Source organism: Spirillospora sp. NPDC029432 (assembly GCF_040703975.1).
In the GTDB taxonomy this organism is placed as follows: Bacteria; Actinomycetota; Actinomycetes; order Streptosporangiales; family Streptosporangiaceae; genus Spirillospora.
Window position 1 is genome coordinate 1 of sequence record NZ_JBEZWH010000056.1, and the last position, 52951, is coordinate 52951.

48 protein-coding genes and 2 tRNA genes are annotated in these 52951 nt (G+C 73.5%); 27 read left to right on the forward strand and 23 right to left on the reverse strand.

The window, feature by feature from the left end:
* Positions 1-116: 116 nt before the first annotated feature.
* Entirely contained in the window at positions 117-2996 is a 2880-nt protein-coding gene (locus AB0881_RS31605; RefSeq protein ID WP_366622811.1) for a UPF0182 family protein, read from the reverse strand.
* A gap of 196 nt (positions 2997-3192) precedes the next feature.
* On the opposite strand from AB0881_RS31605, the gene AB0881_RS31610 reads away from it, so the two are divergent.
* The 4 genes from AB0881_RS31610 to AB0881_RS31625 all read left to right on the forward strand — a co-directional run bounded on the left by AB0881_RS31610 (position 3193) and on the right by AB0881_RS31625 (position 5368).
* Positions 3193-3729: a PPA1309 family protein gene (locus AB0881_RS31610; protein WP_366622813.1), complete on the forward strand. Its 537-nt coding sequence runs from the start codon at positions 3193-3195 to the stop codon at positions 3727-3729.
* 10 nt (positions 3730-3739) lie between these two features.
* Positions 3740-4168 (forward strand): molybdenum cofactor biosynthesis protein MoaE, encoded by a 429-nt coding sequence (locus AB0881_RS31615; protein WP_366622815.1) that lies wholly within the window; start codon positions 3740-3742, stop codon positions 4166-4168.
* A 28-nt stretch (positions 4169-4196) separates the two neighbouring features.
* A complete protein-coding gene (locus AB0881_RS31620; protein ID WP_366622817.1) occupies positions 4197-5249 on the forward strand; it encodes a PDZ domain-containing protein in 1053 nt (350 codons plus the stop codon).
* Positions 5250-5294: 45 nt separating this feature from the next.
* Positions 5295-5368 (forward strand) — tRNA-Met (locus AB0881_RS31625).
* Between the two features lie 124 nt (positions 5369-5492).
* On the opposite strand, the gene AB0881_RS31630 is transcribed toward AB0881_RS31625, so the two are convergent.
* From AB0881_RS31630 to AB0881_RS31640, 3 genes are all read right to left on the reverse strand, one after another.
* Positions 5493-6248 (reverse strand): SDR family oxidoreductase, encoded by a 756-nt coding sequence (locus tag AB0881_RS31630; RefSeq protein WP_366622819.1) that lies wholly within the window; start codon positions 6246-6248, stop codon positions 5493-5495.
* A gap of 73 nt (positions 6249-6321) precedes the next feature.
* Positions 6322-6897: a TetR family transcriptional regulator gene (locus AB0881_RS31635; protein ID WP_366622821.1), complete on the reverse strand. Its 576-nt coding sequence runs from the start codon at positions 6895-6897 to the stop codon at positions 6322-6324.
* Positions 6898-6930: 33 nt separating this feature from the next.
* On the reverse strand, positions 6931-8001 hold the full coding sequence (locus AB0881_RS31640) for a helix-turn-helix domain-containing protein (RefSeq protein ID WP_366622823.1): 1071 nt from the start codon (positions 7999-8001) through the stop codon (positions 6931-6933).
* Between the two features lie 76 nt (positions 8002-8077).
* Between AB0881_RS31640 and AB0881_RS31645 the strand changes: the two genes are divergently transcribed.
* Both AB0881_RS31645 and pruA read left to right on the forward strand, forming a co-directional pair.
* The gene (locus tag AB0881_RS31645; RefSeq protein WP_366622825.1) at positions 8078-8989 is read left to right on the forward strand and encodes a proline dehydrogenase family protein; all 912 of its coding nucleotides are present in this window, start codon (positions 8078-8080) and stop codon (positions 8987-8989) included.
* Between the two features lie 13 nt (positions 8990-9002).
* Positions 9003-10631: an L-glutamate gamma-semialdehyde dehydrogenase gene (pruA, locus tag AB0881_RS31650; protein ID WP_366622827.1), complete on the forward strand. Its 1629-nt coding sequence runs from the start codon at positions 9003-9005 to the stop codon at positions 10629-10631.
* Here pruA and AB0881_RS31655 read toward each other — a convergent pair.
* Positions 10628-11815 carry a cytochrome P450 gene (locus AB0881_RS31655; RefSeq protein WP_366622829.1) on the reverse strand — a complete coding sequence of 396 codons (1188 nt, stop codon included), beginning with the start codon at positions 11813-11815 and terminating at the stop codon, positions 10628-10630. The genes pruA and AB0881_RS31655 overlap by 4 nt on opposite strands.
* A 44-nt stretch (positions 11816-11859) precedes the next feature.
* Here AB0881_RS31655 and AB0881_RS31660 point away from each other — a divergent pair, with 44 nt between their 5' ends.
* Together AB0881_RS31660 and AB0881_RS31665 are read left to right on the forward strand one after the other, a co-directional pair.
* Positions 11860-12525, forward strand: a complete 666-nt coding sequence (locus tag AB0881_RS31660; protein ID WP_366622831.1) for a TetR family transcriptional regulator — start codon at positions 11860-11862, stop codon at positions 12523-12525.
* Positions 12503-12576 (forward strand) — tRNA-Met (locus AB0881_RS31665). Before AB0881_RS31660 ends, AB0881_RS31665 begins: the two co-directional genes overlap by 23 nt.
* 252 nt (positions 12577-12828) lie before the next feature.
* On the opposite strand, the gene AB0881_RS31670 is transcribed toward AB0881_RS31665, so the two are convergent.
* Positions 12829-13203 carry a DUF3054 domain-containing protein gene (locus tag AB0881_RS31670; protein WP_366622833.1) on the reverse strand — a complete coding sequence of 125 codons (375 nt, stop codon included), beginning with the start codon at positions 13201-13203 and terminating at the stop codon, positions 12829-12831.
* Positions 13204-13308: 105 nt separating this feature from the next.
* Between AB0881_RS31670 and AB0881_RS31675 the strand changes: the two genes are divergently transcribed.
* The 6 genes from AB0881_RS31675 to AB0881_RS31700 all read left to right on the forward strand — a co-directional run bounded on the left by AB0881_RS31675 (position 13309) and on the right by AB0881_RS31700 (position 22146).
* Positions 13309-14952, forward strand: coding sequence for an AMP-binding protein (locus AB0881_RS31675; protein WP_366622835.1), 1644 nt, complete (start codon positions 13309-13311; stop codon positions 14950-14952).
* 23 nt (positions 14953-14975) lie between these two features.
* The gene (locus AB0881_RS31680) at positions 14976-17756 is read left to right on the forward strand and encodes an AMP-binding protein (RefSeq protein WP_366622836.1); all 2781 of its coding nucleotides are present in this window, start codon (positions 14976-14978) and stop codon (positions 17754-17756) included.
* Between the two features lie 96 nt (positions 17757-17852).
* A complete protein-coding gene (locus AB0881_RS31685) occupies positions 17853-19211 on the forward strand; it encodes a cytochrome P450 (protein ID WP_366622838.1) in 1359 nt (452 codons plus the stop codon).
* Entirely contained in the window at positions 19211-20002 is a 792-nt protein-coding gene (locus AB0881_RS31690; protein ID WP_366622839.1) for an SDR family oxidoreductase, read from the forward strand. Before AB0881_RS31685 ends, AB0881_RS31690 begins: the two co-directional genes overlap by 1 nt.
* Complete coding sequence (locus tag AB0881_RS31695) at positions 19999-20613, forward strand: helix-turn-helix domain-containing protein (RefSeq protein WP_366622841.1); 615 nt, start codon at positions 19999-20001, stop codon at positions 20611-20613. The genes AB0881_RS31690 and AB0881_RS31695 overlap by 4 nt, the downstream gene beginning before the upstream one ends.
* Before the next feature lie 72 nt (positions 20614-20685).
* Positions 20686-22146 (forward strand): carboxylesterase/lipase family protein, encoded by a 1461-nt coding sequence (locus AB0881_RS31700; protein ID WP_366622844.1) that lies wholly within the window; start codon positions 20686-20688, stop codon positions 22144-22146.
* Positions 22147-22173: 27 nt separating this feature from the next.
* On the opposite strand, the gene lhgO is transcribed toward AB0881_RS31700, so the two are convergent.
* From lhgO to hisN, 3 genes are all read right to left on the reverse strand, one after another.
* On the reverse strand, positions 22174-23358 hold the full coding sequence (gene lhgO, locus AB0881_RS31705) for an L-2-hydroxyglutarate oxidase (protein WP_366622894.1): 1185 nt from the start codon (positions 23356-23358) through the stop codon (positions 22174-22176).
* A gap of 185 nt (positions 23359-23543) precedes the next feature.
* Entirely contained in the window at positions 23544-23732 is a 189-nt protein-coding gene (locus tag AB0881_RS31710) for a hypothetical protein (protein WP_366622845.1), read from the reverse strand.
* A gap of 100 nt (positions 23733-23832) precedes the next feature.
* A complete protein-coding gene (gene hisN, locus AB0881_RS31715; RefSeq protein WP_366622847.1) occupies positions 23833-24636 on the reverse strand; it encodes a histidinol-phosphatase in 804 nt (267 codons plus the stop codon).
* A gap of 37 nt (positions 24637-24673) precedes the next feature.
* Here hisN and AB0881_RS31720 point away from each other — a divergent pair, with 37 nt between their 5' ends.
* Positions 24674-25507: a hypothetical protein gene (locus AB0881_RS31720; RefSeq protein WP_366622849.1), complete on the forward strand. Its 834-nt coding sequence runs from the start codon at positions 24674-24676 to the stop codon at positions 25505-25507.
* Here the strand turns inward: AB0881_RS31720 and AB0881_RS31725 are convergent.
* The 8 genes from AB0881_RS31725 to AB0881_RS31760 all read right to left on the reverse strand — a co-directional run bounded on the left by AB0881_RS31725 (position 25494) and on the right by AB0881_RS31760 (position 35114).
* Complete coding sequence (locus AB0881_RS31725; protein WP_366622851.1) at positions 25494-27002, reverse strand: FAD-binding oxidoreductase; 1509 nt, start codon at positions 27000-27002, stop codon at positions 25494-25496. The two genes, AB0881_RS31720 and AB0881_RS31725, sit on opposite strands and share 14 nt — an antisense overlap.
* 26 nt (positions 27003-27028) lie before the next feature.
* Entirely contained in the window at positions 27029-28549 is a 1521-nt protein-coding gene (locus tag AB0881_RS31730) for a serine/threonine-protein kinase (protein WP_366622853.1), read from the reverse strand.
* An 88-nt stretch (positions 28550-28637) separates the two neighbouring features.
* Positions 28638-29648, reverse strand: a complete 1011-nt coding sequence (gene rsgA, locus AB0881_RS31735; RefSeq protein WP_366622896.1) for a ribosome small subunit-dependent GTPase A — start codon at positions 29646-29648, stop codon at positions 28638-28640.
* Positions 29649-29651: 3 nt separating this feature from the next.
* Positions 29652-30932 (reverse strand): 3-phosphoshikimate 1-carboxyvinyltransferase, encoded by a 1281-nt coding sequence (gene aroA / locus AB0881_RS31740; RefSeq protein WP_366622855.1) that lies wholly within the window; start codon positions 30930-30932, stop codon positions 29652-29654.
* Between the two features lie 268 nt (positions 30933-31200).
* Entirely contained in the window at positions 31201-32610 is a 1410-nt protein-coding gene (locus AB0881_RS31745) for a CHRD domain-containing protein (protein WP_366622857.1), read from the reverse strand.
* Between the two features lie 252 nt (positions 32611-32862).
* Entirely contained in the window at positions 32863-33594 is a 732-nt protein-coding gene (locus tag AB0881_RS31750) for a zf-HC2 domain-containing protein (RefSeq protein WP_366622859.1), read from the reverse strand.
* Positions 33591-34172: a sigma-70 family RNA polymerase sigma factor gene (locus AB0881_RS31755; protein WP_366622861.1), complete on the reverse strand. Its 582-nt coding sequence runs from the start codon at positions 34170-34172 to the stop codon at positions 33591-33593. The genes AB0881_RS31750 and AB0881_RS31755 overlap by 4 nt, the downstream gene beginning before the upstream one ends.
* Positions 34173-34331: 159 nt before the next feature.
* The gene (locus tag AB0881_RS31760) at positions 34332-35114 is read right to left on the reverse strand and encodes a DoxX family membrane protein (RefSeq protein WP_366622863.1); all 783 of its coding nucleotides are present in this window, start codon (positions 35112-35114) and stop codon (positions 34332-34334) included.
* A gap of 123 nt (positions 35115-35237) precedes the next feature.
* Here AB0881_RS31760 and AB0881_RS31765 point away from each other — a divergent pair, with 123 nt between their 5' ends.
* Both AB0881_RS31765 and AB0881_RS31770 read left to right on the forward strand, forming a co-directional pair.
* Positions 35238-36080 carry an SOS response-associated peptidase gene (locus AB0881_RS31765; protein ID WP_366622865.1) on the forward strand — a complete coding sequence of 281 codons (843 nt, stop codon included), beginning with the start codon at positions 35238-35240 and terminating at the stop codon, positions 36078-36080.
* A gap of 68 nt (positions 36081-36148) precedes the next feature.
* Positions 36149-36481: a TraR/DksA C4-type zinc finger protein gene (locus AB0881_RS31770; protein ID WP_366622866.1), complete on the forward strand. Its 333-nt coding sequence runs from the start codon at positions 36149-36151 to the stop codon at positions 36479-36481.
* Between the two features lie 46 nt (positions 36482-36527).
* On the opposite strand, the gene AB0881_RS31775 is transcribed toward AB0881_RS31770, so the two are convergent.
* Complete coding sequence (locus tag AB0881_RS31775; protein WP_366622867.1) at positions 36528-37349, reverse strand: methyltransferase domain-containing protein; 822 nt, start codon at positions 37347-37349, stop codon at positions 36528-36530.
* A 426-nt stretch (positions 37350-37775) separates the two neighbouring features.
* On the opposite strand from AB0881_RS31775, the gene AB0881_RS31780 reads away from it, so the two are divergent.
* The 7 genes from AB0881_RS31780 to AB0881_RS31810 all read left to right on the forward strand — a co-directional run bounded on the left by AB0881_RS31780 (position 37776) and on the right by AB0881_RS31810 (position 44201).
* Complete coding sequence (locus AB0881_RS31780) at positions 37776-38381, forward strand: sigma-70 family RNA polymerase sigma factor (protein WP_366622898.1); 606 nt, start codon at positions 37776-37778, stop codon at positions 38379-38381.
* A gap of 3 nt (positions 38382-38384) precedes the next feature.
* Complete coding sequence (rsrA, locus tag AB0881_RS31785) at positions 38385-38714, forward strand: mycothiol system anti-sigma-R factor (protein WP_366622869.1); 330 nt, start codon at positions 38385-38387, stop codon at positions 38712-38714.
* Between the two features lie 36 nt (positions 38715-38750).
* The gene (locus tag AB0881_RS31790) at positions 38751-39671 is read left to right on the forward strand and encodes an NAD-dependent epimerase/dehydratase family protein (protein WP_366622871.1); all 921 of its coding nucleotides are present in this window, start codon (positions 38751-38753) and stop codon (positions 39669-39671) included.
* A gap of 157 nt (positions 39672-39828) precedes the next feature.
* Complete coding sequence (locus tag AB0881_RS31795) at positions 39829-41202, forward strand: HD-GYP domain-containing protein (protein ID WP_366622872.1); 1374 nt, start codon at positions 39829-39831, stop codon at positions 41200-41202.
* 11 nt (positions 41203-41213) lie between these two features.
* Positions 41214-42542: an HD domain-containing phosphohydrolase gene (locus tag AB0881_RS31800; protein WP_366622874.1), complete on the forward strand. Its 1329-nt coding sequence runs from the start codon at positions 41214-41216 to the stop codon at positions 42540-42542.
* A 67-nt stretch (positions 42543-42609) separates the two neighbouring features.
* On the forward strand, positions 42610-43953 hold the full coding sequence (locus AB0881_RS31805) for a biotin carboxylase N-terminal domain-containing protein (RefSeq protein ID WP_366622875.1): 1344 nt from the start codon (positions 42610-42612) through the stop codon (positions 43951-43953).
* 23 nt (positions 43954-43976) lie between these two features.
* Positions 43977-44201 carry a hypothetical protein gene (locus AB0881_RS31810; protein WP_366622876.1) on the forward strand — a complete coding sequence of 75 codons (225 nt, stop codon included), beginning with the start codon at positions 43977-43979 and terminating at the stop codon, positions 44199-44201.
* On the opposite strand, the gene AB0881_RS31815 is transcribed toward AB0881_RS31810, so the two are convergent.
* Positions 44188-44706, reverse strand: a complete 519-nt coding sequence (locus AB0881_RS31815) for a GNAT family N-acetyltransferase (RefSeq protein ID WP_366622878.1) — start codon at positions 44704-44706, stop codon at positions 44188-44190. The two genes, AB0881_RS31810 and AB0881_RS31815, sit on opposite strands and share 14 nt — an antisense overlap.
* Positions 44699-46354 carry an acetolactate synthase gene (locus AB0881_RS31820; protein ID WP_366622880.1) on the reverse strand — a complete coding sequence of 552 codons (1656 nt, stop codon included), beginning with the start codon at positions 46352-46354 and terminating at the stop codon, positions 44699-44701. The genes AB0881_RS31815 and AB0881_RS31820 overlap by 8 nt, the downstream gene beginning before the upstream one ends.
* A gap of 86 nt (positions 46355-46440) precedes the next feature.
* Here AB0881_RS31820 and AB0881_RS31825 point away from each other — a divergent pair, with 86 nt between their 5' ends.
* Positions 46441-48111, forward strand: a complete 1671-nt coding sequence (locus AB0881_RS31825; protein ID WP_366622882.1) for a carotenoid oxygenase family protein — start codon at positions 46441-46443, stop codon at positions 48109-48111.
* Positions 48112-48127: 16 nt separating this feature from the next.
* Here the strand turns inward: AB0881_RS31825 and AB0881_RS31830 are convergent, their stop codons facing one another.
* Entirely contained in the window at positions 48128-48925 is a 798-nt protein-coding gene (locus AB0881_RS31830) for a hypothetical protein (RefSeq protein ID WP_366622884.1), read from the reverse strand.
* 144 nt (positions 48926-49069) lie between these two features.
* On the opposite strand from AB0881_RS31830, the gene bioD reads away from it, so the two are divergent.
* Complete coding sequence (gene bioD / locus AB0881_RS31835; protein WP_366622886.1) at positions 49070-49792, forward strand: dethiobiotin synthase; 723 nt, start codon at positions 49070-49072, stop codon at positions 49790-49792.
* A gap of 23 nt (positions 49793-49815) precedes the next feature.
* Positions 49816-50811 (forward strand): biotin synthase BioB, encoded by a 996-nt coding sequence (gene bioB, locus AB0881_RS31840; protein WP_366622888.1) that lies wholly within the window; start codon positions 49816-49818, stop codon positions 50809-50811.
* A 23-nt stretch (positions 50812-50834) separates the two neighbouring features.
* On the opposite strand, the gene AB0881_RS31845 is transcribed toward bioB, so the two are convergent.
* Together AB0881_RS31845 and AB0881_RS31850 are read right to left on the reverse strand one after the other, a co-directional pair.
* Complete coding sequence (locus tag AB0881_RS31845) at positions 50835-51629, reverse strand: GntR family transcriptional regulator (protein WP_366622890.1); 795 nt, start codon at positions 51627-51629, stop codon at positions 50835-50837.
* Positions 51630-51679: 50 nt separating this feature from the next.
* Positions 51680-52849 (reverse strand): 8-amino-7-oxononanoate synthase, encoded by a 1170-nt coding sequence (locus AB0881_RS31850; RefSeq protein ID WP_366622892.1) that lies wholly within the window; start codon positions 52847-52849, stop codon positions 51680-51682.
* Positions 52850-52951: the final 102 nt, after the last annotated feature.

Consider the following 52951-nt stretch of genomic DNA (forward strand, 5'->3'; position numbering starts at 1 on the left):
CCGTCCCGCGGGCGTTGTGGGGCCGGACGGGGCGGCGCGCGGGGGTTCGGGGCCCCCCCCGCTCGGGGCCCGGCCGGCCGGGCGCTCGCCCGGCGCCCCTTCTCTGTGGGATTTCTCTAGCCGCCGGGTGAGGCCGTCGGCGACGGCGAGCCGCTCGGAGACGGGCTCGGGCTCGGCGAGGCCGCCGGGCGCGCGGCCTGCTGCTGCGCCGCGGCGAGCGCGTCGCGGGCCTTCTTGACCCGGTCCCACGCCTTGCCCATCTCCGCGAAGTCGCCCTCCTTCTGGGCCTTGTCGAAGTCGCTCACGGCCGCCTCCAGGTCGTCGATGGCCTGCTGCGCCGCCTGGCTCAGCTGGCCGCCGCCGCCCTGGTCGGGCTGCTGGCCGCCCTGATCCGGCTGCTGCCCGCCCTGGTCCGGCTGCTGGCCGCCGGTGACGCTCTCCAGCAGCGCCTCCATGGCCTCGCTGAGATCGTTCCCGGAGGCCACCTTGTCACCGAACCGGACCAGGACCTTGGCCAGCAGCGGGTACGGCTGCTGCTCGGCGGTCCCGGCCGCCATCGTGTACATCGGCTCGACGTACAGGATCCCGTTGGCGAACGGGAGCGTGAGCATGTTGCCCGGCACCGTGCGGGTGCCGCCCTGCCGCAGCGCGAACAGCTCGCCCTTCACCTTGGGATCGGTCTCGAACGAGTTCTGCACCTGCCCCGGCCCCTGGGCCGTGGAGTTGCGCGGCAGCTGGAGGATCTGGATCTGCCCGTAGTCCTTGCCCGGGGTCGACCCGATCGCCATGAACGCCGCCAGGTTCGGGTTCTCGCGCGGGTTGTAGACCGTCGTCAGCGCGAAGCCCTCCGCCTGGGAGCCCGGCATCTGGAGGCTCTGGTAGTACGGCGGCTGCCGCCGTCCCTTGGCGCCCGGGTCCTCCGGCACCTCCCAGAAGCCCTCGCCGTTGTAGAACGCGTTGGCGTCCGTCACGTGGTACTTGGCCAGGATCTGCCGCTGCACCTTGAAGAGGTCCTGCGGGTAGCGGAAGTGCTTCTCCAGCTCCGGCGGGATGCTGCCGCGCGGCTGGACGGTGCCGTCGAAGACCTTCATCCAGGTCTTGGCCACCGGGTCGTTGACGTCCCACTGGTAGAGGCGGACCGTCCCGTCGTACGCGTCCACCGTCGCCTTGACCGAGTTCCGCATGTAGTTGATGCGGTCGTTGGCCTGCCGCGCCACCGCCGAGCGGGTGTCGGTGACGGTGTCGCGGGTGGCGTCCCCGAGGCTGGTCTGCTCCGAGTACGGGTAGGCGCCCGAGGTGGTGTAGCCGTCCAGGATCCACGTGATCCGGCCGTTCACCACCGTCGGGTACGGGTCGCCGTCCAGCGTGAGCCACGGGGCGGCCTTCTGCACCATCTCGCGCGGGTGCCGGTCGTACAGGATCCTGGCGCCGTCGTTGATCGCGCCCGACAGGAGCAGGTTCTTCTCCTGGAACTTGGTCGCGAACAGCAGCTTGTTGAGGAACGAGTCGACCGGGACGCCGCCCTGCCCCTCGTAGGTGGTGTTCTTCTGCCCGGCCGCGCTGTTGTCGGGGTAGTCCAGCTCCTGCTGGCCCTTGCCGCCGACCACCGAGTAGTCGGGGGACCGCTCGCCGAAGTAGATCTGCGGGCGGTTCACCTGGATCTTGGACTGCGGCGACTGCGGCATGTCCTTGGACAGGAACTCCGGGGTGCCGCCGCCGGCGAACCGGCCGCCGTGCCCCGCCACGAACCCGTAGCCGTGGGTGTAGACCATCCGGTCCTTGACCCAGCTCTGCTGCCCGGCCGGGGCGCCCGACAGCTCGCGCAGCGCCACGATCGTGTCGACGTTCTGGCCGTCGATCTGGTAGCGGTCCACGTCCAGGGTGTCGGGGAACTGGTAGAACGGCCGGATCCGCTGGAGCTGCTGGAACGTCTCGCCGACGACGTTCGGGTCGAGCAGCCGCACCCCGTCGGGGCCGATCCGGTCGCGCTCGGCCTGGAGCGTCTTCTGGTCGGTGTTCGGGCGGGCGCCGTACTCGGTGGTGACCTTGGCGTTCTCCACCCCGTACGCCTTGCGGGTGAACGCGATGTTGCGCTGGATGTACTCGCGCTCCTTGGCCAGCTCGTCCGGCTTGACCTGGAACTGCTGGATCAGCAGCGGGTAGACGCCGCCGACCAGGATCGCCGACAGCACCAGCAGCGTGAAGCCCACGCCGGGCAGCATCATCCCCTTGCGCATGATGTTGCTGAAGAACATCGCGGCGCAGATCACCGCGATGACCGCGAGGATCGTCTTGGCGGGCAGCAGCGCGTTGACGTCGGTGTAGGACGCGCCCGTCGTCGCTCCTCGTTCCGAATGCACGAGGCCGTACCGGTCGAACCAGTACGCGAAGGCCTTCACCAGCACGAAGAGCCCCACCAGCACCGACAGGTGCGCGCGGGCGGGCGGGCTCGCCTTGTCGCCCGGCCCCTGCAGGCGGAGCCCGCCGTACAGGTAGTGCACCATCAGCGCGGCCAGCACCGACAGGATCACGGTGGCGAAGACCACGCCCAGGATCAGCCGCAGGAACGGGTAGGTGAAGACGTAGAACGAGACGTCCTTGTGGAACTGCGGGTCCTCCACGCCGAACGGCGTGCGGTTGAGGAACGCGAGGAAGACCGGCCACTGGCCGGCCACCGAGGAGCCCGTCAGCAGGGCCAGCAGGCCGAGCAGCCCGCCGGCGATCAGTTTGCGGCGCGGGTCCACGACGGCGCGGTAGCGCTCCAGACCCTGCTGCTCCACCGACAGGGGGCGGTACGCGGGCCGCAGCCGGTAGGCGATCACCATGTTGGCGCCCACCAGCAGCGCCATCAGCGCGCCGGAGCCGACGAAGAGGAGCACCTTGGCCCACAGCTCCGTCGTGTAGACCGACGAGAAGCCGATCGAGCGGTACCACAGCAGGTTGGTCCAGATGGACGTGAACAGCATGAACGCGACCAGCAGCACGGCCAGTACCACCAGGACCGGTAGTACGAGCCGGCTCCGGCCGTTTCCAAGCCGGCGCCCGAATGCGGGAGTCCGGAAGGTCAAGGGCCCCTCCGTTCGAAAAGGTCGTGCCTGAAGGCCGGCACACGGCCGGTGCTGTCTATGCAACTTACCGAGTGAACGGGGGGTTCCCGCATTTCCTCCATGCGATTGGGGGAAAGATGGGCCCGTGAGTCTTCTGGAAGAAGTCGTACAGGACCTCGAACGCCACTCCGCGCAGGAGGGCTGGGACGCCGCCCCGCGCCTCTACGCCCTCGTGCAGAGCAAGGAGCTGCGCGTCGCGGAGCCGGAACTGGCCGACCAGCTCGGCCTGAGCCCCGACGTCGACACCCTCGCCGCCCTCGAACAGCCCGCCCTCCCCGAACAGGCCGCCGTGGAGGACGCGCTGGCCACGATCGCCTGGCCGGACGCCGTCACCGGCTGCGCCCTGGTCCTGGAACGGGTGGTCCTGCCGCCCGAGGTGGAGGAGGAGATCCCGGAGGACGCGGCCGAGGCCGCCGAGTTCGCCGCCAAGCATCCCGCCCGCGAGGACGTCCGCATGGTCGTCGGGGTCCTCCGGGACGGCACCCGGCACTCCGCCCTGCGGCTGCGCCGCCACGACGTGGACGACGAGGTGCTGGTCGGGCCGGACCTCGTACCGGCGCTCGCGGACGCGCTGGCCGCCACGTTCGAACCGGACGAGCCGGTCGAGCCGGGCGCCGGGTAGCCTGCCGAACGTGAGCGAGGACATCATCAGGCTGATCGGGATCCGCGACACGCCGCTGTCGGTGGACGAGGTCTTCGCCGCCGTCGGCGACCCGGGCGCCGGCGGCGTCGCCCTCTTCGTGGGGACGGTCCGCGATTCCGATCACGCCCGTGCCGTCAGCCGGCTCTCGTACAGCGCGCACCCCACCGTCGAGCGGGAGCTGCGCGCGGTCATGGAGAAGGTCGCCGCCGACTTCCCGGTCCGCGCGCTCGCGGCGCTGCACCGGGTCGGCGACCTGGAGATCGGCGACCTCGCCGTGGTCGTCGCCGCGTCCTGCCCGCACCGCGCGGAGGCGTTCGAGGCCTGCCGCCGGCTCATCGACGACCTCAAGGCGCGGGTGCCGATCTGGAAGCACCAGCTGTTCGCCGACGGCGGCGATGAGTGGGTCGGCGCCTGCTGAACGCCCCATCCCGCATAGAGTTTCCGCCATGTCCCGTCGTGCCGCCACGCTCGCCGTCGCCAGCGTGCTGATCCTGGTGCTGGCCCTGGCCGGCTCGCAGATGCCCGTCCCGTACGTCGAGTTGAGGCCCGGCCCGACGAGCAACACCCTCGGTACCAACGAGAAGGGCGAGCCCCTGATCAAGATCGAGGGCCGGCGGACGTACCCGGACCAGGGGCACCTCAACTTCACCACGGTCACCTACCGCGGCGGCCCCGGCGCGCGGCTCGACCTGTTCAGCGCCCTGCAGGGCTGGCTGGACGACGACGTCGCGGTCGTCCCCGAGGAGACGATCTTCCCGGAGAACGAGTCGCAGGAGCAGGTCGACCAGGAGAACACCCGCCAGATGGAGGCGTCCCAGCAGAGCGCCGAGGCCGCCGCGCTGAACCAGCTCGGCATCAAGTTCCCGGTCCGCGTGCTGGTCGACTCCGTGCAGAAGGGCCTGCCCGCCGACGGGAGGCTCCGCCCCGGCGACGAGGTCGTCGCCATGGACGGCACCCCGGTGACCAAGCTGGAGGACGTCACCGGCCGGATGGAGGGGCGCAAGCCCGGGGGCCAGGTGACCATCACCTACAAGCGCTCCGGCAAGGAGGAGAAGGCCGTCCTGAAGACGGTCGCCTCCCCGGACGGCGGTACGGACCGTCCCGTCATGGGCGTCGTCCTCCGCGACGAGTACGTGTTCCCGTTCAAGATCAACATCAGTGTCGGCGACGTCGGCGGCCCCAGCGCCGGGCTGATGTTCTCGCTCGCCATCGTCGACAAGCTGACCCCCGGCTCGCTGCCCGGCAGGACGTTCGTCGCCGGCACCGGCACCATCACGCCCGCCGGCGAGGTCGGCGCCATCGGCGGCATCCAGCAGAAGATGGTCGCCGCCCGCCGCGCCGGCGCCACCGTCTTCCTCACCCCCGCGGACAACTGCGCCGACGCCGCCAAGGCCCGCCCCGACGGACTCCGCCTCGTCCGCGCCGACACCCTCAAGACCGCCATCGACGCCCTCAACAACATCAACGCAGGAAAGGGCGACGTCCCCACCTGTTCGTAACCAGTTTGCCTAAGCCCCTCCCGCCCCATAGAGTTAAGACATCGCCGCGGGGTGGAGCAGTTCGGTAGCTCGCTGGGCTCATAACCCAGAGGTCGCAGGTTCAAATCCTGCCCCCGCTACTCGGTCCGAGGGCCCTCCTGGTCGGAAGCTTCGCTTCCTCCCGGGAGGGCCCTTCGCTGTGTTGGCCCAGGGGGGCGACCCCCTGGAACCCCCGGGGTGGGGGGCTCCGCCCCCCACCGGGCGTCATGCTGTGGCGGCGCCGTCGATGACGAGGTCGTGGCCGACCACGTAGGAGGAGGCGGGGGAGGCCAGCCAGAGGACGGTGGCGGCGGTCTCTTCGGTGGTGCCCACGCGGCCGATGGGCGTGGCGGTCTTCATGCGGTCGGCGCGCTGGGCCTCGGTCTCGCCGGGGCGCAGCGACATCGTGGTGTCGATCGGGCCGGGGCTGACGGCGTTGACGCGGACTCCGGCGGCGATGTTCTCCAGGGCGGCGGTACGGGTCAGGGCGCTGACGGCGGCCTTGGTGGCGGCGTAGGCGCCGGTGCCGGGGAGGCGCTGGTGGGCGCCGATGTTGGACGAGGTGTTGACGATGACGCCGCCGCCGTTCTCCCGCATGTGGGCGATCTCGTACTTCATCGGGAGGAACACTCCGGTGATGTTGGTCGCCAGCAGGGCGTTCCAGGCGTCCTCGTCCATGTCGGCGACCGGGGCGGCGGCGAAGGCGCCGGCGTTGTTGAACGCGATGTCCAGGCCGCCGTGGTTGCGGACCGTGGCGTCCACCAGGTTCTGCACGTCCCTCGCGTTCGAGACGTCGGCGGGGACGGCCTCGGCCCGCCCGCCGTCCTTCTCGATCAGGGCGACGGTCTCCGCGAGGGGGCCGGGGGTGCGGCCGCTGACGACGACGGTGGCGTTCCCGCGGGCGAACGCCAGGGCGGTGGCGCGGCCGATGCCGCTTCCGCCGCCGGTGATGAGGACGACCTTGCCGGTGAAGTCGGTCATGACTCTCCTTTATTTGGAATGATCGGTCAAGAATCAGGGCATGCGTGCGGGCGGCCGCCGTGCGGGCCGGGGGTCAGGACAGGAGGGCCCGGGCCTGGGCGGCGGTGTCCCGGAGGCGGTCGGACGGGTCGGGGGTGCGGGCCAGGACGCGCATCCCCTGGAACAGGACCAGCAGGAAGCGGGCCAGCGCCCGCGGATCCTTCTCGGCGGCGAGTTCGCCCTGCTTCTGGGCGCGGGTGAGCGCGGAGGTCAGCGCGGTCTCCAGGAGGCTCCAGCTGGCCTCCACGCAGCGGGCCGCGTCCGGGTCCCTGGGGGCCAGTTCCACGGCGGTGTTGACGACCATGCAGCCGTGCCCGTCGGTGGCCGACTCGCGGGCGTAGCCGTCGATCAGGGCGTGCACGGCCGGGAGGGCGGGGCCGGGCCGGGAGAGGGACTCCAGGACGGCGCCGTCCGTGATCTCGCGGTAGCGGGCCAGCGCCTTCAGGTAGAGGTCGCGCTTGCCGCCGAACGTGGCGTAGATGCTGGCGCGGCCGATGCCCAGGTGCTCGACCAGGTCGGCCATCGAGGTGTTCTCGCAGCCGCGTTCCCGGAACAGGTCCATGGCGCGCCGCAGGACGGCGTCCGGGTCGAACTCCTTCGTGCGGGCCATGATCGGGATCGTACGGCTATCTGGAACGAATGGTCAAATATTGAGGTGGGGGCGGAGCGTGAGGGCCAGGTGGAGGGTCAGGCGGTCGCGGCCGTCGGAGAGGTCCAGGCCCGTGAGCTCCTCGATGCGGCGCAGGCGGGCGTAGAGGGTCTGCCGGTGGACGTTCAGCGCGGCGGCGGTCTTCTGGACGCTGCCCGCCAGGTCCAGGTACGTGCGCGCCGTCTCGGCCAGGCCGCCCATCGGCGCGAGGTCGGCCAGCGTCCCGGCGAGGGACTCGTCGTCGGCGGCCCGGAGGAGGCGCAGGGCGCCGAGCGACTCCCAGGTACGGGTCTCGCCGTCGGCGGCCGTGCGGGCGGCGACGCGGGCGCGGAGCCAGCCCTCGCGGATCTCGGTGAGGCCGTGGCAGGGGCCGTACAGGCCCGCGTACGTGGGGGACGGGCGCCGTTCCAGGAGCTGCCGGCGGGCGCGCTCGACGGTCTGGGCCGCCTTGGCGGGCGACGTCACCAGGATGTGGTCGCCCTCCCAGACGGTGGTCACGACGTTGCGGGGGAGCAGCCACGGGTTGAGCGGCCCGGGTTCGGCGGAGCGCAGGACGGCCACCGTGAACGGGGGCGTCAGGATCTCGGCGAGCTCGCCGGTGGCCTGGGCGCGCACGTCGGGGCGGGTGGTCAGCAGGTCGGCGAGCTTCCAGCCGAGGTCGTCGCGGTCCCGGGTCTGGCGGGCCATCAGCAGGGCGGCGCGCTCGGTGAGCGGGGCGGCCTGGTCGGCCATGGCGCGGGTGATGTGGTGGTCGGCGTCCAGCAGCCACAGGTAGCCGTACGTCACGTTGTTCCACCGGACGGGCAGGCACAGGCGCGGCAGCAGGCCCGCCTCGGGGTCGGCGGGGATGCGCACCGGGCCGGTGGCGCGGGCGATGCCGTGCCGCTCGAAGCGGGTGCGGACCTCGTCGGTGGAACGGCGGTGCAGGATCGACTCGGTGCGGACGGGGTCGATGGTCCGGCCGTGGGCGGCGTACGCGACGAGGTGGAAGTCGCGGTCCTCGAGCGTGGCGGGCGCCCGCAGGAGGTCGGCCGCCGACTCGACGATGTCTTGAAGGTCATCCATATGTATGAAGGATCCGGTCGGTCGAAGTGACATTTGACTGTATTCGGTCACCCGGGGTGCGACCTAGCTTGAAGGCGTGATCAGTCGGCTTCTTCTCGCGTCCGCGCGCAGCGATCGGATGCGTCGTCTCGTTGTGAGCGTGCCCCTGACCAGGGCCGTCGTCGATCGGTTCGTGGCCGGGGAGGCCCTGGACGCGGCCGTCGCCGCCACCCGGGAGCTCACCGGCGCCGGGCTCGCCGTGACCCTGGACCACCTCGGCGAGGACACCCGGGACCGGGAGCGCGCCGAGGCCGTGCGCGACGCGTACCTGGAGCTGTTCGACGCGTTCGCCGAGCACGGGCTGACCAAGGACGCCGAGGCCTCGCTGAAGCTGTCGGCGCTCGGCCAGGGCCTGAGCGACGGGCGGGCGCTCTCGCTGGAGCACGCCCGGCGGATCTGCGAGCGCGCCGACGCGCTCGGCATGACCGTGACCGTCGACATGGAGGACCACACGACGGTCGACGCCACCCTGGAGGCCGTGCGGGACCTGCGCGCGGACTTCCCGTGGGTGGGCGTGGCGATCCAGGCGATGCTGCGGCGCACCGAGGGCGACCTGCGCGATCTCGCCGGCGGCCGGGTGCGCCTGGTCAAGGGCGCCTACGCGGAGCCGGCGTCCGTCGCGTACCAGGGCAGGGCCGAGGTCGACCGCGCGTACGTGCGCGGGATGCGGCTGCTCATGGAGCAGGACGGGCACCCGATGATCGCCAGCCATGACCCGCGCATGATCGAGATCGCGCTGGAGCTGGCGCGCCGCAACGACCGCGAGCCCGGCTCGTACGAGTTCCAGATGCTGTACGGCATCCGCTCCGACGAGCAGCGCCGGCTGGCGGGGGCGGGCGAGCGGATGCGCGTCTACGTCCCGTACGGCGGCGACTGGTACGGCTACTTCATGCGGCGGCTGGCCGAGCGCCCCGCCAACCTCGCCTTCTTTCTCCGTTCGTTCCTTTGATGTGGAGGTTTCCATGGACGCCGTGACCCACGTGCCGCAGCCGGTGAACGAGCCGGTCCACACGTACGCGCCCGGCAGCCCCGAGCGGGCCCGGCTGGAGGCGAGGCTGGCCGAGCTGCAGGCCGCGCCGATGGACCTGCCCATGACGATCGGCGGCGTGCGGCGGATGGGCGCCGGCGCCAAGGTCGACGTCGTGCAGCCGCACCGGCACGCGGCCGTGCTCGGAACGTTCGGCACCGCGACCGCCGGCGACGCCCGGGACGCGATCGACGCCGCGCTGGCGGCGGCCCCCGCGTGGCGGGCGCTGCCGTTCGACGAGCGGGCGGCGGTCTTCCTGCGGGCGGCCGACCTGCTGTCGGGACCGTGGCGGGAGACGCTGCTGGCCGCGACGATGCTGGGCCAGGGCAAGACCGTCCAGCAGGGCGAGATCGACACCCCGTGCGAGCTGATCGACTTCTGGCGCTTCAACGTGCACTTCGCGCGGCAGGTGCTGGCCGAGCAGCCGATCAGCAGCCCCGGCGTGTGGAACCGGTCCGACCACCGGCCGCTGGAGGGGTTCGTGTACGCGATCACCCCGTTCAACTTCACCGCGATCGCCGGCAACCTGCCGACCGCGCCCGCGCTGATGGGGAACGTGGTGGTCTGGAAGCCGTCCCCGACGCAGACGTTCGCGGCCGTCCTGCTGATGCGGCTGCTGGAGGAGGCCGGCCTCCCGCCCGGTGTGATCAACCTGGTGACCGGGGACGGGACCGCCGTGTCCGAGGTCGCGCTCCCGCACCCCGAGCTGGCGGGCATCCACTTCACCGGCAGCACCGCCACGTTCCAGAAGCTGTGGCGCGCGGTGGGCGAGAACATCACCGGCTACCGGAGCTACCCGCGGCTGGTCGGCGAGACCGGCGGCAAGGACTTCGTCGTCGCGCACCCGTCCGCCGACCCGGCGGTCCTGAAGACGGCGCTGATCCGCGGCGCGTTCGAGTACCAGGGCCAGAAGTGCTCGGCGGCCTCGCGCGCGTACGTGCCGCGGTCGATCTGGGAGAACGGCTTCAAGGACGAGTTCGCCGCCGAGGTCGACGGCCTGGCCATGGGCGACGTGACGGACCTCGGCAACTTCATGGGCGCCGTGATCGACGAGCGCGCGTTCGCCAAGAACCGCGACGCCATCGAGCGCGCCAAGGCCGACCCGTCCGTCGAGATCGTGGCCGGCGGCACGTACGACGACTCGGTCGGCTACTTCGTGCGGCCGACCGTGCTGGTCTCCGCCGACGCCGAGAACGAGATCTTCAAGACCGAGTACTTCGGCCCGATCCTCGGCGTCCACGTCTACGACGACGAGCGGTACGACGAGGTCCTCGCGCAGCTGGAGTCGGTGTCGGCGTACGCGCTCACGGGCGCCGTCATCGCGCGGGATCGGGAGGCGATCGTCCGCACGGCCGAGGCGCTGCGGTTCGCGGCGGGCAACTTCTACGTCAACGACAAGCCCACCGGGGCCGTGGTCGGGCAGCAGCCGTTCGGCGGCGCGCGGGCGTCGGGGACCAACGACAAGGCCGGCTCGGTGCTCAACCTGCTGCGCTGGACCTCGCCGCGGTCGATCAAGGAGACGTTCGTCCCCGCGACCGACCACCGCTACCCGCACATGGGCTAGCCCTTCCCGAGCCCCGTCGCCGGGAGCGTCTCCCACCCCCGGCTGAACGGGGAGTTGATCCGCCGGGCGCCCGCCAGGTCCACGCCGATGGACGGGTGGGCGCCCAGCAGCTCCTCGAACGCCACCCGCCCCTGGAGCTTCGCCAGGTGCGAGCCGATGCAGAAGTGGACGCCCGTCGCGAAGCCCAGGTGGCGCGGGATCTCGCGGGTCACGTCCAGCTCGTCCACCGTGGGGCCGAACTCGCGCTCGTCGCGGTTGGCCGACCCGTACAGCATCATGACCTTCTCGCCCGCCGGGATCTCGACGCCGTGCAGCGTCACCGGCTCCGTCGTCGTCCGGGCGAGCGACTGCACGGAGCCCTCCATCCGCAGGAACTCCATCAGGGCGTTCGGGATGAGGCCCGGGTCCTTGAGCAGCTTCTCCCGCTCGGCGGGGGTGGCGTCGAGGAGGGCCACGCCGTGCGAGATCAGGTTGCCCGTGGTGTCGTTGCCGCCGGCGACCATGACGAAGCAGAAGCCGAGGATGTCCCAGTCGGCCAGCCGTTCGCCGTCCGCCTCGGCGACCGTCAGCGCGGTGATGAGATCGTCCCGCGGATCCTTGCGCCGGTCGGCGATCACGTCGGAGAAGTAGGCGAACATCTCCGCCACCGCCTCGACGGCGCCCGTGCCGTTCAGCCCCTCCTCCTGGACGGTCGTCAGCGCGGCGACCCAGGGATCGAACCGTGCCCGGTCCGCCTCGGGGACGCCCAGCAGATGCGCGAGCGCGAACGTGGGGAGCGGCGAGGAGAAGTCGCGGTGCAGGTCGACGGGCTCGCCGTCGGCCGCCTTGCGTTCCATCAGGGCGATGCGTCCCCGGACGAACTCCCGCAGCAGGTCCTCCAGTTCCGCGATCCGCCGCGGCGTGAACCCGTGGCTGATCAGCCGCCGCAGCCGGGTGTGCCGCGGCGGGTCCAGCATCACGATCGTGGGGGCCAGGCCCAGCGTCCCGATCTCGTCCGGATGGAACGTGAGCCCCTGGGCCGAGGAGAACCGCTTCGGGTCCCGTACGGCCTCCCAGATGTCATCGAACCGGGACAGCGCCCAGAACGGCGGATCCTCGTGCCGGTGGACGGGCTCCTCGTCGCGGAGCCGCCGGTAGACGGGGTACGGGTCGGCCTGGAAGTCGGGCGAGAACGGGTCGTACATAGTAACGGCCTCCGTTAATAACGTCCGCCGTTACTATAAGGGCTGTGCCGAGAGACGCAAGAGCCACCAAAGAACGCCTGCTGAACGCCGGCGCCCGCCTCTTCGCGTCAGAAGGCGTCGACGGAGCCCGCACCCGCGACATCGTCCGGCTCGCCGGCCAGGCCAACGACTCCGCCATCACCTACCACTTCGGCTCCCGCCAAGGCCTGCTCGCCGCCATCCTCACCGCCGGCGTCCAGCGCATGGAACCCGCCCGCGCGGCCGCCCTCGAAACCCTCGACCCCACCGACCTGCGCGCCATCACCGCCGCCGTCGTCGAACCCATCGCCGCCGAACTCCGGACCCCGCACGGCCGCGACTTCCTCCGCATCGTCGCCCAGGTCGCCGGCCAGGCCGGCATCCGCAGCCACCGCGTCCCGCCCCTCCTCGAAGGCACCGCGCTCGCCGCCCAGCTGAAACTCCTCGAAGACCGCTGCCGCGCCACCCTCCCCGAACCGTTCGCCCTCGAACGCATCTCCGTCGCCATCGCGTTCCTCACCGCCGCCCTCGCCGACCGCGCCGAACGCACCGACTCCCTCCTCGACCACGACACCTTCGTCACCGACCTCGTGCAGATGCTCACCGCCGCTCTCGCCGCGCCAACCGGTTTGCCTAAGCACCAGGGGCCCAATACAGTTAAGACATCACCGCGGGGTGGAGCAGTTCGGTAGCTCGCTGGGCTCATAACCCAGAGGTCGCAGGTTCAAATCCTGCCCCCGCTACGGGTCCTAGGGTCCTCCTGTTCGGAAGCTTTGGCTTCCTCCCAGGGGGACCCTTCGCCGTTTCTCCCAGGGGGGCGACCCCCTGGAACCCCCGGGGCGGGAGGCTTCGCCTCCCACAGCCGCGGCGGCTCGCCTCCCGCGTCCCCTAGGCGGTTCGGGCCAAATTCTTTTTGTGCGAAGTCCTGATCACGCGGGATGTTGATCACGCGGGATGTGCGAAATCCGGATCGCACGGGCTGTTCGTGGTCCGAATCACACGGGCTGGTGCGGGTGGGTGGTTTTGGTGCGGGTGGTGAGTTTGGCTATCAGGCGCCAGCCCAGGAGTACCGCCGCCAGGAACAGGGTGGCGACGATGATGAAGGGCAGGGCCGTTCCCTGATCTGAGACCGCCCTCAGGAGCATGCCGCCGACCACCGTGGTGAGCCAGACGCCGGCTCCGGTGGGGAGGGTCTCGGGGCGGCGCCAGGCCCGGGTCAGGAGCCAGCCCGCGGCCAGGGCCAGGAAGAAGGGCCAGGCCGTGGTGGCCAGGCCGGCGGGGGACAGGGCCTCGTCGTGGGAGCTTCGGCCGATCACCACGAAGACCAGGACCAGGGCGATGTCCAGGGCGGCGGCCACACCAGTGCGCATGGTTCCAGGATATGGACGGCTTCGCCGTGGGCCCCGATGGGGGGCGCTTGCGTACGCCGTAGACTCCCGCGAAAGTTACTCGTGGGTTTCGGCGAAGGGGAGACGATGGCATCTGGGCTGCGGGACTGGCTGGACAAGCCGAACGCCGGACGGGGCGTCCACCTGGCCGCGGACGACGGCGGCTGGGAGTTCCGCGACTACGGTGCCCTCGCCGGTGCGGCGCGGCGCACCGCCACGGCGCTGATCGAGGAGGGTGTCCGGCCCGGCGACGTGGTGTGCGTGATCCTGCCCACCGACTTCACGTGCGTGGAGACGTACTACGGGGTCTGGGCGGCGGGGGCGACCGTCTGCCTGATCACGCCGCCGCTGTTCCAGGACGGCGACGAGTACGTCGCTCATGTCGCGGCGATCCTGCGGCAGGCCCGGCCCGCGCTGACGGTCGCCTCGGACGAGTTGGCGCCGCTCGCGGCGCAGGCCATGGACGAGGCGGGGATCTCCGGGACGCCGTGGCGGCCCCGGCAGGGAGAGGCCGAGGCGGAGGTGCGGGAGGCCGGGGAGCTGGCGCTGCTGCAGTTCACCTCGGGGTCCAGCGGGGCGCCTCGGGGGGTGATGGTCACCTGGGAGAACCTGGAGGCCAACATCGAGCTGATCGCGCGTACGGCGGGCTTCGAGGATGGGGACGTCGTCGCGTCCTGGCTGCCGCTGTATCACGACATGGGGCTTATTGGGTGTTTTATTACGCCTATTACGGTTCAGGCTTCGCTGAGGTTGATGCGGCCCGACCAGTTCATCCGGGATCCGGCTCGGTGGGTGCGGTGCTTCGCGGAGGCCGCGCACACGGCCACGCCGCCGTTCGCGCTGGCGTACGCGGCGCGGCGGATCAAGCCCGAGCAGCTGGAGGGCGTCGACCTCTCGGGGTGGCGCAGCGTGATCGTGGGGGCCGAGCCGATCGATCCGCACGCGCTGGAGTCGTTCGCGCGGATGGCCGAGCCGTTCGGGTTCCCGCGCGAGGCGTTCATGCCCGCGTTCGGGATGGCGGAGACGACGCTGCTGGTCACGATGGACCAGGTGCGGCGCCGGCCGCTGGCCGTACGGCCCGACGCGGCGTCGCTGGAGTTCGGCCGGCCGGTCGGGATCGTGGAGTGGCACGAGCTGGGCGAGCAGTCGCTCGGGGCCAAGGCCGGGTGGATCGTCGGGTGCGGGACGCCGCAGGACGACGTTCCCGTGCGGATCGTCGATGACGAGGGGAACCCGCTTCCGGACGGGTCCCTCGGCGAGATCGTGGTGGGCGGCGCGTCGGCGTGCGGGGGGTACTACGCCGGGGCCGAGGGGAAGTCCACCCGGTTCGAGGACGGTTCCGTGTTCACCGGGGACGCCGGGTTCTTCTACGAGGGGCAGCTCTTCGTCCTCGGGCGGATGGGCGACAGCATCAAGGCGCGCGGCCGCTCGGTGTACGTGGAGGACCTGGAGGCCAAGGTCGCCGAGGTGTGCGGGATGCACAAGGGGCGCATCGTGGTCGTGGGCGTGCCGGGCGCCGGTACGCGCGGGCTGGCGCTGTTCGCGGAGACCGGCGACGCGAGCTGGGCGCCCGCGGTGCGGGAGATGCTGCGGCGGCGGCTCGGTGACGTCGAGGTGACGATCGTGATCGGGTCCGGGCTGATCCAGCGGACGTCGAGCGGCAAGCCGCGGCGGCGGTTCATGTGGGAGCGGCTGCAGGCGGGCGAGCTGGACGGGGCCACCGTTCTGTAGTTGATTGGGCGACCATGCCCCCTGTGATCAGCACCGTGCTCCGCACCGCCCAGAACGCGCTCGAGGTCGCCCGGTTCGGCGGGCTCGACATCGGCGAGGACGGTTCGCCGTTCGAGGTGCGGCAGGAGCGCAGGGTCCACCGGCTGCGGCACTACTTCCCGGGTGGTGACGGGCCGGTGGTGCTCCTCGTGCCGCCGTTGATGGTCAGCGCGGAGGTGTACGACATCTCCGCGCGCGTCAGCGCGGTGGGCGTGCTCCATGAGCTGGGCGTGGATCCGTGGGTGGTGGATTTCGGGGCGCCCGAGCGGGAGCCCGGCGGGCTGGAGCGGACCGTCAGCGATCACGTCCTGGCCGTGGACGAGGCGATCGACCGGGTGCGGGAGCTGACCGGGCGGGACGTGCACCTCGCCGGGTACTCGCAGGGCGGGATGTTCTGCTACCAGGTGGCCGCCTATCGGAGGAGCGAGGGCATCGCCTCCGTGGTGACGTTCGGGAGTCCCGCCGATACGAGCGTGGGGCTGCCGTTCGGGGTGCCGGGGTGGGTCGCCGGGGAGGCCGGGCGGATCCCGCTCGGCGGGTTCGCGGTGCCGGGGTGGGTGACGCGGACGGGGTTCCAGCTGCTCAGCCCGGTGAAGTCGGTGCGCAGCCGGGTGGACTTCATCCTGCGCCTGCACGACCGGGAACGGCTGGCGCTGCGGGAGCGGCAGCGGCGGTTCCTGGAGCGCGAGGGGTGGGTGTCGTGGCCCGGGCCCGCGCTGGCGGAGTTCGTCCGCCAGTTCATCGCGCACAACCGCATGCTGACCGGCGGGTTCGTCATCGGCGACCGGCTGGTGACGCTCGCCGACATCTCGTGCCCGGTGCTGACGTTCGTCGGCGAGGTCGATGAGATCGCCTCGCCGGAGATGGTGCGCGGGATCCGGCGGGCGGCGCCCCGGGCCGAGGTGTACGAGGCGGCGCTGCGGGCCGGGCATTTCGGGCTCGTGGTGGGCGGCCAGGCGGTCGCGCAGACGTGGCCGGCGGTCGCGGGGTGGGTGCGGTGGCGCGAGGACGGCGCCGAGCTGCCCGATGTGGTCGTTCCGGCGGGTGCGGAGGCGCCCGTGGTGCCGGGGGAGCACGGGCTGCAGCTGGTCGTGGGGCTCGGCGCGGAGGCGGTGCGGTCGGCGTCCCGGGTCGTCCAGGGGTCGCGGCGGCTGGCGCACCAGGCCACGCAGAACCTGCCGCGGCTGGCCCGGCTGGAGCGGATCGGCTCCGAGACGCGGATGTCGCTGGGGCTGCTCCTGGACGAGCGCGATCCTGAAGACGTCTTCTTCCTGTACAAGGGGCGGGCTTACACGCAGGCGGCGGCGAAGGCGCGGATCGACGCCGTGGTGCGCGGGCTGATCCACATCGGTGTGCGGCAGGGGGATCCGGTCGGGGTGCTGATGGAGACCCGGCCGACCGCGCTGGCGCTGGTGGCGGCGCTGTCGCGGCTGGGGGCCGTGGCCGTGCTGCTGCGGCCGGACGGCGATGTCGGGCGCGAGGTCGAGCTGGGCGGTGTGGAACGGATCATCGCCGATCCGGAGAACGTGGCGCGGGCCGTGGCGGCCGGGGCCGAGGTGTTCCTGCTGGGAGGCGGCGGCGGGGAGCACGAGGGCGTCGTCGACATGGAGCGGATCGATCCGGACGAGGTCGAGGTGCCGGGGTGGTTCCGGCCCAATCCGGGGCTGGCGGGCGACCTGGCGTTCGTGCTGTTCACGGGGGAGGGCGAGCATCTGAAGGCCAGCCGGATCACCAACCGGCGGTGGGCGCTGTCGGCGTTCGGCACGGCCTCGTCGGCCGACCTGTCGCCGGCCGACACCGTGTACAGCCTGACGCCGCTGCAGCATCCGTCCGCGCTGATGATGAGCCTGGGCGGCGCCGCGGTCGGCGGTGCGCGGCTGGCGCTGGCCAGCGCGTACGACCCGGAGACGTTCTGGGACGAGGCCAGGCGGTACGGGGCGACGGTGGCCTCGTACACCTGGACGTCGCTGCGCGATCTGGTGAACGCGCCGCCGCATCCGGGGGAGCGGCACCATCCGGTCCGGCTGTTCATCGGCTCGGGGATGCCGCGCGGGCTGTGGCGGCGCGTCGAGGAGCGGTTCGCGCCGGCGCGGGTGCTGGAGTTCTACGCCTCGACGGAGGGCGAGGCGATCCTGGTCAACCTGGGCGGCAAGAAGCCGGGGGCGCTGGGCCGGCCGCTGCCGGGCAGCGCCGAGGTGCGGCTGGCGCGGTACGACCTGGAGCGCGGGCGGCTGTCGGAGGGCCCGGACGGGCTCGCGGTCGAGTGCGGGCCGGACGAGATCGGGATGCTGGTGGCGCGGGTCCGGCCGGGGCACGCGGGACGGGCGCTGCGCGGCCTGTTCGCGCCCGGGGACGCCTGGATGGCGACCGGCGACCTGTTCCGGCGGGACGCCGACGGCGACTTCTGGCTGGCCGGGCGGGAGGCCGAGCTGATCCGCACGGCGGACGGCGTGGTGCCGCCGGGGCCGGTCCGGGACGCGCTGGGCGAGCTGCCCGCCGTGGACGCGGTGGCGGTGTACGGCGTTCCGGCGGGGGAGCGGGAGCAGAAGGTGGCGGCCGCGATCAGCCTGCGGGACGAGCTGAAGCCGATCGACCTGACCGAGGCGCTGCTGCGGGTCGAGCCCGCGCTGCGGCCCGCGCTGGTGCGGGTGGTGGACGAGGTGCCGGTGGCGGCGTCGGGGCGGCCGCGGACGGCGCCGCTGCGGGACGGGAGCGTTCCGGCGGTGGCGGAGTACGAGCGGGACCAGGGCGGCGCCTACCGCTGAACCGAATTCGGTTCTGGTCTGGACGCGGGGCGTCCCGCTGCGTTAGAACAAAGCTACAGATTCCGCCTTTCTGTTCCCCCATGACGCGGAGGGCCCATGGCCACCACCATCCTCGCGCCGCCGCCGGAGGGCAGCGGGCTCAAGCCCGTCCGCGGGCAGCCCGGCATCCCGTTCATCGGCAACACGCTCCAGGTCATGCGGCAGCCGTTCAAGGTCGCCCGCAAGCGCTACGAGCAGTTCGGGCCGGTCACCTGGGGCTGGCTGCTCGGCCAGCGCACCGTGACCGTGCAGGGCCCGGAGGCCGCCGAGACGGTGCTGGTCAACCGGGACAAGGCGTTCGCGAACGGGCCCGCCTGGAGCTACTTCATCGGGCCGTTCTTCTACCGCGGCATCATGCTCCTGGACTTCGAGGAGCACCTGCACCACCGGCGCATCATGCAGCAGGCGTTCACGCAGAAGCGGCTGCGGTCGTACATGGACGCGATGGCGCCCGGCATCAAGGAAGGCGTCCAGGCGTGGGAGCCCGGCCCTGGCTTCAAGGTGTACGACCACGTCAAGCAGCTGACGCTCGACCTGGCGACGGACGTCTTCATGGGCGTCGAGCTGGAGCGCGCCGAGGCCGACCGGATCAACGGGGCGTTCATCGACGCCGTCCGGGCGGGCACCGCGTACGTGCGGTTCCCGGTGCCGGGGCTGCGCTGGCACAAGGGCGTGCGGGCCCGCGCGGTGCTGGAGGAGTTCTTCCGCGGGCACCTGCCCGCCAAGCGCCGCGACGGCGGCGACGACCTGTTCGCCGCGCTGTGCCAGGCCGAGACCGACGACGGGCACCGGTTCACCGACGAGGACGTCGTCAACCACATGATCTTCGCGCTGATGGCGGCGCACGACACCACCACCATCACGCTGACCACGATGGCCTACTACCTGGCCAAGTACCCCGAATGGCAGGAGCGGCTCCGGGACGAGTCGCTCGCGCTCGGCAAGCCCGCGCTGGAGTTCGAGGACCTCGACCGGCTGCCGTCGGCGGACCTGGTGATGAAGGAGGCGCTGCGGCTGCTGGCGCCCGTGCCGGCGCTGCCCCGCCGGGTCGTCAAGGACACCTCGATCCTCGGCTACCACATCCCCGCCGGCTCGCTCGTGGTCGTGCCGCAGCTCACCAACCACTACATGCCCGAGTACTGGCCGGACCCGGAGCGGTTCGACCCCGAGCGGTTCGCGCCCGAGCGGCGCGAGGACAAGGTGCACAAGTACGCCTGGTCCCCGTTCGGCGGCGGCGCCCACAAGTGCATCGGGCTGCACTTCGCCGGGATGCAGGTGAAGAGCGTCATGCACCAGATCCTGCTGCACCACCGGTGGAGCGTCCCCGGCCGGTACGAGTGGCCGCTGGACACCACCTCGCTGCCCTCGCCCAGGGACGGCCTGCCCGTACGACTCGACCGTCTGGAGCACAGCTGATGAGCAAGGTCATCGCGATCACCGGCGCCGCCCGCGGCATCGGCCTCGCCACCGCCCGCGCCCTCAAGGCCAAGGGCGCCACCGTCGTCATCGGCGACATCGACGAGACCGCGGTGAAGGAGGCCGGGGAGAAGTTGGGCGTCGCGGCCTACCCGCTGGACGTCACCTCGCGCGAGTCGTTCACCGCGTTCCTGGAGAGCGCCGGGCGGATCGACGTGCTGATCAACAACGCCGGGATCATGCCGATCGGCCCGGTGACCGGCGAGAGCGACGCCGACGCGCGGCGCTGCCTCGACATCAACGTCCACGGCGTCATGCTCGGCACCAAGCTGGCGCTGGAGCGGATGCTGCCGCGCGGGCGCGGCCACATCATCAACATCGCGTCCCTGGCGGGCGTCCTGTACACGCCGGGCCTGGCCCTCTACAACGCCAGCAAGGCGGCCGTCGTCGGGTTCACCGAGGCGACCCGGCTGGAGGTCCAGGACCGCGGGGTCCACGTCAGCGCCGTGCTGCCGACGTTCACCAACACCGAACTGGTCGCCGGCACCGCCAGCCCGAAGGGCCAGAAGAACGCCGAGCCCGAGGACATCGCCGCCGCCGTCGTCGCGCTGATCGGCCGGCCGCGGCCGCAGGTGGTCGTGCCCGCCAGGCTCGGCCGCCAGGTGCGGCTGAGCGGGTTCTTCCCGGACCGGTTCCGGCAGGCCATGTCGCGCCGGCTCGGCCTGGACAAGATCTTCCTGGAGTACGACCCGGACGCGCGCAAGGCCTACGACGCCCGCATCCGCGGATGACCGCGGACCTGCTGGCCCGGCTCGCGGGCGGCGCCGGGGACCCGGACGGTCTCGACACCCGGATCCTCGACGCCGCCCTGGCCGAGTTCGAGACCTACGGGCTGCGCCGGGTCAGCGTCGAGGACGTCGCCAAGCGCGGCGGCGTCGCCCGCACCACCATCTACCGGCGGTTCGGGAGCAAGGACCAGCTGCTCCAGGCGGTGATCCTGCGCGAGTGCCGGCGGTTCCTCGGCGGGATCTCCGCCGCGACCGAGGGCCTGCCGACCGCCGAGGACGCGGTCGTCGAGGGGTTCGTCGCGGGCCTGCGCGGTGCCCGCACGCACCCGCTGCTGGCCCGCGTGCTGGAGAGCGAGCCCGAGGCGTTCCTGCCGCAGCTCAGCATGAACGGCGGCGCCGTCATGCTCGCCGCCCGCGACATCCTCGCCGACCGCCTGCGCCGCGCCCGGCCCGGCGACGGCGAGGACTACGCGACCGTCGCCGAGGTGCTGTTGCGGGTGGCCGTCTCGGTCCTGCTCATCCCCGGCGGCGGCCTGGCCCTGGACGACGACGCCGCCGTCCGCGCCTTCGCCCGCGAGCACCTGACCCGGATGCTGCACCGCACGGGCGGATAAGCCCGTTCCGTCCGTACCGGCGGGTCGCTACCCTCAAGTTGTTCGAATCTTGTTCTAGAAACGAGGGTGCGGATGGAGACCGTCGTCCAGACCAGGTACGGCAAGGTGCGGGGCGCGAGCCGGGACGGGGTGGCCGCGTTCCTCGGGATCCCGTACGCGGCGCCGCCGTTCGGGGCGGACCGGTTCGCCGCGCCGCGGCCGCCGGAGCCGTGGGACGGGGTGCGGGACGCGCTGGAGTTCGGCCCCACGGCGCCGAAGCCGGGCTACCCCAAGCCGTACGACATGCTGCTGCCCGACCCGGAGATCCCCGGCGAGGACTGCCTGAACCTGAACGTCTGGACGCCGTCGCCGGGGGACGGCGAGCGGCTGCCGGTGATGGTGTGGATCCACGGCGGGGCGTTCCGGAACGGGTCGGGCGCCGTGAGCGCCTACAACGGAGCGAACTTCGCGCGCGACGGCGTCGTCTGCGTGACGATCAACTACCGGCTGGGCGTCGAGGGCTTCGCGTACCTGCCGGGCGCCCCCGCCAACCGCGGGCTGCGCGACCAGATCGCCGCGCTGGAGTGGGTGCGCGACAACATCGCGGCGTTCGGCGGCGACCCGGACCGGGTGACGGTGTTCGGCGAGTCGGCGGGCGCGATGAGCGTCAGCACGCTGCTGTCGCTGGACCTGGGGCTGTTCCGCCGCGCCATCGCGCAGAGCGGCGCCGGCGCCATCGCGCAGACGCCCGAGGACGCGCTGCTCGTCAGCGCGGAGATGGCCGCCCGGCTCGGGATCGAGCCGACCGCCGAGGCGTTCGCGAAGCTCGACCCGGCCGAGATCATTCCGGTGCAGTCGGCGGTGGCGGCGGAGGTGTCGGCGCTGCCCGACCCGGGCCGCTGGGGCGCCACCACGGCCGCCTCCGGGATGGCGCTGACGCCCGTACTGGACGGCGAGCTGCTGGCCCGCCGCCCCGAGGACGCCGTCGCCGCCGGCGCCGGACGGGACGTGGACCTGCTGATCGGGTACACGGCGGAGGAGTTCCGGCTCTTCCTCATGCCGACCGGGCTGGCCGCCGCCCTCACCCAGGACCTGGTCGGCGCCATCGCGACCGGGATGGGGACGCGGGCCGACGTGGTCGCCGCGTACCGGGACGCCCACCCCGAGATGTCCGCCGGCGAGCTGCTCGCGACGCTGATCACCGACGGCCTGTTCCGCATCCCGGCCAACCGGCTGGCCGAGGGGCACGGCGGGTCCACCTGGATGTACGAGTTCGCGTGGCGGTCGCCCAACCACGACCTCGGCGCCTGCCACGCGCTGGAGCTGGGCTTCGTCTTCGACAACCTGAACGTGGACGGGTCGGGCGAGATGGCCGGCCCCAACCCGCCGCAGGAGCTGGCCGACGCCATGCACCGCGCGTGGGTGGACTTCGCCGTCCACGGCGACCCCGGCTGGGAGCGGTTCGACGCCGCGTCCCGTCCGGTGAAGGTGTTCGACGGGGCCGGGAACCCGGTGGCCGCCGACCCGAGGGGCGCCGACCGCGCCCTCTGGTGAGGGCGCCGCCGGATCAGCCCGCGAGGATCAGCCCGCGAGGATCTCCCCGGCCAGGTGCTCGGCGATGGCCAGGGACGAGGTGGCGGCGGGGGACGGCGCGTTCCGCACGGTCGTGACCGGCCCCAGCCGCCCGATCCGGAAGTCGTCGACGAGCGAGCCGTCCGCGTCCACGGCCTGGGCGCGCACCCCGGCGGGCGCCGGCACCATGTCGGCGGCCCGCAGGTCCGGGACGAAGGCGCGCGCCTCGGCCAGGAACGCGCGCTTGACCGCCGAGCCGTACATCTCCCTGACGCCGGTCCGCCAGTGCCGCCGGGCGAGGTGCTTGAAACCCGGCCAGCGCAGCGTCTCCCACAGGTCGGCGGGCCGGACGTCGCGGCGCCGGTAGCCCTCCCTGGCCAGCGCGAGCACGGCGTTCGGCCCGACGTCGACGCCGCCGCCGGCCCGCCGGGTGAAGTGGACGCCGAGGAACGGGTAGCGCGGATCGGGCACCGGGTAGATCAGCCCCCGGACCAGGTGCTCCCGGTCCGGGACGAGCCGGTAGTACTCGCCGCGGAACGGCACGATCGCCGGCGCGGGGGAGTCGCCCGCCAGCCGCGCCACCCGGTCCGACTGGAGGCCCGCGCAGATCACCAGCCGGTCGAAGACCAGCTCCTCGCCGCCGCCGGTGCGGACGGTGACCGCGTCCCCCCTGCGGCCGATCCGGACGACCTCCGTGCCCAGCCGCAGCGTGCCGCCCGCCGCCGTCACGTCCGCGGCGTACGCGCGGGCCACCGCCGTGAAGTCGACGATGGCGGTCTCCGGCGAGTGCAGCGCGGCGATCCCGGCGGCGTGCGGCTCGATCTCGCGCAGCCCCGTGGCGTCCAGCCGGCGCAGGCCCGGCACGCCGTTGGCGGTGGCCCGCCGCTCGATCTCCGCCAGCGGCGCCAGCTCGGCCGCGTTCCGCGCGACGACGACCTTCCCGCACTCCTCGTACGGGAGGCCCCGGTCGGCGCAGTAGTCCTTGAGCAGCGCGATCCCGCGCCGGCACAGCGTCGCCTTCAGCGAGCCGGGCGCGTAGTACAGCCCGGCGTGCGCCACGCCGCTGTTGTGGCCCGTCTGGTGGGCCGCGAGACGGTCCTCCTTGTCGAGGACGGTCAGCTCCGCGTCAGGGCGCAGCTCCGCCAGCCGCCGTGCGACGGCCAGCCCGAGGATCCCCGCCCCGACCACTCCGATCCGCGCTGCGTTTATGGCAGTGCCCTTGGCGTCAGGCCTTGGCGGCCTTCCTTCGGCGGGCACTGCGGCGATCGCCGCATCGCTCCGAACTCGCCTTGACGGCTCGCTGCGCGATCAGGTTCTCGCCTGCGCTCGGACCTGCCTTCGGACGCGATCGCGACGCTTGGGATCCGTTCGGGCACCGATCAGCCGCCCAGGCGCTTGCGGGACTGGGCGCGGACCCGGCGGCGCTGCGACGGGTCGAGCATCATGTAGAGCACGGCCGGTACGGCCATGACGCCGAGCACGATCAGCGCCACCGTCCACCAGCCCAGGATCGACAGGACGAGGAACGCGGCGACGCCGCCGATCACGAACTTCATCTGGGTCGACATCTTCTACCTCCGTACGGGCCGCCCATATCGAGAACGATCGCACGCGAGCGGTCGTTCCACGATATGTCGCGAGTCCGCGGGAAGCCAGCCCCCGACCAGGTCAGATGCGCAGCGAGAGCTGGCCGCCGCCCAGCGTGCGCAGGACCTCGGCGTGCAGCTTGCCGTTGGTGCAGACCACGCTGCCGCCGTCCGGGCCGGGGACGCCGGACAGGTCGGTGAACATCCCGCCGGCCTCCTCGACGATCACCTGGAGGGCGGCCAGGTCCCACAGCGACACCTCGGGCTCGGTGGAGATGTCGACCGCGCCCTCCGCCACCATCATGTGCGACCAGAAGTCCCCGAACGCCCGCGTCCGCCACACCGTGCGGGTGAGGTCCAGGAAGCGGTCCAGCCGGTCCTGCTCCTCCCAGCCGGACAGGCTGGAGAACGACAGCGACGCGTCCGACATCTCGGTGACCGACGAGACCTGCATCCGGGTGGCCCGGGACAGGCTCCGGCCCGTCCAGGCGCCGCCGCCGCGCGCCGCCCACCAGCGCCGGTTCAGCGCGGGTGCCGACACCAGCCCGACCACGACCTCGTCGTCCTCCATCAGCGCGATCAGCGTGGCCCACACCGGGACGCCGCGGACGAAGTTCTTGGTGGCGTCGATCGGGTCGATGATCCAGCAGCGCTGGCTGAACCCGGTCTTCCCGTACTCCTCGCCGATCACCGCGTCCCGCGGCCGGGCCCGCTTGAGCGTCCCGCGGATCTGCTCCTCGACGCCCCGGTCGGCGTCGCTGACCGGGGTCAGGTCCGGCTTGGTCTCGATGTCGAGATCGAGCGCGCGGAAGCGCTTGGTCGTGATGTCGTCGGCCCCGTCCGCCAGCACATGCGCGAGACGCAGGTCATCGGAATAGCCCGCCACGGCGTGCCACGCTACACGGAAGTGGGAGCATGATGGCATGGCGCACGACCTTCCCCCGTGGGTGGCCGAGCTGACCGACCCCCGCCGCGCGCGGACGCTCGACGAGCTCGCCGACCGCCTCGTCCCCCTGGCCGAGCACGCCATCGACGTGTCGCGGCGCCTGCAGGCGCTGCTCAACGAGCTGAACGACCCGTTCAAGCGGGAGGCGCTCTACGACCGGGTCGAGCGGCTCAAGGCCCGCTCGAACGAGGCGCTGGACGAGGTCGCCGCCGAGATCGCCGCCTCCGGGCGGGAGCGGATCGACCGCATCCGCGCCGAGTGGGAGGAGCGGCTCCCCGCCGGCGAGGCGGAGCGCGACCGGCTCGACGGCGAGATCGTCCCGCTGGTGGCGCGGTGGGAGCGGGAGGCGGCCGCGCGGGTGGCGGACGCCACGTCCGGCGGGCTGGACGAGGCCACGCAGCTGCTGCTCACCCGGGTCGAGGAGCTGGCGAAGGCGGTCACCGACCTGATCCACGACGTGCTGCCGCTCGCCCGCGAGGGGCTCGCGCTGGCCGGGCGCATCTCGGCGCTGTCCGCCCGGGCCAGGCAGGCGGGCCGCGGGCCCGTGCCCGGAGACCTGGCGGAGGAGGGCGCCGAGACGGCGCGGGCGTTCGACGAGGCGGTGGCCCGGCTGGAGCTGGAGTGGTCCGCGCTCGGCACCCGCGCCGCCACCGTGCGGGCCGCGCTGCGCGGCGCGGAGGAGGCGGCGTTCAGCCAGGTGACCGGCGCGATGACGCGGTGCGTGGAGGAGCTGGCCCCGGCGCACGTGCGGGCGCTGGCCGAGGCCGAGTCCCAGGCGCGGAGCCTGCTGGAGGAGCTCACGAGCGGGTGACGCCCTGCGGTGCGCGCAGCAGCGCTCCCGGGTCGTAGGCGGCCTTGGCCCTCGCGAGCCGGCCGAGGTTGGCGCCGTAGTAGGCGCGGCCCCCGTCGTCGAGGTCGGGATCGACGTAGTTGACGTACGCGGCGCCGCCGAGATGGGGCTCCATGGCCCGGTGCGCGGCGCGCAGCCAGCCGAGGTCGCCGCCGTTCGCGAGGTACTGGACGCAGAACAGCGCCCGCCGGTGCGGGAACGCGGTGTCGCCCGGCCTCACGCGGGCGATCGCCCCACCCATCGCGTCCATGAGGACCGAGCGTCCGGCGACGCCGTTCCCGCCGGTGAAGCGGCCGAGCAGCGCGCCGATCCCGGCCTCGGTGAGCGGCCTGTACGCGATGTGCGACTTGCCGGAGTAGTCGGTCCGCGGGAAGCGCCCGCCGGGCCGCTGGCCGGGCAGATCGCCCTGGGCGTGGCACTCCTCGGTGCTCTGCCCGGCGCACCCGCCGGTGAACTTCATCGCCTCCAGGTACGGGCGGCGCCGGGAGTCGTCCCCGGACGGGTCGTGCCCGATCGCCGCCACCAGCGGCTCCAGATCGTGGTCGCCGGGCGCGACGCCGGTGATGTCCACGGTCGGGGCGCCCGCCGACGGCTCGGTGTTGAGCTGGAGGCCGCTCCAGATCCCGTCCGGCGCCGCCGGCGCCCAGCGCTGCCAGCCGCCGATCGCCGCGGCGGCCCGGGACCAGGGGTAGCGCAGCGCGAACGTCGTGACGTCACCGGTCCGGAACGTCCGGAACGTGAACTCCACCGCCACCCCGAAGTTGCCGCCCCCGCCGCCCCGGCACGCCCAGAACAGCTCAGGGTCGCGCCGCGCGTCGCAGTCCCGGATCCGGCCGTCCGGCGTGACGATCCGTACCGCCTCCAGGAAGTCGCAGGTCAGCCCGTGCGCCCGCGACATCACCCCGAGCCCGCCGCCCAGCGCCAGCCCCGCCACCCCCACGGTCGGGCAGGTCCCGGCCGGGACGCCGGCGCCCGCCTCGTCCAGCCCGCCGTACAGGTCGATGAGGCGCGCCCCGGCCCCGACCACGGCGCGCCCGCCCTCCGCCCGGACGCCGGCCATCGGCGACACGTCGACGACCAGCCCCGTCCCGGTCGAGCGGCCCGCGTAGTCGTGGCCGCCGCTCCGCACCGCCAGCGGCGTCCTCGTGAGCGTCGCGAAGGCCACGCACTCGGCCACGTCCGCCGCGCTCTCGCAGTACGCGATGCCCGCCGGCCCGACCCGGTCGTAGCGCGGGATGTAGAGCCGCCTCGCCCGGTCGTAGTCCGCGTCGTCCGGCCTGATCAGCCGGCCTTCCAGGCCCCGTTCCAGCGCCTTCCAGCCGGCCGGCCCGGTCGGCCGCGCCGCGGGCCGCGCCGCGGCGGGCGGCTCCCGGCGTGGCGCGGGCGGCCGGTCCTCGCCGGCACACCCGGCCGCTGCCGAGCCCGCCAGCGCGGCGAGGAACGTGCGTCGCTCCATCCGCCCATGCCATCACAATTCCGGCGTCAGGAATGGCGGAACGTCCCGAGGAAGGTGTCGAACGTCCCGGTGCTGCCCGTCCATAGATCGGCGCGCGAGATCATCAGGATCAGGTAGAGGGAGCCGTCGAACGACAGCAGCCGCACCCTGGCCCGGCCGTTCACGCCCTCGCGGGTGAAGGTGAACTCGAACTGCGCGGCCGTCCCGCCCAGATAGGGCACGGACGGATCGAACGACAGCCGCTCGTAGTTCTCGTACCGGGTCCGCATGCTCCGCTCGGCCTGCGCCAGGTACTCGCCTTCCCTGCCGGTGGTGCTCGCGACCTTCTGCACGACGATCCCCCGGCGGTTCTTCACCTCGGGATCGTTGAACGTCGTCTCGGCGGGGGCGTTCCCGGCGTCCTCCTTCCACGCGCGGGGCACGGCCGCCGCGAACACCGGGCCGCGGTACTCCTTATAGCCGTCCGGTACGACGGTCGACTGCGCCGACGGGGACGCCGCCGAGGTCCCCGGCGAGCCCGAGGCCTGCGGCCTCTCGCCCGAGGAGTTCGCGACGAACAGGCTGAGCACCACCGCGCCCGCCACCACGATCGCGCCGAGCACCGCCGCGGGAACGATCACCGGCCAGCGCGGGCCGCTCCGCCGGGCGGGCGGCAGCGGGGTCTCGACCGTCGGGGGCGCCACGGGCGGCGGGAGCGTCACGTTCCGGCCGCCCGGCGGGACCCAGACCGGAGCCGGCGCGCCCCGCGCCGCCTGCCGCAGCAGCCGCTCGGTCTCGTCGTGGCTCAGCCGCCGCTCGGGCTCCTTGCGCAGCAGCCCGTCCAGCACCGGAGCCAGCGGGCCGGCGAGGCGCGGCGGATCGGGGTCGTCGGTCAGCACGGCGGCCATCACGCCCCACAGGTCGGCGCGCTGGAACGGCGGGCGGCCCTCGACCGCCGCGTACAGCGTCCCGCCCAGCGACCACAGGTCCGAGGCGGGCGTCGCGCGCTGGTGGCGGGCCTGCTCGGGCGCGAGGTACGCGGGGGAGCCCACGATCGCGCCCGCCTGCGTGAGGGTCTCGTCCCCGGCCATCGTCGCGATGCCGAAGTCGGTCAGCACCGCGCGGTGCTCCGGCAGCAGCACGTTCCCCGGCTTGACGTCGCGGTGCACCACCCCGGCGGCGTGCGCGGCGCGCAGCGCGTCCAGCAGGTCCAGGCCGATCGCCGCGGCCCGGGCCGCCGGCAGCGGGCCGCCGTCCGCCAGCACCCGGTCCAGCGCGGGCGCCCGGACCAGCCGCATCACGATCCAGGGCCGGCCGTCCTCCTCGATCACATCGTGCACGGTCACGATCCCCGGATGGTCGAGCCGCGCCGCCGACCGGGCCTCCCGGAACGTGCGCGCGTACACCCGTTCCACCGCGGCCTCGTCGAGCCCGCGCGGCAGCGCGACCTCCTTGATCGCGACCTCCCGGTCCAGCGTCCGGTCCACGGCCCGCCAGACGGCGCCCATCCCGCCGCGGCCCAGCAGCTCCACCAGTTCGTAGCGGGAGGAGATCATTCGGGGGGTCATACGAGGACGATAGCCAGCATCGCCCCCCGCGCGAGGGCGTTGGCCGTCCCGGGAACGAGGGGAACGCGGGGAACGAGGGGAACACGGCCTATTCGGCGTCGCCCTCGCGGCTGGTGAGGAGGCGGCGGAGGGAGTCGAGGCGGGCCCGGCTGGCGCGGCCGTCCTCGACCCAGGAGTCCAGCCCGCAGCTGTCCTGCAGGTGGTCGCAGTGCGGCGGGCAGCGCTCGGCGGCGCCCTCGGCGAGGTCCTCGAACGCGTCGATCACGCTCTCCGGCCGGACGTGCGCCAGGCCGAAGCTGCGCACCCCGGGGGTGTCGATGATCCAGCCGTCGCCGCCCGGCAGCTCCAGCGCGATCGCGGACGAGGACGTGTGCCGGCCACGGCCGGTAACCGCGTTGACATGGCTCACCGCCCGCTCGGCCGCCGGGACCAGCGCGTTCACCAGCGTCGACTTGCCCACGCCGGAGTGGCCGACCAGCACGCTCGTCCGGCCGGACAGGTGCCCGCGCAGCCCGTCGCGGTCGCCGCCGCGCCGGGTGACCACGTACGGGACGCCCAGCGGCGCGTACGCCTCGACCAGGTCGGTCGCGGGCGCCAGGTCGGCCTTGGTCAGGCAGAGCAGCGGGTCCATGCCCGCGTCGTACGCGGCGACCAGGCAGCGGTCGATCATCCGGGGGCGCGGCTCGGGGTCGGCGAGCGCGGTCACGATGACCAGCTGCTCCGCGTTCGCCACGATGATCCGCTCGAACGGGTCGCTGTCGTCGGCCGTCCGGCGCAGCGACGACGAGCGCGGCTCCACCCGGACGATCCGGGCGAGCGTGTCGGGCCGGCCGGACACGTCCCCGACCAGCGCCACCCGGTCGCCGACCACGACGCCCTTGCGGCCCAGCTCGCGGGCGCGCATCGCGGTCACGATCCGCGCGTCCGGGGTGCCCTCGCCGACCAGGCAGCGGTAGCGGCCCCGGTCCACGGCCGTGACGAAGCCCCCGACCGCGTCCTCGTGCGCCGGGCGGCGGCGCGTGCGCGGCCGGGAACCGCGGCGCCCGGGCCGTACCCTGACGTCGTCCTCGTCGTAGTCGCGAACTCGGCGTGGCGGCAGTGGTCAGCCCTTTCCGGTCAGCATGCGGCCCCACAGCTCCGTGAAGCCCGGAAGCGTCTTGCCCACGGTGGCGACGTTCTCCACCTCGACCCCCGGCACGGCCAGGCCGAGCACCGCCGCGGCCATCACCATCCGGTGGTCGTCGTACGTGCGGAACACGCCCCCGTGCAGCGGCCGCGGCCTGATCTCCAGCCCGTCGGGCAGCTCCCGGACGTCCCCGCCCAGCCCGTTGATCTCGCTGACCAGCGCGGCCAGCCGGTCGGTCTCGTGGCCCCGCAGGTGCGCGATGCCGGTCAGCCGGGACGGCGTGCCCGCCAGCGCGGCCAGCGCCGCCAGCACCGGCGTCAGCTCGCCGACCTCGTGCAGGTCGGCGTCGATGCCCTGGTACGTCCCCGTGCCCCGCACGGTCAGGCCGTCCGGACCGGCCGCGACCTCGGCGCCCATCCGCGCCAGCAGCCCCCGCAGCGCGTCGCCGGGCTGCGCGGTGTCGTCCGGCCACCCGGGCACGGTCACCCGCCCGCCCGTCACCAGCGCCGCCCCGAGGAACTGCGCCGCGTTGGACAGGTCAGGCTCGATCACCCATTCGCGGCCCTGGATCGCGCCGGGGGCGACGCGCCACACGTTATCGCCCGTCTCGACCGCGGCGCCGGCCTCGCGCAGCATCCGCACGGTCATCTCCAGATGCGGCGCCGACGGCACCGGCGGCCCCTCGTGCCGGACCTCGACGCCCTTGGCGAACCGCGGCGCCGCCAGCAGCAGCCCGGACACCAGCTGCGACGAGCCGGAGGCGTCGATCGTGACCGCGCCCCCCGCCACCGCGCCCGTACCGCGGACGGTGAACGGCATCGCGTCGCGGCCGCCGTCGTCGATCTCCGCGCCGAGCGCCCGCAGCGCCGCGAGGATCGGTCCCATCGGCCGCTCCCGGGACCGCGGATCGCCGTCCACGTCCACCGGCCCGCGCGCCAGCGCCGCGACGGGCGGCAGGAACCGCATCACCGTCCCGGCCAGCCCGACGTCCACCTGGGCCGGCCCGGCGAGCTCGTTCGGGCTCACCCGCCAGCCGTCGTCCTCCGCGACGATCCCGACCCCGAGCCCGCGCAGCGCGTCCGCCATGAGCAGGGTGTCCCGGCTGCGCAGCGGCCGCACGACCGTCCCCGGCCCCTCGGCGAGCGCCGCCAGGATCAGCGCCCGGTTGGTCATCGACTTGGACCCGGGCAGCGGAACGGTGGCGTCGACCGGCGCGGCGGCGACCGGCGCGAGCCAGTGAGGTGAGGACGAGGACATGAAAGGAGTTTATTGCCTCCCCGGCAACCCCGGCGCGCCTGCTCAGGTGGAACGGACCCGAGGCGTCGCGAGCGCGTCCGAAGGCGGATTCGAGCCCGCGAGAATCCGATCGCGCAGCGAGCCGCCAGGCGAGACGGAGCGATGCAGCGCTCGCCGCGTGCGCGACAAGGAGGAGCCGCCAGGCGACGACGCCGCTCGCGCGCGCAATGAACACAGAGCGCCCGCCGTACGGGGGGATGCGTACGGCGGGCGCGGTCGGGGGTTCGTTCTAGTCCATGAAGAGGTAGTCGGCGCGGTACGGGACGCGGGTGGTCGTGCCGGGGGCGCAGGGGCCGGACGGGGCGGCGCCGCCGATGGTGTTCAGGCGGAGGATCTGGCTGGTGCCGGACAGGAGGCCGCGCTTCGCGCCGGTCTGCGTGGCGTCCAGGACGAGTTCGGGGATGTTCCCGTCGCCGTTGAACGACTTGGTGACGGCCTTGCCGGTGACGGCGCTGCGGTCGGGGGCGATCCACTGCGGCGGGCCGGACGGGCCGGGCTTGACGAAGGAGTGGGCGATGCCGTCGCCGAGGACGGCGGTCACGCCGTCCTGGGTGAACGCGTGGCCGCCGTCGGGCTGCGGGGTGCAGCGGTAGATCTGCGCGCCGCGCAGGACGGGCTTGGCGAACGCCTTGGGCTGCGTGCCGGTGACGGGGGCGAGGTGGCCGCGTACAGCACCGCCGGGGAACTCGGCCGTGTGGAGGTTGGTGTAGTGGCCGGCCGGGTCGGCCATGATGCGCTCAGCGGTGGCGGGGCCGACCTGGGTCATGCCGGCCAGGCCGGTGACGCCGGCGGGCAGGCCGCGGGGAGCGCTGAACAGGTCGGCGGCGATGGGGCCGTTGGCGCCCTTGGGGCCGCGGTGGATGTGGCCGATGGTGGGGGCGGCGATGCCCGTCCAGGTGAAGCTCCACGAGACCATCGCGTCGTGGCTGCGGGCGAACGCGGTGGCGCGGCCGTCGGGGTCGCCGGTGGCCTTGCCCTCCTTGTTCGGGACCTCCTGGGCGCCGTCGGAGAGCGACTGGAGGGTCGGGGACGCCCCGCCGTTCATGATCCCGTTGAGGTCGGCGGGGCGGTTCAGCCGGTGGAACTGGCCGCGTACGGCGCCGCCGGGGAACTCGCCGGTGTGCAGGTTGGCGTAGAAGTCGACCGGGTTCTTCTTCAGCTGGGCGAGGGCCGTCCGGTCGGTGACGCGGACCGAGCCGGCGACGGCGCGGGACGTCTCCGGGAGCGCGCCCGCGAAGAACGGGACCTTGATCGCGCCGTTCACGCCGGCGGAGCCCAGGTGGATGTGGCCCGCGGTGGGGGCTGCGACGTCCTGCCAGCGGATCGCGTACCAGAGCCGGTCGCCCTGGATCCGGACCAGGGCCTGCGCGCGGCCGTCCCGGTCGCCGGTGGCCTTGCCGTCGGCGGCCGGGACCTCGTTGCGGCCCAGGAGGCTCGCCGCCAGGTACGTGATGTCGCCCTTGCCGGGCCCGTCGCCGGCGGGCAGCGCGGGGGCGCCGTGGTCGTGGGTGCCGGTACGGGACGCGGTGCCGGCGAACGAGCCGGTGAACTCGGAGACGGTCGTGGTGGCGATACCGGCGCCGGTGGCGACCAGCGCCGCGACGGCGATTCCGGGCAGCACGAATTTGCGAACGGACATGACTGGCCCCTTGAGGTTATTCGGGTTCCTGATCGAAGAAGGGCCCCGCAGCCCTTCACCCATTCGCACGGGACCGCCTCGGGCGGGGGTTCAAAAGGTTTTCGATTTCTTTATCGATGTGATTGATCCGGTCGGGCTATCAATCTTTCGGGCCGCAAAAAAAGTCCGGCCCGGTGTGGGAAACACCGGGCCGGACGGTAGGCCGCCGTGGAGCAGGCCGGGCGGCGAGAAAAGGGGAAATGATTCGGGTGGTCAGACCGGAATGGTCAGCAGTTTGCCGCCGCCCTCCTTCACCACCTCGAAGCGGTCGATGCGCTCGCGCGGGATCGCGGTGCCGCCGTGGGTGACGAGCGGCGCCTCCGAGCCCGGGACGCCGTAGCCCTTGGGCGGGACCGCCCAGCCGGTGACGACGGACCGTTCACCGGTGGCGGACACCGCCTCCAGGCGGCACTTCAGCGGGCCGCGCACGCCGCGCAGCTCCAGCCCCACGTGCGTGCCCCAGCCCTTGCTCTCCAGGCCCACGACGCCGGACGCGCCGGTGCTCGCGTCCTGGGCGGTCTTCCGCTCGCCCCAGATGACCAGGGCGCGCGCCGGGCCATGGTCGTGGCCGGGCGCCGGCGAGCCGTCTCCGGTGACCGCGGCGCCGACCGTGACGCCGGTCGCCAGCAGCACCGCGGCCGCGGCCGACCCGATCACGTACGTGCCGCGGCGGGCGCGGCGCGCCCGCCGCTGCCGCTCGCGGAGCAGATCGACCACCGCGCCCGGCGGCTCCGCCGGCCGCTCCGGTTCAGGGGCCGGCTCCTCGACCGCGTCGCGAAAATCCCGGATCTCCGTCAGTGCTGTAGCCGTCCCGGACAATTCCCTGAATTCGGCCGCGCATGAACCGCAGTGGAGAAGATGCGCCTCGAAGGCCCTCCGGTCGTCCTCTTCCAGCAGGCCCAGGGCGTAGGCGCCGACATCGGTGTGCTCGACCTCGGAGGTCATGCCGTCACCCCTCTCTCTTCCAAAGCGACACGCAGCGCGCGCAGCGCGTAATAGACGCGGGACTTGACCGTTCCCACCGGAATCCCGAGGACCTCGGCCGCCTGGTTGACCGTGCGGTCGCGCAGCACCGTCTCGGTGAGCACCTCGCGGTGCGGCGCCGACAGCGCGCGGAGGGCCTCGGCGACCACGACCTTGCGCAGCAGGCCGTCCATCTCGTCCGCCATCGGCAGGTTCTCCAGCGCCCCATCGCCCACCTCGGGCGGCCGGACCTCCCGGTGCCGCCGGTTGTCGATCACGATACGGCGGGCGACGGTGGCCAGCCAGGGCATCAGCGAGGCCGACCGGGCGTCCAGCCGGTCCGCGCTCCGCCAGGCCCGGATCATCGTCTCCTGGACGACGTCCTCCGCCCACTGCCGGTCCCCGCCCGTCAGGCGCAGGACGAAGGACAGCAGCGGGCGGTGGTACTCGCGGTACAGCTCGGCGACGAGACGTTCGTCGTCGGCCGGCGCGGGCCGCGGGCGGCGGACGAGTCTCCGCAGCCCGCCGGTCGCGGGGCCGGCCGTTCCTGGTGCTGCCATGGCCGGGCGTCTCCGTGGGTCGGGGGTTCCCGTACTGCCGGGGGAGCCCTGGAGGGACGGTCAGCAGGCAGTACGGGCCCGACCGGGCCCCGGGTTCAACGCCTTTGAGCCTTTCTTAAGGTTCCCTTCGGGAACGGGACGCCCGGCGGTGGCGGCCGGTCAGCGCCGCGCGGCCTTGATCCGCTTCGCGCCGGCCTTCCGCGCGCTCGCCGCCCGGGCGCCCGCGGCCCGGCCGAACGTGGCGGTCTTCGCGCCGGCCGCCCGGGAGCCCTTGGCCGCGGCCTTGGAGCCCTTGGCCGCCAGTTTGGAGCCCTTGGCGGCGGCCTTGGACGCCTGCGCGGACGCGGCGGACGCGGCGCGCGGCCCGCCCCGGCCGCGCGACCGGCGCCTGGCCTCCGCGCGGGCCTCGCGGACCTGCCGGGCCATCTCCCGGCGGGCGTTCCTGATCTCCGCCGCGGTCTCCCGGCGCAGCACCTTGGTCTCGGCGCCCGCCTGGAGCCGCGCCTCGCGGGCCTGCCGCCGCAGCTCGGCCACCTTGGGGGAGCGGCGCGGCTCGGTGGCGACCATGAGCAGCGCGCCGAACAGCCCCGCGTTCTTCAGCAGGTGGGAGCGCTCGCTGCCGCGCCGCTCGGGGTCGTCCTCGGTCCAGTAGTGGTGCTCGGTCGCCAGGGTGGGCAGCAGCTGGGCGGCCATCAGGAGCGTGGTCAGCCGGCGGAACCGGCCGGTGAGCAGCAGCACGCCGGTGCCGAGGCTGAGCGCGCCCTGGGCGCGGACGAGGGTCTCGGGGTCCTTCGTCGGCAGCCACTCCAGCCGGTCGGCGATCGGCTTGACGGTGGGCGCCACCTGCTCGGCGCGCGGGCGGGGGTCGCGGAGCGTCTCCAGCCCGGTCATGATGTACGGCGCCGCCACGAGCGGGCGGGCCAGGGTCGTGATGGGTCGCATGCACGGCTACATGCCCAGCGCGTACGGGGTCAAGCACACGCCGCGCGGCCGCGCGGGGGCCGGAACCGGACCCGCTCCGGCCGGTCCGCCGGACGTACCGCGCGGACGAGGCAGGATGTACCCATGTGCGGTCGATATGCCACGGCCCGGGCGCGCCAGGAACTGCTCGACGAGTTCCAGGTGCAGCTCGACGCCACCGAGGATGATCTGCAGCCCGACTACAACGTCGCACCGACCAAGCAGGTCCCGGCGATCCTGACCAGGGCGCCGAAGCCCGCCAAGGACGGCAAGGACGCCAAGGGCTCCCAAGGCGCCGGGGACGCGGAGGAGGAGGCCGCGGCGGTGCGGCAGCTGCGCACGCTGCGCTGGGGCCTGGTGCCGTCGTGGGCCAAGGACCTCTCCATCGGCAGCCGGATGATCAACGCCCGGATGGAGACGGTGCACGAGAAGGCGTCGTACAAGCGCGCCTTCGCCCGGCGCCGCTGCCTGCTCCCGGCCGACGGCTACTTCGAGTGGTACACGATCCAAGAACAGGGGGACGAGCCCGCCGACCCTGCCGCGGAGCAGAAGAAGGGCAAGAGGAAGCCGCAGAAGCAGCCGTTCTACATCCACCCGAACGACGGCGCCGTGATGGCGATGGCCGGGCTGTACGAGCTGTGGAAGGACCCCGAGGGGGAGTGGGTCTGGACCTGCACGGTCATCACCACCGACGCGCCGGACGACCTGGGCCGCATCCACGACCGGATGCCGATGGTCGTGGAGCGGGAGCGGTGGGACGCCTGGCTCGATCCGGAGCTGACCGACACCGAGCAGGTGCGGGGCCTGCTGGTGCCCGCGATGAGCGGCACCATGTCGGCGCAACCCGTGTCAAAGGCGGTCAACAACGTAAGAAACAACGGTCCAGAGCTCATAAAACCTCTGTCGGATGGGGATAGTTCTGGCAAACAATCCGACACCTTGTTCTGACCGCCGGCGCAGTCGGCGGTCGGAGGCGAGCCCCGGGTCCGGGGCGTACCGGGAGGAGTTCCGGCACCGTGGACACCGCCACCGCCCGCAGCCGACTGGAGGCGATGCTCGCCGACCTGGACCGCTCGATCGCGGTCCTCAAGGGTGAGCACCCCGAGCGCGAGATCCCGGCCGCCGACGCCGGGTCCGGCCTCTCCGACAGCGACCGCGTCGAGGCCGCGCTCGAGTCGATGGAACGGCACCGCACGGCGGTGCGCGCGGCGCTGGAGCGGGTCGTCGCCGGGACGTACGGGCAGTGCCTCGGCTGCGGGAAGCAGGTGCCCGAGGGCCGCCTGGAGGTGCGCCCCGACGCGGCCCGCTGCGTCGCCTGCCAGACCAAGCACGACCGCGCCATGCGCTGATCCCCGCGCCGACCCCCGCGCCGGGCCCCGTCCCGGAGCCCCCGCCCTAGCCCGGACGATCAGGGCGGCGGGCGCTCGCCAGCAGGTGGACGCCCAGCGAGTCGTCGTTCAGCGGGGCGTTCAGCTCGGTGCGCACCAGCCGGGGCAGGGCGCGCGGCGAGGCGGCCAGCACGTGCTCGACCGTCGAGGGCGACAGCACCGTGCGCGGCCGCACCCACTCCACCTCCAGCCCGGCGTCGGTGAGCAGCTCGCGCAGCTGGTCGGCCAGGAAGCAGCGGGTCATGGTGCCGTCCGGCCACGGGACCAGCACGACCTCGGCGCTCGGGACGTCCGACAGGTGCGCCCAGCGCTTCTGCTCGGCCAGCAGCGCCATGCCCAGCGTGAGCGAGTCCACCGAGAGCAGCACCCGGCCGCCCGGCCGCAGCACCCGGGCGATCTCCGCGACGGCCGCCTCGGTGACCAGGTGCCGCGACAGCACCCGGTTCTCTGCGATCACGGCGTCCACGCAGCCGTCGGCGAGGAAGCCCAGCGCGCCGGAGTCGGCGATCACCCGCCGCGCCCGCCCGCCCGGCCCGCCCGGCCCGGACGGCCCGGGGTCCGGGTGGGGGGTCGGATGGGAGTTCAGCTGGGGATCGAGGACCTCGATCACCCGGTGCCCGGCCGCGGCGGCCTGGGCGCCGCTGCCGACCGTGCCGCCGGCCAGGTCGAGGATCCGGGAGGGGTGCCGGGGGAGCCAGCGCGCGAGCTGCGCCTCCGCGACGGCCCAGTAGAACCGCCAGTAGAGGGCGAGCGACTCGCCGTCGCCCGGCGGATCGCCGGGGGAGTCCCGCAGTGAGGCGACGGAGGGCTCGGGAGGTCGCGCCGGCACCGGTAGCAACGGTTTGCTCCTGTTCTCGCCGTGTATGTCACTTCTTCCCCCTGGGAGCCCGGACATCACCCTCCGTACAGATCGGGATGGCGTCCGCCTCCTTTCCGCATGCCCTACGCGTACCCGGAATCGGGAATCGACCGGGCCGTACCGGCGTTGCACCGTCTCATAACGCCCATGCGCCGCGCGCCGAACGACACGGTTACGGGGTGACCGGATCCGACCCGGCACGCCCGGCGCAGGGCACGGGAACGATTCGTTTCAGCGGAGGTGCGCCCCATGACCACAGCCCTTGCCGAGCGCGCGGGAGAGGCCGCGGCGGCGTCGCCCCTGGGCGGCGTGCCAGCCCCCGGCGGCGTGGTGAGGCAGCGTGGACCGCTATCGTCTGTGAGGGACGACGCCACCGGCGTCACCACAGCGGAGGGGGTGGGTCAGGTACCGGGCACCACGGAGACCGTGGAGCAGCGCCAGGAGCGGTTCCAGCGCGACGTGCTCCCGTTCTTGGACCAGCTGTATTCGGCCGCGCTGCGCATGACGCGCAACCCGGCGGACGCCGAGGATCTCGTTCAGGAGACCTTCGCCAAGGCTTTCGCGTCCTTCCACCAGTTCAAGGAGGGCACGAACCTCAAGGCCTGGCTCTACCGGATCCTGACCAACACCTTCATCAACTCCTACCGCAAGAAGCAGCGCCAGCCCCAGCAGGCTCACACCGAGGAGATCGAGGACTGGCAGCTCGCGCGGGCGGAGTCGCACACCTCCAGCGGCCTGAAGTCGGCCGAGGCCGAGGCGCTGGAGCACCTGCCCGACTCCGACGTGAAGCGGGCCCTGCAGGACCTGCCGGAGGAGTTCCGGATCGCGGTCTACCTCGCGGACGTCGAGGGCTTCGCGTACAAGGAGATCGCCGAGATCATGGGCACCCCGATCGGAACCGTGATGTCGCGTCTGCACCGCGGTCGGCGGCAGCTTCGCGGCATGCTGGAGGACTACGCCCGGGATCGCGGCCTGACCCGGGCGAGCGGGAAGGGTGAGTGAGCCATGAGCTGTGGCAACCACCACGAGACGCCGTGCGACGAAGTGCTGGCCCGCGTCTACACGTACCTGGACGGTGAACTCGACCAGGGCGGCTGCGGGGAGGTGAAGGAGCACCTCGACGAGTGCGGCCCGTGCCTGCGCGAGTACGGCCTCGAAGAGGCCGTCAAGAAGCTCGTCGGCAAGTCGTGCGGGTGCGAGCCGGCCCCGGAGGACCTGCGCGCCAAGGTGCTCGGCAAGATCGAGCAGATCTGCGGCGAGATCCGGAGCGGCGAGGGAGCCGAGCCCGCACAGCCGTCCCAGCCGTCTCAGCCGGCCAAACCCACCGGCGCCTGACCGGACCCGTGCGCCGCGCCTCGGTATCGTGCTGGGGTGCGCGTACTCGTCACCGGCGCGGCCGGTTTCATCGGCTCCCATCTCGTCGACCGGCTGCTCGCCGACGGCCATGAGGTCGTCGGCCTGGACGACCTGTCGTCCGGCGCCAACGTCCGCGACGACATCGAGCTGTGGCGGATGGACGTCGCCGATCCGGCGCTCGCCGGGCGGATCGCCGCCCGCCCGCCCGAGGTGGTCTGCCATCTCGCCGCGCAGGTGAGCGTCCGCGCCAGCGTGGCCGACCCGCTGGGCGACGCCCGGACCAACGTCGTCGGCACCGCGAACGTGCTGGAGGCCGCCCGCGCCGCCGGCACCCGCAAGATCGTCTTCACTTCCAGCTGCGCCGTGTACGGGGTGCCGGACGCGCTGCCCGTCCCCGCCTCGGCCGAGCTGCGGCCCGCCTCGCCGTACGCCGCGTCCAAGGTCACCGGCGAGGTGTACGCGCGCATGTACAAGGCCCTGCACGGCCTGGACTTCACCACCCTCACGCTGGCCAACGTCTACGGCCCGCGGCAGACCCCGGAGGGCGAGGCCGGGGTCATCTCGATCTTCACCGACGCGCTGCTCGCCGGCCGCCCCACCAAGGTCTTCGGCGACGGCAAGCAGACCCGCGACTACGTGTACGTCCTGGACGTCGTGGACGCCTTCGCCCGCGCCGCCGGCGACCAGGGCGGCGGCGGCCGGTTCAACGTCGGCACCGGCCTCCAGACCACCGACCGCGAGCTGCACTCGCTGGTCGCGGCGGCCGCCGGGGCGCCGGACGAGCCGGAGTTCGCGCCGCCGCGCCTCGGCGACCTGCCCGCGATGGCGGTCGATCCGGAGGCCACGCGCGCCGGGCTGGGCTGGGCGCCCCGCGTCGCGCTCCGCGAGGGTCTCGCGGAGACCGTCGCCTGGGCGCGCGGCCGCGCCGGCCGGTGACGATTGCTTCACGCTTTGCACGCGATTCTCCGCTTGCCTGTGTGACCTGCGCCTCCCGCGTTAGGCTTGGGCCGAAATCAGCGACGGGGACACATGCGGGGGCCCGTTAACGGATCCCGGCGCACAGCAGGGAGACGTCGACTCCCGAGGGGGCGGCATGCGTGGACTACCTCCCGCCGCATGGGCGTACGTCTGCGGCGTGGTGGCGCTGGCGGCCGGGCTCATAGCGACGGCGTCGTACGACGGGCTCGACTGGCGGGCGCTGGCCGTGCTCGCGATGCTCTTCCTCATCTGCGACTCCGCGCCGGCCCTCCTCAACGTGGAGCGCGCCCGCGTCTCGCTGAGCTTCGCCGCCAGCCTGGCCTCGGTGGTGCTGCTGGGCCCGGCCGGCGCCGCGCTGCTCGGCGTCTGCGCGATCGTCACCGGGCAGCGGCTGTTCGCGCCGGTCAAGCGGATCTTCAACGGCGCCCAGTTCGCGCTGTGCGGGTACGCGTCGGGCGTCGTCTTCGGCGCGCTCGGCGGGCAGCGCTTCGAGCCCGGCCAGGCCAAGTGGGTCGAGCACGTGATCGGGCCGTTCGTCGCGGCGCTGGTGACGTTCGTGCTGGTCAACATGCTGCTGGTGGCGGGGATCCTGCTGCTGAGCCGGCAGGCGACCGCGCGCGAGCTGCTGGGCGCCAGCGGCGCGCTGGCCTTCGGCTGCCTGGGGTACGGCATGTTCGGGCTGCTGATCGCGGGCCTGTGGTCGCGGGTCGGCATCGGGCCGTTCGCGGCGGTGCTGGTGCTGCTGCCGCTGTTCATCGCGCGCTGGGCGCTGGAGCAGACCCGCGCGCAGCAGCAGGCGCACGCCGCCACGCTCGCCGCGCTGTGCCAGGCGGTCGAGACGAAGGACTACTACACCCGCGGCCATTCCGAGCGCGTCTCCCGCGGCTCGGTGATGATCGCCAAGGAGGTCGGGATGCGGCCCGACCGCGTCGAGGCGATCCGGTACGCGGGGATGCTGCACGACGTGGGCAAGCTCGGCGTCCCGACCAAGGTCCTGCAGAAGTCCGGGTCGCTGACCGAGGAGGAGTTCGCGGCCATCCAGCTGCACCCGATGCGCGGGCTGGAGATCGTCCGGGAGATCGGGTTCCTGGACGAGGCGCTCGCCGGGATCATGCACCACCACGAGAAGATGAACGGCCGCGGCTACCCGATGGGCCTGGCCGGCGACGAGATCCCCGAGTTCGCCCGGGCCATCTCGATCGCGGACGCGTTCGACTGCATGACCTCGACCCGCTCCTACCGCGCCGCCCGCACCGTCGAGGAGGCCGTCGAGGAGCTGCGGCGCTGCGCCGGCGATCACTTCGACCCCGACATGGTGGAGGCGTTCCTGAGCGCGCTGGAACGCGACGGCTGGGAGCCGCCCAAGCCGGTGGTGCTGCCGGAGGACGACATCGCCGAGACCACCCAGCAGGACCACGACGACCCGAGCGCCCCGATCCGGGTCGCCGGGGAGGGCGTCCCCGAGACCGGCGACGGCATCCGCCGCTAGAAAAGGATCCGATGAGCACCCAGATGCGCACCCGGGAGCGGGCCGCCTGGCAGACCATCGACTCGGGCCAGCTGCTCCTGATCGCCACCGCCGGGCTGTTCGCGCTGGTCGCGGTCACCCAGGTCGCCGCGGTCGGGCTGGTCCAGCCCGAGGTCGCGATCGTGTTCGGTGTGCTGATCGCGCTCGGCGAGCTGTTCCGCATGGTCATGCCCGGCAACCGGGAGGTCGCGCCGATCGCCGGCGCGGCCGGCATCGGCTACGCGCTGCTGGTCGGCATCGGGCCGGAGGGCGCGCCGCCGGACGCCCTGCTCGGGGTCGTCCAGGCGGCCCACTCGCCGCTGCAGGTGGTGGCGGTGACCGCGGCCGGCATGCTGGTCGGCTCGCTGCCGCACGTCGCGGTCGGCCGCCCGGCCCGGCTGGACGCGATGTCGCGCCGGCTGTTCACGGTCGCGACCGTCGCGCTGTGCTTCCGGCCGCTGCTGGAGCTGCGCCTGGACTGGCAGGTGCTGCTGGCCATGATGGGCCTGGCCGTCGTGCTGTCCTGCCTGTGCGACGTGCTGATCGCGGCGCTGATCCGGGCGGAGGCCGTCCGGGCCCGGTTCGGGATCGTGGTGCGCGACGAGATCCGCGCGAAGCTGGCGCTGTGCGCGGCCACCAGCGCCACCGCGATGCTGATCGCGGTCGCGACGACCGTGATGGGCCCGGCCGCGCTGCTGGTGTTCACCGCGCCGATCCTGGTCACGCAGTTCGCGTTCCGCCGCTACGCCGGCATCCGCGCCACCTACCTGCAGACCGTGCGGGCGCTGTCGCGGGTCACCGAGGTCGGCGGGTACGTGGAGACCGGCCACTCGCGGCGGGTGGCGGCGCTGTCGGTGTCGATGGGCCGCGAGCTCGGCATGTCCGAGGAGGAGCTGCTGGAGCTGGAGTACGCGGCGCTGATGCACGACATCGGCCAGCTCTCCCTAGGCGACCCGATCCCGGGCGGCGCCACCGTGCTGGCCTCGCCCGCCGAGCAGCGCCGGATCGCCGAACTGGGCGCCGAGGTGATCAAGGAGACGGGGGTGCTGGACCGGGTCGCCGCGATCGTCCAGCTGTCGTCGCACCCGTACCGCGCCGCCGGCGGGCCCGGCGCCGCTCCCGCGGCCGGCGCGTCCGGGCCGCCGCTGGCCAGCCGGATCATCAAGGTCGCCAACGCCTACGACGACCTGGTCGGCGACTCCGCCGACCGCGACCGCGGCGCCGCCGTGCTGGAGCGGCTGCGGCTGGACTCGGCCGCCGAGTACGATCCCGCCGTCGTCGAGGCGCTCAGCCGCGTCGTCGACCGCCGCCCCCGCGGCTAGCCTAGGATCTCCATCGCGAGACCCCGCCGCCGGCCGGGACGCGAAGAGCACAGAGGAGTGGGCCCAGGTGTACGAGTCCGTACTCGTGGCGAACCGCGGCGAGATCGCCAGCCGGATCATCGGCACCGTCCGCGGTCTGGGGCTCAAGGCGATCGCGGTGTACTCCGAGGCGGACGCGGACCTGCCGTTCGTCGCCGAGGCCGACGAGGCGATCCTCATCGGGCCCGCCCCCGCCGCGCAGAGCTACCTCGACGTTCCCCGGATCATGGAGGCGGCCCGGCGGACCAGGGCCCGCGCCGTCCATCCCGGGTACGGGTTCCTCGCCGAGAACGCCGCGTTCGCCCGCGCGGTCGAGGCCGCCGGGCTGGGCTGGATCGGCCCGCCGTCGGCGGCGATCGGCCGGATGCGCGACAAGATCAACGCGCGGAACCTGATGAAGGAGGCCGGGATCCCGGTCGCGCCCGGTGTCTGGGAGCCGGTCCCGGACGCCGCCACGGCCGCGGAGGAGGCCGAGCGGATCGGCTACCCGGTGATGGTCAAGGCGGCCACCGGCGGCCGCGGCATCGGCCTGGCGGCGGTGTACGGCGAGGCCGCGCTGCGCGAGGCGTACGAGACCGTCCGCAGGGCCGCCGACGGGCACACCGGCGGCGACGACATCCTGCTGGAGCGCTACGTCGAGAACGCCCGGCACCTCGGGGTGCAGATCCTCGGCCTGGTGGACGGCACCGTCCTCGCGCTCGGCGAGCGGGACTGCTCGGTGCAGCGCCGCCACCAGAAGGTGATCGAGGAGTCGCCGTCGCCCGGCCTCGCCCCGGAGCTGCGCGAGCGGATCCTGGCCGCGGCCGTGCGGGCGGGCGAGCTCGTCGGCTACCGCGGCGCCGGCACGGTCGAGTTCCTGGTCGATCCGGCGACGGGGGAGTTCTTCTTCCTGGAGATGGACACCCGCCTCCAGACGGAGCATCCGGTCACCGAGCTGGTCACCGGCGTCGACCTGGTGGAGCAGCAGCTGCGGATCGCGTCGTTCGAGCCGGTGTCGTTCACCCCGGCCCCGCCCCGCGGGCACGCGATCCAGCTGCGGGTGTACGCCGAGGACCCGGTGCGCTCGGTGCCCGCCGCCGGCGAGATCAAGATCTGGGAGGAGCCGGTCGGCGACGGGATCCGGATCGACGCCGGGTACGCCGAGGGCGACACCGTCACCCGGTTCTACGACCCCCTGCTCGCGAAGCTGTGCGTGCACGGCGACGACCGGGCCGCCGCGCTGGCGCGGGCCCGCGCCGCCGTCGCCGCGTTCCGGATCGAGGGCCTGCCGACGAACCTGCCGCTGCTCGCCGAGGTGCTGGACACGCCGGAGTTCGTGGCCGGCGCGTACGACACCGGGCTGCTGGGCCGCATGCGCGGGACCGGCCGCTGATGCCCGGGAGTACGCTTCCGGCTGTGAACGACAGCGACTCCGGCAGTGACTCGAACGGCGCTATCGCGAGCTACTGCGACCGCTGCGGCGGGCCCGCCCGCGAGGGCGACCACGAGGCGTGCCGCGGCGCGCGGCTGATGGAGCCGCCGCGCTACTGCGGGCGCTGCCGCCGCCGGATGGTCGTCCAGGTGACGCCGGCCGGCTGGAGCGCCCGCTGCAGCGAGCACGGGACGCTCAGCTCGGCCTGAGCGCCAGCGCGTACGTCATCAGCGTCAGCCCGGCCACCGGGGAGAAGTCCCGGTCCGGGGTGCGGACGAAGCCCATCCGCTCGTACATGAGCTGGGCCGTGCGCATGTTGGGCTGCGTCGACAGGCGCAGCCCGATGAGCCCGGCCGCGCGGGCCCGGTCGGCGCACGCCCGCACGAGCGCCCGGCCCGCCCCGGCGCCGCGGGCCCGTTCCCGCACGGCGAGCATGCGGAACTCGCCCTCGTCGGGCGCGGCCAGCTCGCGGTACGGGCTGCCCGGCGGGCAGTAGGCGACGGCGCCGGCGATCTCGCCGCCGCTCTCGGCGACCAGCAGCTCGGCGTTGGCGGCCCGGTCGGCGGCGTCGGCGAGGGTGCGCACGTACGACGAGCCCGGCGGGACCAGCCCGCCGTGCACGTACACCTCCACGGTCAGCTCGCCGACCAGCGCGTACTCGTCGGGGCGGGCCGGGCGGACGGTCACCGCGGCCCGTACGGAGGACTCAGGCACCGGTCGTGCTCCGCGGGTAGGAGACCTCGGGGTCGGTGGCGACGTTGACCATGTACGGGACGCCCGAGTCGAACGCGCGGCGCAGCGCCGGGCCGATCTCATCCGGCCGGGTGACCAGCTCGCCGGCCCCGCCCAGGGCGCGGACGACCTCGTCGTACCGGCATTCCGGCTGGAGGTCGGCGGCCACGTCGTAGCCGTACAGGGCGCGCATCGGGTGCTTCTCCAGGCCCCAGGCCCCGTTGTTGCCCACGATCATGACCACGGGCAGCCCGTGCCGGACGAGCGTGTCGACGTCCATCAGCGAGAACCCGGCGGCGCCGTCGCCGAGCAGCAGCGCGATCTGCGCGTCCGGGCGGGCCAGCCGCGCCGCCGCCGCGTAGCCGGGGCCGGTGCCGAGGCAGCCGTACGGGCCGGGGTCGAGCCAGCCGCCGGGGCGCTTCGGCTCGACGTACTTGCCCGCGTACGAGACGAAGTCGCCGCCGTCGCCGATCACCACGGCGTCGTCGTCGAGCACCCTGGCCAGCTCGCCGTACACCCGCAGCGGGTGGATCGGGTCGGCGGCGGACTCCAGCAGGCCGGCGTCGCCGGCGATCGCCGCGCGGGCCGCGTCGCGCAGGCCGCTCGTCCACTCGGCGTACGAGGACGGGTCGGTGCCCGCCTTGGCGCACGCCTCGGCCAGCCCGCCGAAGACGAGCGACAGGTCGCCCGCGGCGGACCCGTCCGTGGCGACGTGCCCGGCCAGGTGCGACGGCGCGTCCGCCAGATGGACGACCTTGGCCATGCCGCCGCCGAACGTCCCGTACCCGAGCCGGAAGTCCAGCGGCGTCCCCGCGACGATCACCAGGTCGGCCGCGCTGAACGCGCGGCCGCGGGCGCGGGTGACGAGCAGGTCGTGGCCGGGCGGCAGGATCCCGCGGCCCTGCCCGTTGGCGACGACCGGCAGCCGCAGTTCCTCGGCGAACGCGCGGGCGGCGTCCTCGGCGCGGTCCATCCACACGTCCGAGCCGATCACGAGCAGCGGGTGCCGGGCCTCGGCGATCAGCGCCGCGATGCCGGCGAGCGCGTCGGCGTCGGGCTCGGCCCGTGCGGCGGCCGCGGGTTCCGGGGCGGCCGCGTCCGGTGCGGGGCCGAACAGGTGGTCCATGGCGAAGTCGAGGAAGACCGGCCCGCGGTGCGGCTCGGTGGCGGTCCGGAAGGCCCGCTCGACGTCGGCCTCGATCGTCTCGGGGCCGGCCGCCGTCGCCGCCAGCTTGGTGATCGGCGCGACCAGCGGGGGATGGTCGAGCTCCTGCAGCGCCCCGGTGCCCCAGCGGCCCTGCGGCGCGCGCCCGCCGAGCACGACCACCGGCGAGCCGTTGAAGTGGGCGGTCGCGATGCCGCTGACCCCGTTGGTGATCCCGGGGCCGGCGGTCAGCACCGCCAGGCCGGGCTCGCGGGTCAGCCGCGCGGTCGCCTCGGCGGCGAACACGGCCGTCTGCTCGTGCCGCACGTCCAGGATGCGCGGCCGCGGCTCCTCGCGCGACGCCCCGTCGCGCACCGCTCCGTCGTAGATGGGGAAGACGTGCCCTCCGGACAGCGTGAACATCGTGTCCACGCCGTGCCGCCGTACCACCGAGATGACGGCGTCGCCGCCGTGCCGAGGCTCCATGAACGCAACGTAGCACCGGGGACCACCCCGGACTCCATAGTAGTTAGGGTCTTGACGACGCTCGCGGGACTCGCTTGATTGGTCGCATGCCGGTTCCCCGCTCGATCCTCACCAAGGCCGACGTCACCGACCACGACTTCGAGCTCGTCGCCGGAACGTGGCCGGACGACATCGCCGGCCATTTCCTCGTCAGCACCTCCGACCAGCGCACCCACCCACTGCACGCGTTCTTCGGCGACGGGATCATGGCGCGGCTGGAGCTGCGGCCCGACGCCGCCGGGCGCTTCCCGTGGCGGGCCCGCGTCATCGACACCCCGTCCGTGCGGCTGCGCCGCAAGCGCCCCGACCTCTTCACCGCCGGTCCCGTCGGGACGAGCTCGCCGTGGGGGTTCGTGAACTGCGCCAACACCGCGCCGCTGCCCTGGGGCGACCGCTTGTTCGCCACCTGGGACGCCGGCCGCCCCGTCGAGGTCGACCCGGTCACGCTCGCGTTCGTCGCCGAGGTCGGGCACCGCGACGACTGGAAGCCCTCGATCGACCAGGCCGTGCTGCCGCTGATCTCCTCGTCCGCGCACCCGGTGGTCGACCCCGAGCGCGGCTGCCTCTGGACGGTCAGCCGGGACGTCATGACCGGCGCCGTCTCGGTGATCCGCCACGACGGCACCGGCAGCCGCGTCAGCCGCTGGCTCGTCGAAGGGGCCACGCTCCCGCAGGCCACCCACACCATCACGCAGACCCGCGACTGGCTGGTGCTCGCCGACACCGCGTACAAGATCGACCCGGAGGAGGTCTTCGGCGGCGAGCGCACCGTAGCCAACAACCCCGACGGCCCCGTCCTGCTGATCCGCAAGGACGACCTCGACCCCGCCCGCGACACCGTCGGCTGCGCCGAGTTCCGGATCGCGCCCGAGGTCAACCACTTCTACGCCCGCTACGACGACTCCGCCGGGATCGACGTCGTCATGGAGCACACGCCGGGCGTCGACATCGGCATGTACCTGCGGGAGGACGACACCGACGCGTACGGCCGGCCCGTCGACCCCGCCCTGCGCGGGATGTACTGCCACGGCATGAGCCCCGCCCTCACCACCCTGCTGCGCTTCGACCCCGAGACCGGCCGGGTGACCGAGCGCGCCCGCGCGTACGACCCGGAACGCTGGTGGCAGGCCGAGCTGTCGGCGATCGACTGGAGCCTGGAGGGGCAGACCGCGCCCACCCGCCACCACCTGGTCTACATCGGCTTCCATCCGGAGGCCGTCAACCGGCGCGCGCTGGACAACTACGCCGGCCGCGTCGATCCCGCCCTCTTCCCCCGCGAGGAGACGCCCGCCGTCCTGGTCACCCACGACCGCGACGACCTCAAGCCGCTCGCCGAATGGACGTTCGCGCTCGACGACTACCCGACCTCGCCGTCGTTCGTCCCCCGCGCGCCGGGGGGCGCCGGCCGTACGCGCTACGCGGGCACCGACCCCGGCGGGCATGACGGCTACCTCGTCGTCGCCGTCCACAACGACGACCGGTTCCGGGTGGAGCTGTTCGACGCGGCCGACGTGTCGCGCGGCCCCGTCGCCGTGCTGGCGCCGCCGCGCGGCACGACGCTGCCGTTCCTGATCCACTCCGCGTGGATGCCCGAGGCCGTGCCGGCGCCGTCCGGCCTCGGCCGGCTGCGCTTCGCCGACGACCTGGACGACCGCCTGGACCAGCTGCCGCCCGACCTCGCCGCCACCGCCCGCGAGGTCGCCGCCGAACTGGAGTGACCGGCCGGCTCCGGCGTCAGCTCCGGGTGATGTCCTCGCAGGTCCTCTCGTCGGGGAGCATGGGGCGCAGGCGGACGGAGTAGAGCCTGCCGCCGCTGCGCCAGCGGCGGTCGTCCATCGCGGTGGCGATGTGCTTGAACACCGTGTCGCGGTCCTCGCCCGTGTAGACGGTGCAGAGCCCGCCGGCGGCGCGCACGCCCTCGCCGAGCGGGCGGTCGACGGGCCAGTCCGACACCCGCCGGCCGTCGGTCGCGGGGCTCTCCCCGGCGAGCGCCGCGATCCGGGGAGCCCGGTACGCCGCCGGCGGCGCCGCCTGATCGGCCTGCGGCCATCCCTTGGGGTCCAGCCGCTTCCAGAAGCTCACCGCCGGGACATGCTGGGCCTCCGGCTGGACGACCCGCGTCCGCGCCTCGCCCATGGTGATGAAGAGGACCATCGCGTCGGCGATCTGCGCCTCGGAGCCGTGCGTCCGCGACCGGTCCAGGCCGGCCGCGCGCGCCTCGAGCAGCAGCTTCCGCAACGCCTCGGGCCGCAGCCGGTACTCCCGCAGCGCGGGGACCGGGGCGTTCGACCTCAGCGGCACGATCGCGCGCCCGTCGGCGTACAGCGAGAACTCCGGAAGGGTCCCGGGCCCGCCCAGCCCCGCGATCCCGCCCGTCATCCGCCACCGCAGCGCGAGCGAGTCGTCCCGCGGCGGATCCGGCCGTGCCGCTTCCGATCGCGGCGGCTCCGACCGCGCCGGTTCCTGCCCGCCGCCGCACGCGACCAGGGCCACGGCCCCGGTGAGCGCCACGGCGACCCCCCGATTCACCACGCTCCCGAAGCGTACGCACGGATCGGCCATGAGGCTTGGACGCCGCTCGCCCTTGACCGGTTCCCGGCCGTACAAAGACCGGGCCGTCAACCCTGTCGGTTCCGTGCGGGCCCGCCCCGGCGGCGCCGTACTAGGGTGCCGCTCGTGAGCGTGCTCGTGGTGACCGGGACCTGCACCGGCGTCGGCAAGACGATCGTCACCGCCGCACTGGCGGCCCTGGCGGCGGCCCGCGGCGCCGCCGTCGCCGTGGTGAAGCCCGGCCAGACCGGGGCGGCGCCGGGCGAGCCCGGCGACCTCGACGACGTCCGCCGGCTCGCGGGCGTGGCCGACCTGCACGAGTACGCCCGCTTCCCCGATCCGCTGTCGCCCGCCGCGGCCGCCCGGCACGCGGGCCTGCCGCCGCTCCGCCTCACCGACGCGGCCGAACGCGTCCACGCGCTGGCCGAGTCCCGCGACCTCGTCCTGGTCGAGGGCGCCGGCGGCCTGCTCGTCCGCTACGACGACGAGGGGACCACGGTCGCCGACCTGGCCCGCTGGCTCGGCGCGGCCGCCGTCGTGGTGGCCCGTCCCGACCTCGGCACGCTCAACCACACGGCGCTGACGCTGGAGGCGATGGCGCACCGCGGCGTCCAGCCCGCCGGCGTCGTCATCGGCGAGTGGCCGGAGAAGCCCGACCTCGCCATGCGCAGCAACGTCCGCGACCTGGAGACGATCGCGGCCCGCCCGCTGGCCGGCGCGTTCCCGGCCGGCGCCGGCTCCCTCGAACCCGCCGAGTTCCTGCTCGCCGCGCACGCCGCGCTGGCGCCCCCGTTCGGCGGGACGTTCGACCCCGCCGTCTTCCGGGCCGACCACGACCCCCTAACGTGAAGCCACCCCACAAAGGAGAATCCGTGAGCGACATCCTCGAAACGGCCCGCCGGCAGGTGCTGGAGGAGGGCCGCGGCCTGTCCGGCGAGCAGGTCCTGGAGTGCCTGACGCTGCCCGACGACCGGCTCGAGGAACTGCTCGCGCTCGCCCACGAGGTCCGGATGCGCTGGTGCGGCCCCGAGGTCGAGGTGGAGGGCATCGTCTCCCTCAAGACCGGCGGCTGCCCCGAGGACTGCCACTTCTGCTCCCAGTCGGGCCAGTTCACCTCCCCGGTCCGCGCGGTCTGGCTGAACATCCCCGAACTGGTGGAGGCGGCCAAGGAGACCGCGAAGACCGGCGCCACCGAGTTCTGCATCGTCGCCGCCGTACGCGGCCCCGACGAGCGGCTCATGAAGCAGGTCCGCGAGGGGATCGACGCCATCAACGCGGCCGTCGAGATCAACATCGCGTGCTCGCTCGGCATGCTCACCCAGGAGCAGGTGGACGAGCTCACCGCCATGGGCGTCCACCGCTACAACCACAACCTGGAGACCGCCCGCTCGCACTTCCCCAGCGTCGTCACCACGCACAGCTGGGAGGAGCGCTGGGACACCCTCCGCATGGTCAAGGCGGCCGGAATGGAGGTGTGCTGCGGCGGGATCATCGGCATGGGCGAGACCGTCGAGCAGCGCGCCGAGTTCGCCGGCCAGCTGGCCGAGCTGGAGCCCGACGAGGTGCCGCTGAACTTCCTGGCGCCGCGTCCCGGCACCCCGTTCGCCGACCATCCGCTGGTCGAGGGCCCCGAGGCGCTGAAGACCATCGCCGCGTTCCGGCTGGCCCTGCCCCGCACGATCCTGCGCTACGCCGGCGGCCGCGAGCTCACCCTCGGCGACCTCGGCACCCGCGAGGGCATGCTCGGCGGCATCAACGCCATCATCGTCGGCAACTACCTGACCACCCTCGGCCGCCCCGCCGAGAAGGACCTGGACCTCCTCAGCGAGCTCCAGATGCCCATCAAGGCCCTCTCCAAGACCCTCTAGAACCCTCTAGGACCCTCTGAGGCTCAGTCGCGGCGCAGCCGGGTGATGAACTTGTACCGGTCGCCGCGGTAGAGGGACTGGGCCCACTCGACGGGCTGGCCGGTGGCGTCGAAGGCGTGCCGGGACAGCAGCAGCAGCGGGAGGCCGACGTCGACGGCCAGGAGCTGGGCGTCGTGCGGGGTGGCCAGGACGGTCTCGATCGTCTCCTCGGCCTCGGTGAGGTGGACGTCGTACGCGGTGGCCAGCGTCTCGTACAGCGAGTGGTGGCGGGGCAGCTCGCGGCGCAGGCCGGGGAAGCGGCGGGCCGGCAGGTGCGAGGTGTCGATCGACATCGCCTCGCCGTCGGCCAGCCGGAGGCGGTGGATCCGCAGCACCCGGCCCCCCGGCCGGATTCCCAGCAGGGTCGCCAGCCGCTCGTCCGCCGACACGTACCCGATCTCCAGGATGCGGGTCTCCGGGCGCAGGCCGTGGTGGCGCATGTCCTCGGTGTAGCTGACCAGCTGGAGCTCCTGGGAGACCTTCGGCTTGGCGACGAAGGTGCCCTTGCCCTGGATGCGCTGGAGCCGGCCCTCGATGACCAGCTCGGCCAGGGCCTGCCGGACGGTCGTGCGGGACGTCTCGTACTTCTCGGCGAGCGTGCGCTCGGGCGGCAGCGGGCTGCCCGGCGGCAGCGACTGGATCAGCTCGACCAGCAGCTCTTTCAGCTTGTAGTACTTGGGGATGCGGGGCGCCTGGACCGAGTGGTGCTTGCCGATGTCGCCGAGCGGCGCGCGCTCGTACCCGCCCCCGTGCCGGGGCCCGCCCCTGACCTCCGTCACGGTCTCTCCTCACGTTCATCATCGGTTGTCCCCGATGTTAACTATGAAGATTATGGTCGGTGCAGCCCGGCGACGGCCGACAGAGCCCCGCGCAGGGCTGTGAGGTCCGCCTCGCCGACGGTGGCGCGGGCGGTGAGCCGCAGGCAGGCGCGCCCCTTCGGGACGGACGGCGGCCGGAAGCAGCCGACCCTGGCCCCCGCCTCGGCGCAGATCTCCGCGGCCCGTACGGCCGCCTCCGGCTCTCCCAGGAACACGGGGACGACCGCGGCGGCGGGCTCCTCGGTGGTCTCCAGCCCCAGCCCCGCGGCGATCTCCGCCATGCGCCGGGCCCGCTCGCGGGCCCGGGCGGGCAGGCCGGGCTCCGCGTCCAGGACGTCCAGCGCCGCCAGCGCGGCGCCCACGGCGGGCGGGTTCAGCCCCGTGTCGAAGATGAACGCGCGCCCCGTGTCCACCAGCGTCTCGATCACCTCAGGCGCCCCGAGCACGGCGCCGCCCTGGGAGCCGAGCGCCTTGGACAGCGTCAGCGTCAGCACCACGTCGGGCTCCCCGGCCAGCCCCGCGGAGTGCGCGGCGCCCCGCCCCCGCTCGCCGACGACGCCCAGCGCGTGCGCCTCGTCGACGACCAGGAGGGCGCCGTGGGCCCGTACGACGCGGTGCAGCTCGGCCAGCGGCGCCAGGTCGCCGTCCACGGAGAAGACGGCGTCGGTGACGACGAGCGCGTGCTCCTCGTCCCGTCCGGCCAGGGCGTGCTCGACCGCCGCCACGTCCCGGTGCGGAACGATCACCACCCGGGACCGGGACAGCCGGCAGGCGTCCACGATCGAGGCATGGTTGACCTGGTCGGACACCACCAGATCGGCCGCCCCCGCCAGCCCCGCCACGGCGCCCAGGTTGGCCAGGTAGCCGGAGGAGAACACGAGCCCCGCCGCGCTGCCGGCGTGCGCCGCCAGCCGCCGGTCGAGCTCCGCGTGCAGCCCGGTCGTCCCGGTGACCAGCCGCGACCCGGTCGACCCCGTCCCGTACTCCCGCGCCGCCGCCGTCGCCCCCTCGATCAGCCGCGGATCCCGCGAGAGCCCGAGGTAGTCGTTGGAGGCCAGGTCGATGAGCCCGTCATGGTCGCCGGTACGGGCCCGCAGCCGCCGCCGCAGCCCCGCCCGCTCGCGCCGCGCCGCCGCGACCCGCAGCCGCGCCAGGGGGTCGTGGGGGTCGTGGGGGTCCATGCGCGAATCCTTCCAGGACCCCGGATTCCACAGGACCCCGGGGTTGGGCAAGGGCGAAGCCCAAAGGGGGCCTGGGGGACGAAGTCCCCCAGCGGGGGGTGC

Excerpts from the sequence above, each read along its gene's own strand:
- AB0881_RS31760 (WP_366622863.1), bottom strand. The coding sequence starts at position 35,114 with ATGCGACCCATCACGACCCTGGCCCGCCCGCTCGTGGCGGCGCCGTAC.
- AB0881_RS31725 (WP_366622851.1), bottom strand. The coding sequence starts at position 27,002 with ATGGAGCGACGCACGTTCCTCGCCGCGCTGGCGGGCTCGGCAGCGGCC.
- pruA (WP_366622827.1), top strand. The coding sequence starts at position 9,003 with ATGGACGCCGTGACCCACGTGCCGCAGCCGGTGAACGAGCCGGTCCAC.
- AB0881_RS31655 (WP_366622829.1), bottom strand. The coding sequence starts at position 11,815 with ATGTACGACCCGTTCTCGCCCGACTTCCAGGCCGACCCGTACCCCGTC.
- AB0881_RS31755 (WP_366622861.1), bottom strand. The coding sequence starts at position 34,172 with ATGGCAGCACCAGGAACGGCCGGCCCCGCGACCGGCGGGCTGCGGAGA.
- AB0881_RS31675 (WP_366622835.1), top strand. The coding sequence starts at position 13,309 with ATGGCATCTGGGCTGCGGGACTGGCTGGACAAGCCGAACGCCGGACGG.
- AB0881_RS31720 (WP_366622849.1), top strand. The coding sequence starts at position 24,674 with ATGGCGCACGACCTTCCCCCGTGGGTGGCCGAGCTGACCGACCCCCGC.
- rsrA (WP_366622869.1), top strand. The coding sequence starts at position 38,385 with ATGAGCTGTGGCAACCACCACGAGACGCCGTGCGACGAAGTGCTGGCC.
- AB0881_RS31620 (WP_366622817.1), top strand. The coding sequence starts at position 4,197 with ATGTCCCGTCGTGCCGCCACGCTCGCCGTCGCCAGCGTGCTGATCCTG.
- AB0881_RS31745 (WP_366622857.1), bottom strand. The coding sequence starts at position 32,610 with ATGTCCGTTCGCAAATTCGTGCTGCCCGGAATCGCCGTCGCGGCGCTG.
- aroA (WP_366622855.1), bottom strand. The coding sequence starts at position 30,932 with ATGTCCTCGTCCTCACCTCACTGGCTCGCGCCGGTCGCCGCCGCGCCG.
- AB0881_RS31640 (WP_366622823.1), bottom strand. The coding sequence starts at position 8,001 with ATGGATGACCTTCAAGACATCGTCGAGTCGGCGGCCGACCTCCTGCGG.
- AB0881_RS31820 (WP_366622880.1), bottom strand. The coding sequence starts at position 46,354 with ATGGAGCCTCGGCACGGCGGCGACGCCGTCATCTCGGTGGTACGGCGG.
- AB0881_RS31800 (WP_366622874.1), top strand. The coding sequence starts at position 41,214 with ATGAGCACCCAGATGCGCACCCGGGAGCGGGCCGCCTGGCAGACCATC.
- AB0881_RS31635 (WP_366622821.1), bottom strand. The coding sequence starts at position 6,897 with ATGGCCCGCACGAAGGAGTTCGACCCGGACGCCGTCCTGCGGCGCGCC.
- AB0881_RS31695 (WP_366622841.1), top strand. The coding sequence starts at position 19,999 with ATGACCGCGGACCTGCTGGCCCGGCTCGCGGGCGGCGCCGGGGACCCG.
- AB0881_RS31690 (WP_366622839.1), top strand. The coding sequence starts at position 19,211 with ATGAGCAAGGTCATCGCGATCACCGGCGCCGCCCGCGGCATCGGCCTC.
- AB0881_RS31765 (WP_366622865.1), top strand. The coding sequence starts at position 35,238 with ATGTGCGGTCGATATGCCACGGCCCGGGCGCGCCAGGAACTGCTCGAC.
- AB0881_RS31730 (WP_366622853.1), bottom strand. The coding sequence starts at position 28,549 with ATGACCCCCCGAATGATCTCCTCCCGCTACGAACTGGTGGAGCTGCTG.
- AB0881_RS31685 (WP_366622838.1), top strand. The coding sequence starts at position 17,853 with ATGGCCACCACCATCCTCGCGCCGCCGCCGGAGGGCAGCGGGCTCAAG.
- AB0881_RS31795 (WP_366622872.1), top strand. The coding sequence starts at position 39,829 with ATGCGTGGACTACCTCCCGCCGCATGGGCGTACGTCTGCGGCGTGGTG.
- AB0881_RS31630 (WP_366622819.1), bottom strand. The coding sequence starts at position 6,248 with ATGACCGACTTCACCGGCAAGGTCGTCCTCATCACCGGCGGCGGAAGC.
- AB0881_RS31825 (WP_366622882.1), top strand. The coding sequence starts at position 46,441 with ATGCCGGTTCCCCGCTCGATCCTCACCAAGGCCGACGTCACCGACCAC.
- AB0881_RS31700 (WP_366622844.1), top strand. The coding sequence starts at position 20,686 with ATGGAGACCGTCGTCCAGACCAGGTACGGCAAGGTGCGGGGCGCGAGC.
- AB0881_RS31850 (WP_366622892.1), bottom strand. The coding sequence starts at position 52,849 with ATGGACCCCCACGACCCCCACGACCCCCTGGCGCGGCTGCGGGTCGCG.
- AB0881_RS31750 (WP_366622859.1), bottom strand. The coding sequence starts at position 33,594 with ATGACCTCCGAGGTCGAGCACACCGATGTCGGCGCCTACGCCCTGGGC.
- AB0881_RS31710 (WP_366622845.1), bottom strand. The coding sequence starts at position 23,732 with ATGTCGACCCAGATGAAGTTCGTGATCGGCGGCGTCGCCGCGTTCCTC.
- AB0881_RS31670 (WP_366622833.1), bottom strand. The coding sequence starts at position 13,203 with ATGCGCACTGGTGTGGCCGCCGCCCTGGACATCGCCCTGGTCCTGGTC.